The sequence below is a fragment of the Cereibacter ovatus genome (assembly GCF_900207575.1).
Lineage (GTDB): Bacteria > Pseudomonadota > Alphaproteobacteria > Rhodobacterales > Rhodobacteraceae > Cereibacter_A > Cereibacter_A ovatus.
The window spans coordinates 1-57,671 of record NZ_OAOQ01000018.1 but is presented as its reverse complement, the minus strand read 5'-3'; the positions used below and the strand labels follow the sequence as shown (position 1 = coordinate 57,671).

The window sequence follows — 57,671 nt, the reverse complement described above, 5'->3', positions numbered from 1 at the left end:
CGGGGGCCTTTTCGCGCAACCGTATCGGCGGCAGCGGCGTTGTGGCCGAGATCCTTGGATCGGACGTGACCAGCGACGCGGGCGACCTGTGGGTGTCCGCCACATCCGAGACGGCCATCCGCAGCACGGTGGTTGCGGCCTCGGCGGCGGTGGCGGTGGGCCAGCAGGGCGTCGGCGCTTCGCTTGGGGTTGCGGTGTCCGAAAACGAGATCGGCTTTGCCGCGCAGGACATGGCGGATATCGACGCCGACCATGTGGCCGGGCAGGATACGCCGGCCACGGTCGCCACCGGCGACGTGATCGTCATCGCGTCAGGCGCCCGGGCGGGCGAGGCGTACGAATACCTTGGCCCGACGACGATTCAGGCGCGCGATTACGCGAAATACCTGTCTTCGGCGATCGCCAGCAACGGCGTGCTGACCCAAGGCATCGCGCCGAACGACGTGATCTTCGACGCGGCGACCGGCCGGCTTTACAGCCACATCGGCACGACGCCGCTGGCGGCGGGGGCGGCACTCGATTTCACGGATGGCACCAGATGGATCGCGGGCGGTGTGCTCAACCTGCTCGATTATGCCAATGGCGATCTGTTCCGGCGGGTGGATCTGACGCGGGCGGGAACGTCGATCCGCGCGCAGGTGCTGAACTCGGATCTGGCGCTGACGGGCGGGGATGTCACCGTTGCAGCCACCAGCCGCGCAGAGATCGGGGCGATCACGGTCGCAGGGTCGGTGGCGGTTGCGGGTGGACAGGTGGGCGTGGGCATCGCCGGCAGCGGTGTGGGGGTGACCAACCGCATCGCCAGCGACCCGACGGCCCGCGTGTCCGGCGGCAGCGTGACCGCGCACCGGCTGTCGGTGACCGCGCGCGATGACAGCACGGTGACGGCGGTCGCGGCGGCGGCCTCGATCGCGGCCGCTTTCGGGCAGGCCGGCGTGGCGGTGTCGCTGGGCATTTCGGTGGCGCGGAATGCGGTGGACAATCAGGTGACCGCCGAGGTGTCGAACCTGACGCTGGTCAGCCTGACGGCCACGGATACCCCGCTGGTGGTGGATGCCCGCACCGGTGCTGGGCTTTTGTCCGCGCCGCTGTCGGTGGGGGGCAATCTGACCTTCGCGCGGCTGGATTCGGCGGCGGTGACCGACGATCCGGCGCAGGATGCGGCGACCTTGCGGGCGCTGAAGGCCGCGCTGGAACAGGCCGGCGAGATCGTCTCGGCCGACACCGGCAGCGATACGGCGCTTGCAGCCGATCTGCGGGTGACGGTTCTGACCGAGGGTCAGGGCTGGGCCGTGGTCGATGCCGCGGGGCGGCAGTGGACGCTGACGCGGTCGGGTGACACGCTTGTGTCCAGACGCAGCACGATTTCGGCGGTCAGTGCCGCGGCCGCGCTGGCGGTGGCCGGCGGTCAGGTGGCGGTGGGTGTCGCCGGGGCGGGGGCCGCGGCGGTCAATGCGATCACCTCGAACACGGTCGCCTTGCTGTCGAATGCCAGCGTGCGCGCGGCGGCGGCCGGCACCATCATCGTCCGGGCCGAGGATGTCTCGGCCATCGACGCCACGGTGATCGCGGCCGCGATGGCGGCGGCGGTCGGTCAGGTGGGCGTCGGCGCCTCGGTGGGCGCCTCGGTTGCGCGGAACTTCATCGGCTTTGATCTTTACGGTGGCGCGCAGTCCGGTCGCGGCGCGGTCGCGGCGCGGGTTGTCGATCTGGTGCTGCGCGGTGCGGATGGCACGGGTGCCGGCAGTGCGCTGGACATCGACGCGCGGTCCGATCGCAAGATCAATGCGCTGGTCTTTGCGGGGTCTGTCGGGATCGCCGCCGGGCAGGTGGGCGTCGCGGTCGCGGGATCGGGTGTCCACGCCGAAAACCGCATCGCCGGATCGACCGTCGCCGGGATCTTCGGCGCCGGGACAAGCATCCTGTCGAGCGCGATCGACATTGATGCCGCCAACCGTTCGCGCATCGATGCGGTGGCTGCGGCGGTGGCGCTGACGGTTGCGGGCGGGATGGTCGGGGTTTCGCTTTCGGTGGCGGCCACGACGGCGGTGAACGAGATCACCAGCGTGGTGCGCGCCGGCGTCGCCCGGTCTGACGACGATCAGACCCCGGCCCGCGGCACCGTTCAGGCCGAAGGCGCCATCGGCGTTCGCGCGACCGATCTCAGCGCGATCCGCAGCACCGCGGCCGCGGCGGCAGTCGCGCTGTCTGGCGGCATGGTGGGCGTATCCGTCGCCGGCGCCGGGGTGGGCGCGCGCAACGCTATCGGCACGCAGACGGTGGCCGAGATCGTCGGCATGACTGTCAGCGCCGCGGGCGATGTGCAGGTCCATGCCGACAGCCGCGGCACCATCGATGCCACCATCGTCGCGGCGGCGCTTGCGGCGGCGGCGGGCAGCGTCGGGATCGGTGCGGCAATCGGGGTTGCGGTCGCACGGAACGAAATCGGCTATGGCGGCGACGGCAGCGGCCAGACCTACACCACCGCCGCATCCGAGCCGCCGACCATCACCGCGGGCGATGTGGTGCTGATCACCGAAGGCGTGCGAAAGGGTCAGCGGTTCGAATATGTCGGGCCCCAGCCGATCAAGGCGGCCGACCTTGCCCGCTATTCCACCGCCGACACGGCCAAGCGCACCATCCGCAAGAACGATGCGATTTTCGACGCGGCGACGGGCCGGCTTTACACCTATCTTGGCGCGGAGCCGCTGACGGTTGCGCCCAGCACGCTGGATTTCGATGATCCTGCCCTCTGGGCCCGCAATGGCGTCCTGTCGCAGATGGACTATGCCAACGCAAAGCTCTGGCGCGAGGTGGGTCTTGCGCGCGACGGCGCGCAGGTGGTGGCCCGGGTGGTCGATGCAAGCCTTGCCAGCACGGGCGGCGATGTGGCCGTGCGCGCCACCTCGCGGCAAGAGATCCGCGCCCTTGTGCAGGCGATCTCGGCCGGGGTGGCGGTTGGTGCGGGCGGCGTGGGCGTTGGCGCCTCGGGGTCGGGGGCTTCGGCCACCAACCGTCTGGCCACCGATGTGCAGGCGCTTGTGCAATCCAGCACCGTTCTGGCCTCCGATGAGGTGTCGCTGCTGGCCACCGATGACAGCACCATCGACGCGGTGACGGGGGCCTCGGCGCTGTCGGCCAGCTATGGCAGCGTCGGTGTCGCGCTGTCCATCGGGGTGGCGGATGCGACCAACGTGGTCGAGAACCGCGTCCGGGCCGAAGCCGTTTCCAGCGATCTGGTCGCCCATGGCAGCGGTGGCGCCGATGGCAGTGCCATCGCCATCGAGGCCTATACCCATGCAACCCCCACCGCGGTCGGCCTGCCTACCACGCTGACCGCGGCCGAGTTGACCGACCTTTCCGGCACCGCGACCGATGCCGATGGCAAGGCGCTGGCCGCCGATGTGCTGGCCGACGACGCGCTGCGTGCCCGGCTTCATGCCGATCTGCGTGCCGCCGGGGTCGAAATCCTTGGCCCGGCCGGCCAGTTGCGCCTGTCCGAGATCACCGCCGGCCGCCGCTGGGCGGTGGTCGATGGCCTGTCCGGCCGCCAGTGGGTGCTGGATCTGGGCAGTGCCGGCTTCACGGCCGAGCGTGTGACCATCAACGCTGTGTCGCAAGCGGCCAGCGTCTCGCTGGCGGCGGGCGATCTTGTCGGCGTCGCCTTGGCGGGGGCCGGGGCCAATGCCGTCAACGTGGTCAACACCGACACGGTGGCCCGTCTTGCCGGCAATGCGACTGCCGCCGGCACCCGTGCGACCGAAGGCGGCCTGCGGGTCGAGTCCGCGTCCGAAAGCCGGATTCAGGCCAGCGTTATCGCCACCTCGCTTGCGGCGGCGGGCGCGGGCGGCGGGGCGGTGGGTGTGGCCATCGGCGCCGCACTGTCCGAAAACTATATCGGCTTCGATCTGTCGGGCGCGACTTCGGCGGTGACTGCCAGTGACGCCACCCGGCCCGTGGCCGGGCGCACCTGGGCGGTGATCGAGGATGCGACCGTCACCTCGACCGGGGCCGCGTCGCAGGTGCTGGCCACCGCGGGACAGACCATCAATGCCCTTGTCATCTCGGGCGCGGGCAGCGTCGCGGTCGGCGGAGTGGGTCTTGCCGCGGCGGGCGCGGGCGTGGGCGCCCGCAACTGGATCAATGCCGACACGGCGGCGCGGCTGTCGGGCGGTCTGGATGTGGCGGTGGACAGCCTTGTGGTGCAGGCGACCAACGCCGCCCGGATCGAGGCGGTCGCAGGCGCCATCGCCTTTTCGGTCAGCGGCGGTCTGGCGGGGCTGTCGCTGGCCATAGCGGCCTCTGAAGCCGACAACCGCATCCTGTCGACCACCACGGCCGAGATCGTGGCCGGCGGAGCCACCACCGGCACCGTCACCGCCCGGACCGGCGGCGTCACCGTCGATGCGCGCGACGATGCGCATATCGCGGCCCTTGGCGCGGCCATCGCCTTCAGCGCCGCGGGCGGCGTGGTGGGTATCAGCGTTTCGGGGGCCGGTGTCGGCGTGGTCAACACCATCTCGACCCGGACGACGGCCGAAATCGGTGACGTGACCCTTCGCACCGCCAGCGAGGTGGCGGTCTGGGCCAAAGGCAATGCGGCGATCACGTCGGATGTGATCTCGGCCGCGGCCTCGATCGGGGGCGGCGTGGCGGCAGGTGCGGCCTCGGTCGGGGCCTCGGTCGCGGAAAACCGCATCGGCAGCCTGACGCGGCCCGATGGCCGGCGCGCCGGCGCCTTCGCGCTGGTCTCTGAAGGTGCCGACATCGCCACCGCGGCCAATGCGCTGCAACTGGATGGCGGCGTGGTCACGGTCGAGAACGGCACCTTTGCCCGCTCGCCCGATGGCAAGCTTTACCAATACATGGGGGCCACGACGAAAACCGTGGCGCTGGCCACGCTTGACTTTGCGACGGACAGCGACTGGTTCCAGGTCGGCCGTGCCAGCGTGGTGGGGGGCCAGACCGTTGTGACCCTGCCCACCCCATCCGAACTGACGGCGCTGCTGGAAGGGACCATCGTCACCTCGAACGGCAGTTTCTACCGCTATTTCAAACCCACGGCCGCCGAGGCGATCGCCAGCGCCCGTAACGAATGGGCCGTTGTCCTTTCGGACTCTCAGGCGGAGGCGGCCAAGACCGACATCACCCAGCTTGCGACGAACGACATCTACACGGACGGCGAGGCGTATTACGTCTATCTTGGCGGCACGGCTCCCGCGGCGGGCACTGTGCCCAGCCTGTCTTCGGGGCAATGGCTGCGCGCGATGCCGGTTGCCACGCTGTTCACCGATCTGTCCGCGCTGCAAGCCGTCGCCATCGGCGACATGATCCGCACCGACGATGGCGCCTTCCGCTATGTCGCAGAGACGCCGCTTGACCTTGCCGCGCAGTCGTCGGCCGATTATTTCGCCGGTGTTCTTGCCGCACAGAAAAGCCGGATCGAGGGCACGTCGCGCGTCCCGCTCTGGCAAGAGGAACGCGGGCTGATCCTGATCGCCGAAGGCAGCCATATCGATGCGACCGGGGTGTTTGCCGACAGCGTGGTGTCGGTGCAGGGCACGATCCTTGCCGTGCAGGAAGCGGGCGTCACGCGCTATTTCCAGCATGTGTCGTCCCGCACGGTGACGGTGGATCAGGCCTATGTGACGGCGCGGGGCTATGCCAGCTCGGGCGACTGGGCCGAGGTGACCGAACAGGTCGAACTGGCCTCGGCGGTCAAGCAGGCCAGTCAGGCGGGCACGACCGTGGCCGTAGGCGATCTGCTGGCCGTGACCCTGAACGGAACCGAGCGGGTCTTCCGCCTGACCGACGGGAATGCCGTGTCGGCAACCCTCGACTATGCGCAGGGTCTGGTCGAGGGCAAGGACTTCTGGGCGCCGGTCTCGGCCGCGGCGGACAACACCACCTGGCTTGACGGGACCGTGGTCGTCGATGCCGACGGGCGGCTGCGCATCTACCAGCAGCCTGACACCATCACCACCAGCGTCGACGATGCGGGATGGGTGCGGATGGACCAGGCTGCCGAAGGGGCGATCTTCGACGCCGAGGTGAACTATGTTGTGGCGGGCCGGCAGCTTCATGACCTGACCCCCGGGATGCTGGTGGCGGGATCTGACGGCGAGATCTACCAATATGCCAGGACCGCCCCGCCTCTGAGCGATCAGGATCTGTTCGCCATCGATTTCGCCGGCAACCCGCACTGGCTGCCGCTTTCGGGCGGCGGCGCGGGTGGGGCGGATATCGTGGTCAGGGCGGTGATGACCTCGCGGATCACCGCCAATGTCGGCGCCTTCGCGGTGGCGCTTGTGGCGGGTGGCACCGGCTATTCCGCCGCCGGATCAGGAGCAAGCGCGGTCAATGTCATTGCCTATGACACGGTGGCCGATGTTCATGGCGCAACGCTGAGCGCGGCGCTTGGCGCGGTCGTGATCGAGGCCAGCGACACCAGTTCCATCACGGCCGAGGTGAAATCGGCCTCGGTCGCGGGGGCGCTGGCGGGGATCGGCTCGGCCGTGTCCATCGGCGTGTCGCTGGCCGATGCCACCATCGGCGGCAATCTGCGCGCCTCGATGCGCGACAGTTCGGTGACCGAGGCGCGCAGCCTGGACATTCTGGCCACGGACGACCGGGTGATCGATGTGGTCGCAGCGGCGTCGTCGATGTCGATGTCGACCGGGATCGGGGCGGCGCTTTCTGGCGGCGGTGCCAGTGCGACGATCACCGATACCGGCCTGCGCGAGGCGCTGCTGACCGGCGACGGCACGCAGGGGGTGACCCTGACCGGCGCCGCGCGGGTGGTTCTGGCATCCGAAAGCGATCTGCGGGCGAACATCTCGTCCAGCTCGATCGCGGTGGGCCTTGTCGCCATCGCCTCGGCGGGGGCGGTGGCCACGGTGCAGGCCGGGGGCGTGTTCCACGCCCGCGCCGAGGGCGTGGATGTGACGGCGGCTGCGCTGACCGTCAGGGCCGAGCGGCTGATGGCCTCCGAGGCGATCGTGCGCGGGCTGAGTGTCGGCACCACCATGGGGGTGGGTGCCTCGGTTGCCACCGTCTCGATCACGTCGGATGTGCGCGCGCAGGCGGGCGGCAGCGGTGCGACCTTCACGCTGGGCGCGCTGGATGTGTCGGCACGGCTTGGCGCGAAAGGCGGCAAGGATCTGGTGGATGTGCAGGCCTATGCCTCGGGCGGGGGGCTGCTGCTGGGGGTGCAGTCGACCAATGCGCGGGCGACCAACCGCGCGACGGTGATCGCCGGGCTGACCGGCGGGCTGTTCTCGGTCACGGGCGCGCTTTCGGTGGGTGCGGATGCCAGCGGCCGGCAGAAGGCGGTGTCGAAGGGCGTCGCGGGCGGGCTGATCGGGGTGGGGGCCACGGATGCGTCCTTGACCGCAAGTTCGACCGTCGAGGCGGCGGTCAGCGCCGGAACCGAGGTGCGTTACGCCGGGTCGATGACCATCGCGGCGGCGGCCACCGATGAAAACTTGTTCGATATCGAGGCCGGCGCCTTCGGCCTTGCCTCGGGGGCGGCCGCGCAGGGCCGGACCACGTCGAACAGCAGCGTGTTCGCGGGCCTGCGTGACGGCAGCTCGGCGGCGAACCGGGCGCTGGTGACGGTGGGGGGGGTGCTGGCCATTGCCGCCACCTATCGCGCCGCCCCGACCGGGGTGATCGGCACCAGCGCCTTCGGTGCGGTCGCGGGATCGGGTGCGTCGATCACCCATACCGTCACCGGCCGCACGCAGGGCCGCATCGGCAATCATGCCGATGTGACCGCGGGCAGCATCGACGCCATCGCGGCCAATGCGCTGGACGGGCGCAGCTTTGTCGACGCCAAGACCGGCGGTATCGCCTCGGGCGCCAGTTCGCGCACCGACACCCGGATCAGCTTCACCGCCGAAATGATCATCGGCACCCATGCCGTGGTCGAGACCACCGACCGCGCCGGCACCCTGAAGATCAAGACCGAAAACAGCCTGCTGCACGAGGATCGGGTGAAACTGGTCACCGGCGGCGCGATCTCGGGCGCGGGGGCCTATGGCACGCTGCGCGCCGACGATCTGGTGTCGCAGATCATCGTTTCGGAAAATGCCCGTGTGATCGCGGGCGGCGAGCTGGAACTTGAAGCGACCGGAACCGGCACGACCAAGCTGCAATCCTACAGCGAGACCTTTGGCGCGGCGACGGTGGCCATCGGCAGCGCCACGACCATCGTGACCCCGATCCAGCAGATCCTGTTCAAGGCGGGATCGTCCACGGTGTCGGAAGGCAACATGTATGTCTCGGCCGGGTCCAACAAGGATCTGCTGCTGCCGGATCAGAGCTACACTTCGCGCGTTGACAATTTCGCAGGCTCGCTGATCCCGATCGACGACCTGAAGACCGTGGCGCTGTATGAGGCCGACAACATCGTTCACATCCAGACCGGCGCACGGCTGGAAAGTTTCGCCAACATCGACCTGAACGCCGATGGCTGGGGCGATGTCGGGGTGACGGGCGTGGCAAAGGCCACGAACTGGACCTCGGCGGTGGCCAGCGCGCTTGGCGGCGGAAATGTCGGTTCCGGCAACGGCGCGCGGCGGGCGGAATCCTTTGGCGCGGTCATCAACGATGGCAGCATCGTCACCGGCCAGCGGCGCAACCGCATCCTTGTCACCAAGCTGAACGACAAGGGCGAGACAGTGGTGGACACCGTGGCCACGACGGCCACCGGCTATCGCACCACGCTGGACGAGGCCGGCCTGCCCACCATCACCTTCGCCCGCTCGCGCACCGGGCTTGAGGCGCCGCAGTTCGTCGAGATCCAGAAGGCGCGGGCCAATCTGGCGATCTATTCGGATTCGAACAACCAGACGCTGAAGACCTTCTACACCGAACAGATCAAGCGGCTGGAAGAGGAACTTCTGATCCTTGGTCTGGCCGAACGTCGCGGGAACACCGTGGTGCCCACCGCCCCCGAGGTCGAGGTCATCACCATCGCCCCGGTGAACGCGCAGGCGGGCCGGGTGCGGGTGCTGTCTGACTATCTGTATGGTGCCGGCACGTTCGATGTGCCGAAAAGCGCCCGGATCGAGATCCAGCACAATTCCCCCGCGCAACTGGTGATCGAGGGAATGACGATCCCGATGTTCAACGGCGGGATTTACTTCAACGGTGCGGATGTGACCAAGGACGCGGCCGATATCGCCACCGTCCGCAGCCGGATCAACGCCGAGAACCTCTTCAACGTCGATCAGAACAACAGCACCTACAACAGCGACGACAAGCTGGGCCGCCATTCGGGCAGCGCGCCGCAGGCGGGCTTCTCGTTGTCGACGGGATCGCTGGGCAGTGACGACACCCAGCCCGAGATCATCATCAATGTCGCCAATGTGGCGCTTTATGCCAATCCCGCGACGGGGGCGGTGCCGCCGGCGCAGTCGATCACCATCAAGGGCGACATCATCGCACCCACCGCGAAACTGAAGGTCAGGAACCCGTCGAACGGCGGGTCGATCCTGATCACCGGCGAAGTGCAGGTCGCGGCCCTGATCCTTGAGGCGAAGTCCTCGATCACCATTTCCGGGGTGCAGCAGGCGCATACCTCGGGCGATCCGGTGGGCAATTTCGTCCCGCTTTACGGGCAGGGCACATCCGCCGCCATCGTCACCGGACCCGAGTCTTATTCGCCGGCCGTCACCAGCCAGCCCAACATCGTGGCCGAAAGGGTCACCATCGACGCCGAATACATCAACCTGAACGGCCATATTCAGGCGGGCCGGAAGGTCTTTACCCTGACGCTGGACGACGAGGTGGCGCGTGCCATCATCACGGCCCAGCGCGGAGGGGCGAACTATACCACCATCGAGCTGGCCTCGGCCCCCGATTTCACCCTGATCTATGACCGGCAGGCGGCGGCGCTGATCGTCAAGCCGCTGCGTCCGGGTGGCGGCGTGATCGACCTGACCGGCCGCATCGTCAACACCGGCTTTGGCCGCCTGACCGCCAACGGCGGCTATCCCGAGATCACGATCACCAACCCGCTGGAGATGAACCGCTTCGCCACCGCATGGGATCTGGTGGTCGAGGATCTGGATGCCGACCGCCGCGGGGTGGGCCAGATCAAGATCGCTGACAAGCAGCGCAACCTTGCCTCGCTTTACACCGTCAATGCCGACGGCACGGTGAAACTGGAAACGCAGGGCCTGTCGGGCGGGGCGGGCTATGTCCTGACCCAATTCGGCGCGATCAGGGACATTCCCGATTATACCCCCGCCAGCGGCATCCGTTACGGCTGGGCCATCGGCGAGGAAACCCGCACGCGCGAAACCGCGCGCTGGCAGGAATCGAACTGGCTGGGGATCTTCAACCTTGGATCGCGCGGGATTCCGGTTCCGCCAGTGACGCAGACACTGGCCTCGGCGCTGGTGCCGAACTCGAACTATTTCTTCATGTCCAGCGACACGCGGGCCTATACCTACAACCGCGACGAGGTTGTGACCAGCGCGACCGACTGGAAGCAGACCTATTACAACGTCCGTTCCAGCTGGTATGGCAAGAAGACCTACACCTACCAATACAACCGGAACGTGGGCAAGTTCATCACCCACTCGCACACGATCCGCGCCGACTATCCGGTGGACATCGACTTCCTTCACAACACCCAAGGCACGATTTTCATCGATGCCGGGCAGGCCGATCTGGTTATCGACGGACGGTTGACCAACAGCCTTGGGCAGGTCACGCTGACGTCGCAGCGCGATATCTCTGCCAAATCCACCATCGATCCGCAGTCGCCCACCGGCGACGGCCAGCCCAAGGCCAATATCGCCGCGCGCCAGATCCTGCTGACCGCAGGCGGGCGCATCGGCACCGACCGCACCGCGTTGCCGGTGACGATCACCTCTCCCGAGGTTGGCACATCGGCCACCGGCTACCGGATCGACGCCTCGGCCACGACCGGCGTCCACATCCGGCAATACATCGGGGTTCTGCGCGTCGGCACGATCACCGCAACCTCGGGCGATCGGTCTGTGGTGTCGCTGGCGGGCGATGACGGCATCCTGCGCGCGGCGGGCGGCAGCCACCGCATCACCGGCGGCTCGATCAGCCTGACCAGCGCCAAGGGTGGCATCGGCCTTTCGGGGACGGGGGGCGACCTGCTGCTGGATACCGGCGTCACCTCGGACGATGTGCTGACGGTTGCGGCGGCGGCCGATGTCTACCTGCGCGAGATCGACGATGGAAACGCCGCGCGCCCCGACGATCTGCGCGTGAAAGAGATCCGCGCCGCGGGCCAGACCGTTGTCCTGACGGTCGAGAATGGCAGCCTTGTCGACGGCAACGGCAAAGAGGTCGTGGACGAACGGGCGGTGTCCGAACTGATGGGCACGGTCTGGACCGACATGCAGCTGACCTCGGACACTGGCGGCAATGCCAAGGTCGAGGACGCCAAGACCCAGCTTCGCGCCTCAAAGACCCGGCAATATGCGACCTACTGGCAGTGGCGGGCCACGCAGGAAGCCGCCTATGACGCCTATTGGTCCACCCGTGCGGTGCAGGATGCCGCCGGGACGCTGGCCGCCGTTCTGTCCGGCGCGGCCGAAATCAGCCTGACCGCCGCGCGCGAAGCCGAACTGCTGGCCGAATACCGCACCGCGATCCTGCGCAATCTTGAACCGCGCCATGGTCTTGTCAGCGGCACCGCCGCCGCCGGGGCCGAGGTCCGCGTGACATGGGGCGGCACCGTTCGCAGCGTGACGGCGGGCACAGACGGCGGCTGGACTGCCGCCTTCACCCAGACCGAGATGGACGGCGTTCTGGCCGGTGCACTTCCGACGGTCTCGGCGGGGGCTGCCATCGTCAGCACCCAGCGCGGCACCACCGACCCCGAGGTGGATCGCGTGGCGCAGGCGCTTCTGGCGGCCTATCGCAGCCGCGCCACGGCCGAGTTCCTGGCCCTTCACGGCGTTCTTGGCGATGCCACCTATGGCGCGGTTGCGGGCACTGCGGCCGCAGGCGCCGAGGTCACGGTGACATGGGGGACTGCGACACGGGTCGTTCTGGCTGATGTCACCGGGCGCTGGTCGGCGGGCTTTACCCATGCCGAGGTGGGCGCGCTGGCCGAGGCCAGCCAGCCCACTTTGTCCACCGGCGCGATCCTGACCGCCACCCGCGGTGCGCTGAACGTGGACTTCCGGTCCTCGCTCTATCTTGACCGGGTGATGGTGGACGAAGCCGACCTGCGGCTGGCCGACGGCGATATGGTTTCGCTTCTGCGGGTGCAGACCGAAACGGCGCTGACCGCCACCGACGCGCATGCCACGCTGGTGCGCGCCAGCGCGGATCAGCTGGCGGCCGCGATCGCGCAGTCTCAGGTTGCGCTGACCACGCTGGTCAATTCCCGCTCGGAACAGTTCCGCGGCCTGTCAGAGGAATTTGCCGACAGCACCCACGCCACGATTGCCGGCACCGGCACCGCCGGCGCGACCGTGACCGTGGTCTGGAACGATGTCAGCAAGCAGACCACCGTCTATGGCGATGGCACCTGGGCGCTGGCCTTTACGGCGGATGAGATCGGCCTTGCCGCGGCCGAGACCGCAGTCAGCGCCAGCAGCGGAACCGTCAAGGTGACGGCCCGCGCCATCGCCGCGCTGAACGACGCCTATATCGTGCCGCTGACCGAGACCGAGGCGGCGACGGTCGCAGGCTCGATCAAGATCTGGTCGTCGGATGAGCTGGTCTATGGCTTTGGCGCCGGGCTGCTGAAGCCGGTCACCGACACCAATACCGCGATCGAGGATGCCAACATCGTCGCGGGATCGTTCTACTTCACCGTGAAGGGCAACGTCGGGCGGACCGAAGGGCAGGAACTGATCGACCTGACCAAGGATCTGACCGGGCCGCAGCGCCTGCTGATGGCCGCGGCCGAACGCAGCGACGTGAACTTCCTGACCACTGACCGCATCGCGGCGACGGTGGATTTCAAGATCACCGGCAACAGGCTGGTGCGTCGCGCCGAGACCACAGGCGCCGCCTTTGACAGCGTGTTCAAGGCCGGCGATGTGCTTCAGATCGAAGGCAACACCGCAAACGCCACCGAAACGCGGTTCTTCACCATCCACGCGGTCAGCGCCGACGAAATCGTGTTCACCGCGACCGGGCGGACGGTCGCCAGCACCGAGTTCAACGTGGGCGTGATGCTGTCGGCGGTGTCGCTGAACCCGATGGGCAATGACGCCAGCGCCATGGTCACCATCGACCCCGACAACCTGCACCGGATCACCGTGGCGGGCGGGGCGATGTTCACCGGCCTCTCGGTGGGCGACCGGGTGGTGCTGACCAACTTCAGCGGCACCGCCGAGGGCATCACGCTTGCCAGCAAGCGGCCCTCGGTCAACGTCAACACTGCGGCCGATCCCTATACCGTCACCGCTGTCGCGGACGACGGCTCCTGGATCGAGTTTACCGAAAGCCTGAAGGCCGAGACCCAGATCGCGATCAACCTGCGCCAGATTGTCGATCTGAAATGGGTTCAGATCCAGCTTCGCGACGATTTCAACATCACCGTCACCGACCGGGTGAAGGGCAGCGCCGGCGGCGATACCTTCCTTTCGTCGGAAAGCTCGATCAAGCTGGATCTGGTGACGGCGGGGGCTTCGGCGCGGATCAAGGCGGGCGACAGCCTGACCAGCCTGCTGTCTGGCACATCCGAAAACCTGATCGCGCAGAAAAGCGTCGTGTTCGAGGCCGGAACCGGCGGCATCGGCGCCGCGGGGGCGCGGCTGTGGTATGACATTCAGGGTGGCGCGGCCTATTCCATGACCGCGCGGGCGAATGGCGATGTCTGGCTGGGCGAGACCGCCGGGCATGCGATGATCGGCTCGATCTATTCCAAGACCGGGAATGTGGATTTCCGGGCCATCGGGCTGGATGCCGACATCGTCGACGCGACCAAGACCTCGTTCGTGAAGATCGAGGCGGATGACATCCGCCTCTGGGCCACCGGCAGCATCGGCAGTGCCTCCAACCCGTTCGAGATCGAGGCGCGCGGGCTGGGCACGGCGGCGGGCACCGGCTGGGTGACGCTGACGGCGGGCAGCGATCTGGACGACCATATCGTGGTTCACGAACAGAACGGCGATATGGTGCTGCGCAACGTCTATGCCGGCGGCGACGTGACGCTTGAAGCGGCGGTCAGCATCCGCGACGGCGTGGATCTTGTCGACGCGACCGACCCGACCAGCGCCGAGGACACAACCTCGTCGTTGCCGCGGGCCGATATCACCGCCAACTCGATCACGCTGACCGCATGGACGGGCTATATCGGCGAAGCCGGAAACGAGCTTGACATCAACATGTCGCATCGCGCGGCCGGGCTGCTGACCACATGGTCGGCACTGGACACCTATGTGATCGAGACCGCCGGCGACATCCGGCTGAATACGGTCGGCACCACCGATCCGGTGGCGCAGGTGTCCTCGGTCACGCTGACGGGCAGTTATGCGGCCGGCGACCGGATCACGCTTTCGGTGGACGGCAAAAGCGTCACGCTGACCGTGACCGAGGCCGATCTGATCGCCGGCGGCGCGGCTCCGGCCACGCTGAACGGCCTTCTGACCCGGCTTGCGGCGCTGATCGAGGCGTCGGCCACCCTTGCGCCGCGGGTTGTGGCGACCCTTCCTGCCGATGGCGTGCTGTATCTGACCGCCCGCGTCGGCGGGGCGGCGCTGGCGGTTTCGGCCAGCCGCAACGGCGCGTCGGACGGCATCGCGGTCGCGACAGTCACGGCGCCGGCGGCCGGTCGTGTGGCCTATGTCACCGCGGCTGCGGGCTCGATCCTGAACGCCACGGCGCCGGGCACATCGAACGTTACGGGCGGCAAGGCCTATCTGTTCGCCTCGCAGGATATCGGTCAGGTCGATACCCCGATCCAGACCCGGATCGGCGTGCTTCAGGGCGAATCCACGCTGGGCGACACCTATCTGGTGAACCTTGGCGATCTGTCGGTGCAGCAGTTCTACCGCGCCATCGGCAGCGCCGGCATGGCCGCGGGCGGCCAGATCCGCGTCACCGCCAAAAGCCCGGTCACCATCGCATCCGATGTGACGGCGGTGGGCAACATCATCTACACCGCCACCGACAGCGCATGGCAGGACCGCGACGACATCACCATCCTTGGCGGGGTCGAGGTGACCTCGACCGCCGGGCAGGTGTTCCTGTTTGCCGGCGACAACCTGACCGTCGCGGCGGGCGCCACGGTTTCGGGTGCCAAGGGCATCGTGATCCATACCGACATCGGCGGCGCGATCGATCCCGACGGCGGCGACATCACCATCGCCGGCAACCTGATATCGGGGGAGGGCAAGGTCTATCTGGAAACCAGCGACGTGGCCGATACGGTCGTGATCGAATCCTCGGCGGTGCTGAAGTTCGGCCAGACCCCGGTGGCGGGAACGATGAACGACTTCGTTCTGGCGACGAAAGGCGGCAATGACACCGTCACGATCAAGGCCGCCCTTTCGGCCGATCATGTCGTTCTGTCGCTGGGTGCGGGCGATGACCGGCTGACCACGACGGCGGCGCTGAAGGCCATCGGCGTGCTGGCCGCGGGCGGTGGCACCACCCGCATCGGCGGCGATGTCCGCATCGACATGGGCGACGATTCCGACAGCGCCGACACCATCTCGCTGGGCGGGGCGGTGACGGCGGCCCGCGATCTGGCCATCACCAAGCTGCCCACGACCGAACACCGCGTCACCCTTGGCATCGACAAGGACGCCGATCCGCTGGAAACCCCGCTTGGGCAGGCCGGAGAGATCACCCTCACCCCGACGCAGATCGCGGCGGGCGACATCGCGGTGACCTTTGCCGCGCCCATCGCAAACCCGGTGATCGCGCTGACCGGCCATGACGCATCGGTGCCCTATACGCTGCGCGTCACCTCTTTCAGCAGCACCGGATTCACCTTCCGGGTGGACTACTGGCCGGGTCAGAGCGGCACTATTTCCGCGAACCTGACCGTCGACTGGCTGGCCGTGACCGAGGGCACGCATGTCCTTGCCGGCGGCCGCGTGGTCGAGGCGCGTCGCGTGACCGCCAACCACCAGACGCAGGCGGTGGCCTTCTCTGCGGGCTTCACCCAGACGCCGGTCGTTCTGACCTCGGTCATGTCGCGCAAGGGCACCGAGGCGGTGGACAGCGACGGCTTTGACATCGGCACCGACGGCCTGTCGCTGCGGCTGAAGGCGCGCGATGCCGATGCCGATGGCGTGATCGCCGAGACGGTGGGCCTTATCGCGATCTCGGTCGGGATCGATGCGGCGACGGGGTCGGTCCTGCTTGAAACCGGCGTTCACGGCCTTGCCGCCACCAGCCATTCCTATGGCCAGACCTTTGCCGATGCCGTGGTTCTGGCCGAGCGTCAGACGCTGAACGACCCCGACGCCGGGCGCAGCGTGATCGTCACGGAAGGGACGGGCGCGGTCTCGGTCCTGTTCGAAGAGGAAAGTTCCGACGGTGTCCACACCGCCGAGACCATCGGCATCGTCGCCTTGCCGAAGGGGGTGTTCCCCATCGTCGCCCGCAATCCCGATCTGACCGCGCTTGTCGCGGTGGGCGATCGCGTGACGGTCGAGAGCGACGGCAGCATCGCGATCTATGCCTATCAGGGCACCAAGGCTGCGCAGATCGATCTTGCCAGGACGGATTATACCGACACCCGGCTCTGGAAACCCCAGACCGATGCCGCGACCCTGACCGGGGCGCTGTCGCTGACCACGCTTTCGGCGGCAAAGCTGACTGCGGGGCGCGATCTGCTGCTGCGCACCGGCGGCGGCGACGATACCGTGCAGATCGCCGGCGCGATCCAGGTCACGCGTGACATCCTGATCCGGATGGACCGCGGGCTTGACCGTTTTGCCACCACGGCGGCGATCACGACCCAAACCGGGGCGATCTCGGTGCTGATGGGCGACAGCCCGGCATCCGAGCGGGGGCCGTTCGCCAAGAAGGATGCGCCGCTTCAGACCGTGCTGTTCGACAAATCCGCGGCGGTCACGGCCGCGACGGATCTGACGGTGATCTCGACCGGGGCGGGCGATTTCCACCTGCTGGCGACCGGCACGGTGGCGGCGGGGCGCGATGTCCTGATCTTTAGCGCGGACGGGCGCGATCTGATCGATTTTGACCGGACGCTGGTGGCGGGCCGCAACCTGACCGCCTTGACCGGCAGCGAAAGCGACGTGATCGTGATCGGCGCCGGGCTTGAGGCCACCGCCGGCGCGATCCTGATCGATCTGGACACTGGCGCCGAAAGCGACCTGTCGCTGCGCCAGCGGTTCGAGGTGACCGAGGGCGGGATCATGGCCGGCACCAGCCTGTCGATCGCCGCCACGGGCAAATCGCCGGTGGATGTGGTGACCAAGGGCGCCATCCTTGCCGGAAGCTGGGCGCAGATCGGCCTTGGCAGCGGCAACGACACGCTGACCCATGTGGGCAGCCTGCGAACCGGCAGTTATCTTGACGTCTCGATGTCCGCGGGCGCCGATGCGGTGCTGTTCGACGGCACGGTGACTGCCGGGGGGCTGATCCGGGTCGATCTTGGCACGGGTGCGCCATCCACGCTGACCGGGGGCGGCGGTGCGCTGCTTGACCGGCTTCAGGTGACTGGCGACATGGTGGCGGGAACCTCGGTCAGTCTGCTGAAATCCGGGACCAATGGCGCCCGGATCACGCTGGACGGCAAGCTGTCGGCGGGCACTTTCATTCTGGTGCGCACGGGCAGCGGCGACGACATCCTGACCTTCAACGACAAGGTGACGGCCGGCAGCGGGCTGACGGTTGACACCGGCGGCGGCATCGACAGCGTGACTTTCGCGCAGGCGGTTCAGACGCTGGCGGGCGATGTGATGCTGACCTTTGGTGCTGTTCGCGCCGACCGCAGCCGCCTGACGGTGGCGCAGACGCTGACCTCGGCCGGGGGGATTACACTGGTCAACACCGGCACCGGCGGGCTGACCGCGACCTTCGCCCGTGCGGTGCAGGCGGCGGGCACCATCACGCTGGACACCGGCGACGGCTGGGATGTGCTGGACTTTGACGCCGCGGTTACCGCCGGCGGCAATGTCACCGTCACCATGGATGGCGGCGGCGACGTGATCAACCTGTCCACGACCGCGGGCTTCTTCGCGGTGGGGGATATCTCGGTCAACATGGGCGATTTCGACGGCATCGCCGACGAGGCGGTGGTCTCGGGCGCGCTGGTTGCCGCCGGGGCGCTGCGGCTGTCGAACCGCGGCACGGGGGCCTTTGCGCTGAAACTGGCTGGCGCGCGGCTTCAGGCCGGCGCGGGCGGGCTTTTCCTTGAAACCGGCGACGCGGCCGATGCGGTGACGCTGACGGATGCCACGCTGACCAGCGCCGGGGCGATGCGGCTTGATTTCGGCGGCGGCGCCGATGTCGTGGCGATCTCGGGCGGCAGCCTGACCGCGGCCGAGGGGCTTTCGCTGCTGTCTGGCGCGGGTGCCGACCGGGTGACGGTGCAGGGCGCCAGCCTTTCGGGCAAGACGGTCAGCCTTGACATGGGCGAGGGCGACGACCTGTTGATCCTGTCCGATCTGGCGGGTCTGCATGGCGCGGCCACCGTCCTTGGCGGGGCCGGGCTGGACGAGGTCCAGATCATCCGCCTGCCCGCACAACGGGCCGGCGACACGCTGACCATCGACGGCGGCGAGGGCAGCGATACCGTCCGCATCCAGACCCACGGCAGCGTCTCGGGCACCGGGATCAGCTATGACATCGCGGTGCGCGACAGTGGTGCCGCCAAATCGGGGCTGGATCTGCTGGATGTGCGCGGCACGGACGAGGCCGACCTGTTCCTTGTGCGCGACGGCGCCTTGGCGCTGCGTCACGGCACAGTCGCGCAACTTGAGGCCGGGACGCTGCCCGCCGATCAGGAGCGCGTGCTTTATGACGCCAACCAGAACGGCGGCCTGTGGCTGCGCAGCTTTGGCGGGGCGGATGTCGTCGCGCTGGACGATACCGCGACCAGCACGGCGGTCGATACCGGCAGCGGTGCCGACCTTGTGCGCGTGGGCCAGCTTTACGCCACGAAACCTGCGGTCAGCCTTGCCCCGTCGGGGGCGACGCTGTCGGGCACCGTCACGCGGGCGGTCTCGGGCGGGTGGCTGTCCGATGGTGTCTCGCATGCCACGCTGATCCGCACCGGCGACGGGGATGACCGGATCGAGGTGAACGCGAACGCGGCGCCGCTGCGGATCGAGGCCGAGGCGGGTGAGGATGCGATCCTTATCCGCAGCTTCGCGGCCGCGGACGGGTCGGGTGCGGTGATGGCGGGGGCGCTGACCTTTGCCGGGGGCGCGGGCGCCGATGCGGTGACGGTCGAGGGGACCGATGCCGCCGACACGTTCCTTGTCGAATCCGGCCGCATCCGCGGCGCGGGTCGCACCGTCGCCCTGTCCGCCAGCACCGAGATCCTGCGCCTTGCCGCGGGGGCGGGCGATGACACGATCCATGTGCATTCCACCCTTGCGGGCACCTATACCGAGGTTCTGGGCGGCCTTGGTTCTGACGAGATGGTGGTGGGCGGCCCGGTCAGCGGGCTTCGGGCTTCGGGCAGCGGCACGCCGGCGGCGGTTGCCACCGATGCGACCGATGCGCTTGTCTGGCTTGGGGCAAATCCGGGGGCGGCGGCGCTGTCCTCGACCGGGCTTGCCGTGCCGTCGCTGAGTGTTGCGGGTTCGCGCAAGCCGGACGCCATCGCCGGGGCGCTGCGGCTGGACGGGGCGGGGCAGGCAGCCCAGTCCTTCGGCCGCCCCCTTGTCATGGCGGGCGAGGCCGCACCTGCGGGCGTGACGCGCGCCTTGGCCGAGGATGCCGAAGCCATCGACCGGCTGACCGTCCGGGCCGATGCGACGCAGGCCGCAAGCGGGGCGATGGCCACCGCAAGCCTTGGCGGGCGGGTGTTCCAGCAGATCACAGGGCTTGGCCAAAGCGACAATTCGGTGTCGATCGCCACCGCTGCGGGCGTTCTGTCGCAGGCGCGCGGTATCCATGCCACCGCGATGGAAGTGACCGAGATCCTGCTTGGCGCGGGGGCCGACAGCTTTGCCTTTGGCGATCTGGCACGGGTGTCGGACAATTCCACGACAACGGCGCTGGTCATCCTGCACGCGGGGGGCGGCGACGACAGCCTGTCGGCGCGGGCGGTTCACGGCGCGCAGGCGCTGGTGCTTTACGGCGAGGCCGAGCGTGGCCTTGCCGCCTATGGCACTGCTGTGCTGACCGGCAAGGATGTCATCGACCTTGGCGGCCATTCCGTGGGCACGATCCTTGTCGATGGCGGTGGCGATAACGACATCGTCCTTGGCGGTGCGGGCCGGCTTGTCGCCGTGGGCGGTGCGGGCAACGACACGCTGACCGGCGGGACGGGGGCGGCGCTTCTGGTGGGCGACGGGACGCTGATCCTTGACCGCTTGACGGGCCGGGCCCGCATCGGCGCGGCGGGCAGCGTGGGCGCCGACCGGCTGACCGGAAACAACGGAGCCGACCTGATCGCCGGCGACGATCTGGTGACTGACGGTTTCGCGGCGGATGCGGCCAACCCGACCCTGCTGACGATGGCGGGTGCGGGCGGGGCCGATGTGATCGCCGCGACCGGGACCGGATCGATCCTGATCGGCGGCGGGGCTGCCGACACCATCACCGCGCCGGGTGCGCGGCTGATCATCGGGGATATCGGAACGGTCTCACTGGCCGCTGATGGCACGCTTTTGCGGGCGGTGACCGATGGCACGGCCTTTGGTGGTGCCGACCGGATCACGCTGGGCGCGGGCGGTGCGACCGTCATCGCCGGCGCCGGGGCCGATACCGTCACCGCGTCCGGTGGTCGGAATGTGCTGCTGGGCGACGATGGCGATGTGACCTTCGCGCAGGGCAAGGCCGACCGGGTTCAGGCGCTGCATTTCACCAGCGCCGGGGCGGACACCATCACCGGCGGCACGGGCCATGACCTGATCCTTGGCGGTGGCGGTGCCGATGTGCTGGCTGCGGGCGATGGCGTGAACATCGTCGTGGGCGATCTGGCGATCCTGTCGGGGCTGGCCTCGGGCGAATTGACCCCGCGCGAGGGTGGCGCCCTGATCATCCTTGCCACGGCGACCGATGCCGTGATGGGCGGGGCCGACCGGATCACCGGCGGCGCCGGGCGCGATCTGCTGATCGGCGGGCAGGGGGCGGATACGATCCTTGCCGGCGCGGGCGACGATGACATCATCGGCGGCCATTTCATCGATGCAGCCCGGCAGGATGTGGCGGCGCTGGCCTTGTCCGACGGCAACAACGTGATCGACGCCGGCGACGGCCATGATGTGGTGGTGGCCGGTCACGGCCTGATCCGCACCAGCGCCAGCGGGTTTGATCCGCGGCTTCTGACCACGGCGGGCACGGCTGCGGCCGATCCGACCGGGCGACCGGTGCGCCAGATCCTGTCCCATACCGATCCGCAGGCCACAGCGGACCGTTTTGGCAACCATACGGTTGCGGGCGGCGCGGGCGATGACATGCTGTTTGGCGGGCAGGGCCATGATCTGCTGCTGGGCGATGCCTCGCTGGTGATGACGGCCGCGGGGGCGCTGGATGCGCGGGTGGGGGCGAATGCGTCCATCCTGACCGGATCGGCCGCCTATGCCTACCTTGCCGCCACCCGCGCCTCGGCGTGGAAGGCGGTGCGATCGGCCTCGGCCACCGGGGCGCATCTGCTGATGGAGCGCAAGGTCGCGGCGGGAACCGAATGGCTGATGGGTTCGGTCTCGGCGCTGGACGGCGGGCGCAGCGATCTGATCATCGTCCGTCCGGGCGCGGGCAGCCTGCCTGCAACGGCGGGAGACAACTATATCGAGGGCGGCGCCGGCGATGATGTGCTGATTGGCGGCGCGGGGGCCGACGACCTGATCGGCGGCAGTTCGCGGCTGTTTGGCGCCTATATCGCCGCCGGCTCCGGTGCGAAGGCGGCGGCAATCTCGGCCGGGGCGGACACGATCCTGTCGGGCAATGCCGACCTGCGCGCGGCGCCGGTGGCGGGTTCGGCGCTGGTTGCCGGCAATGCGACGGTGTGGAAGATCGTCTCGGGCAGCCAGTTCGCCGAGGCGGGCACGGTTGCGGGCGTCACCCGCGCCGTCATCCGCCGCGCCATCGAACTGGCCGAAAGCGAACCCGATACGGCGGCTGTCAGCCGGCTGTTCAGTGCCTCGAAGGGCGATCATGTCGTGGCGTCGCAGGCGATGGACCGCACCTATGGCGACATGGGCGCGGGGCGTCCGGGCGTGAATGGCGCGGGGCAGACAAGCGTGGTGTCGAAACGCACCGCCGACCTTGCGCTGCTGGTCAATGTGATCGAGAGCAAGGGTCCGCAGATCTCGGCCGCAAGCCTTGATGCGGCGGGGGTTTCGGCCTCGGCACAGCAGGCGGTGGCGGTCTCGTCGGCGTCCAGCGTTCCGCTTTACCTGTATAAGCCCGCCTCGGGCGGGTTCGAGGTCAGCCAGCCCGCCCGCCGGCCCGTCACCGCGGGCGCGGCCGGGGTCATGGACATCAGCGCCAATCCGGGCGGCGGCTATGTCTATGTCGACAATCTGGGCGGCGTCTGGTTCCACGGCACGGTTCCGGTGACCGGTGACGGTGGCACCGGGGGCGGCGGTGGCACTGGTTCGGGGGGCGATCCTGTCGATCCGACGATCCGTGGTATTGGCCGCTCTGGTCAGTTCACCATCTCGGCGGCCGATGTGGGCCTGCCTGTCCGGGTCGAGTTCGGCGCCAGCATCGCCAATGCGGTGATCGCGCTGACCGGCACGCAGACCGGCAGCGAGCCCTATACGCTGCGCATCGTTGACCGCGACGAGACCGGCTTCCGGGTCGTGCTTCAGGAATGGGAGTATCAGGACGGCCGGCGCACCATGCCCGAGACGATCCATTGGCTGGCGGTCGAGGCCGGCGTTCACCAACTGGCCGATGGCCGGGTGCTGGAGGCGGGGACGGTTCTGGCCGATGTGTCCAGCGGATCGGTGGCCTTCGCCGCAAAGTTCGCCTCGGCGCCGGTGGTGCTGACCTCGGTCATGTCGGATTTCAACCCCGAGGCGGTGGACAGCAATCCGGTGTCCGTCACCGCGGCCCGGGCCGAGCTGCGGCTTGAATCCGAAGAGGCGCGCGGCAAGGCGGCCGGCAAGGAACTGGTGGGCTATATCGCGATCTCGACCGGGACGGGCACCCGGCGGGTGACGAATGCGGTGGATTCGACCAAGCGCAGCTTCGCGCTGGGCGTCGGCTTTGCCGATATCGTGGTGCTGGCCGAGGAACAGTCGGCCAAGCAGGCCGACGCCGGGCAGGTCAGGATCGGCACTGTCACCAACACAAGCGTCGAGCTTTTCTTTGCCGAAGAACAGTCGCTTGATACCGAAACCCTGCACGGCCGCGAGGATCTGGGGCTGGTCGCGCTGGTTGCGGGCGATCTGCGCGGGGTCCGCAAGGCCGATGCGGCATGGGTCACCAAGGCCCAGCTTGACGCGCTGGCCGAGGCCCGCCAGTCGCAGACGGCAGTGGTGGGCGCGGCCGGCACGATCAAGGTTGCCGGCGCCTCGGCCGGCAAGCCGATCCGGATCAACTTCGGCAACCGCATCGACAATGCGGTGGTCGTGCTGACCGGCACGCTGGACGCCATGGCCGAGCCCTACACCCTGCGGGTTCTGTCGCGCGATACCGCCGGGTTCACCTTCATCGTCGATGAGTGGGAGTATCAGGACGGCAAGCGCACCGATACCGTCACGGTGCACTGGCTGGCGGTGCAGGCCGGGGTTCACACCCTTGCCGATGGCCGTGTGGTCGAGGCGGGGACGCTGCTGGCCGACGACAGCGCCGGATCGGTCACCTTCTCGGCCGGGTTCGCCGCGGGTCCGGTGGTCGTGACCTCGGTCATGTCGGCCATCGATGCAACGGCGGTCGATGCCAGCCCGATCAGCGTCACCACCACCGGCTTTGAAGCCCGGCTTCAGTCCGAACAGGCGCGTGCGGGCTTTGACCGGGTGCAGGAACTGGTGGGCTATGTCGCCTTCGGTGCCGGCCCCAATGTCAAGACGCTGACCTCGGGCAGCCATTTCGGCATGCCGGTGGCGTTCGACGGGGCGGTGGGGGCGCCGGTGGTTCTGGCCGATACCCAGACCCGCAAGGACGCCGATCCGCAGTCGACGATGATCTGGACGGTCGCCACGCGGTCGGCGACCCTGTTCCTCAGCGAGGAACAGTCGGCCGAGGCCGATCGTCGTCGGTCCGAATTCGACACGATCGGGCTTGCGGTATTCGACAAGGGCCTGCTGACCGGAACCCGCAAGGGGGATGCGGCGCAGGTCACGGCGGCCCAGCTGGCCGCGGCAAAGGCCGCGGGCGAGGCGACGCTTGCGGTGCAGAACGCGGTGATCGGGGCCTCGGGCAAGGCCACTGTCACCGCGGCGCAGGTCGGCAAGGTGATCCGGGTCAACTTCGGGACCAGCATTGAGAATGCGGTGGTCGTGCTGACGGGTGCCACCGCCAGCACCTCTGACCCGTTCACGCTGCGCGTGCTGTCGCGCGACGCCACCGGCTTCACCTTCATGCTGGATGAATGGGAATATCAGGATGGCCGGCGCAGCGCGTCCGTCACGGTGAACTGGGTTGCGGTGGCGGCGGGCGTGCATCGGCTGGCCGACGGCCGCACCATCGAGGCCGGCACGCTTCTGGCCGATGGCACCAGTGGCGGCGTCAGCTTCAGCGCAGGGTTCGCGGCCGGTCCGGCGGTCATCACCTCGGTGATGTCGTCGCTGGATGCGACGGCGGTCGACAGCAGCGCGCTGAACGTCACCGCCACCGGCTTCGAGGCCCGGCTGCAATCCGAAGAGGCCCGCGCCGGCATCCCGCGGTCGCAGGAACTGGTGGGCTATATCGCCTTCGGGCTGGGCGGCGGCGCCGTGCAACGGATCGAGGCCGGCGCCAGCGCGGTGACGATGAAATACGGCCGCACCTACACCAATGCGGTGGTGGTGGCCGACAGCCAGACCATGCGCGACACCGATCCGCAAAGCGTGCTGATCGCCGCACAATCGACGACGGCGGCGCGGTTTGTGATCGCCGAGGAGACCTCGGTCAGTTCCAACACCGGCCGGTCGCAGACCGACACGGTGGGTGTTGCGGTGCTTGAGGCCGGTCTGCTGCGCGGGCAGGCCCTTGGGTCGGCGGCGATGGTCACGGCGGCGCAACTGGCCGAAGCGGCCTCGGCGCCGGTGTACCGCGCCATCGGTCAGTCGGGCAGCGTCACGGTCACCGCCAAACAGGCGGGCAATCCGATCCGGGTCACCTATTCCAGCCCGATCACGAATGCGGTGGTCATGCTGACGGGGTCTTACCAGTCGGGCGATCCCTACACGCTGCGGGTGGTGGCGCGTGACGATACCGGGTTCTCGTTCGTGATCGAGGAATGGGAATACCAGAACAAGATCCGGATGAAGACCGAGACGATCCAGTGGGTCGCCATCGCGGCCGGGGTGCATCAACTGGCCGATGGCCGTCTGGTCGAGGTCGGAACCGTCGAGGCCGACACGTCGGCCAGCGCCGTGACCTTCAAGGCGGGGTTTGCCTCGGCGCCGGTGGTGGTCACCTCGGTGATGTCGAACCGCGATACCAAGACGGTCGACAGCTCGCCCACGGCGATCACGCGCAACGGTTTCTCGGTCGGGCTTCAGGTCGAGAAGGGACAGGCCCAGACCCATGCGAAGGAAACCGTGGGCTATATCGCCGTGGCGCCGGGGGCATCCCTGACCGGGGGGCTTGCGACGACGCTTGGGGTGTCAAGTGTGGCAAAATCCTGGACCGCGCCTGCGGGCTTTGCCTCGCTGGTGGTGGTGGCCGATACCCAGACCCGCAACAGCCCGAACACGGCCTCGGTCAAGCTGAAGTCGCTGACATCGTCGGGGGCAAGCCTGCTGATCGAGAAGGAAGCGTCGAAAAGCGTCGATCTCAGCCATCCGACGGAAACGGTGGGGCTGCTCGCCTTCCTGAAAGGGATGATCTATGGGCTGACACGGTAGGGTTGTGCGGGTCGCGGTCGGGGCCCGCCCATCGGGCGGCCCTTTCTCCGTGCGGCGGGGGCGGGCTGACGAAAGTCGGTCCGCGCCGTCTTTTGGCCGATTGCGATCATCCCTGCTGTTACGACAAGCAGAGGGCCGCACAGGTCGGAGAATGACATGACGGAAACGGCGCCCCCGGACCGGCGCCCCGCGCCCCCCTTCTGGGAGATGACGCAGCCGCAACAGGCCGCGGATCGTCTTGCGGGTTGGGTCGAGGCGCTGTTGGCGGGGATGGCGGCCGATCCGGGCCTTGTTCCGCTGCTGGTGGCCTATGAAACCCCCGGTCTGCCGCGGATCCTGCGCCCCGAAGGCCGGATTGCCGGCGATGCCACCCACCGCGCCGAAGCCGAGGCCCGGCGCCAGAACCGGCTGGCCCTTGCGGGTCATCTGCCCGGCCAGCCCGGGGCCACGGGGGCGGCCTCGTCGCTGGCGCTGCCGGTGGAGGGCTATGACGGCGCGGCGGGCCTGCTGACGATCGAGGTCGAGATCGCTGACAGGGCGGCCTTGCTGCGGCTGTTGTCGCTTCTGGCTCTGGCGACCGGCTGGGCCCATGTCGCGCGTCTGGACGCGCACCGCCACCGCGGCGCGGCCGACGAGGCGTCGGCCGTCTCGGCGCTTGAGGCGATCGTGGCCTTTATCGCGCACCGCCGCTTTTCCGAAGCCGCGCGCGCCCTGATGACCGATCTTGCCGCGCGCTTTGGCTGCGACCGGGTGGCGCTGGGCCTTGCCCGCGGGGCGACGGTGCGGGTGGCCGCAATCTCGAACACGGGGTCGTTCTCCCGGTCGCTTGGCCTTGTTCGGCGGCTTCGCGCCGCGATGGAGGAAGCCTTCGATCAGGAACGCGTCCTGCTTTGGCCCGCGCCGCCGGGGGACGACGCCGACATGATCCTTCAGCGGCAGGCCGAGCTTGCCGGGGGGGCGACGGATCGGGCGGTGGTGTCGGTGCCGCTGTTCGATGGCCGGCGTTACCGCGGTGTGATCCTGTTCGAACGGGCAGAGGCGCGCGGGTTCGACAGCGCCGAACTGGCCCGGATCGAGGCGCTGTGCAGCCTTCTGACCCCGATCCTGATCGAAAAGCGCGACAACGACCGCTGGCTGCCGGTCCGGGTGGCAATGGCGCTGCGTTCGGTGCTGGAAAATCTGCTTGGCCGCAGTCATCTGCTGGCCAAGGCTTCGGTTCTGGCCGGGGTGATGGCGCTTGGCGCGCTGTTCGTGCTGGATGGCACGCGGACGGTGGTGGCCGAGGCGGTGGTGCAGGGCACCGAGACGCGCACGCTGGCCGCGCCCTTTGCAGGCTTCATCGCCGAGGCTACCCGGCGCGAGGGGGACCGCATCGCAAAGGGCGATCTTCTGGTTCGGCTGGATGACCGCGAATTCACGCTGGAACTGACGCGGCTGACCGCGCTGCGGGCGCAGGCGGACCTGGAACTGGACAAGGCGATCTCGGACAAGAACCGGGCCGAGGCGGGGCTGCTGGAGTCTCGCATTCGCCAGATCGACGCGCAGATCGCGCTGACGGGCCAGCAGATCGCCCGCAGCCGGATCGAGGCGCCGTTTGACGGGCTGGTGACGGCGGGTGACCTGAGCCGCGCCATCGGCCGCTCGGTCGAGCAGGGCGAGGCGCTTCTGGTGATTGCGCCACTGGCGGAATACCGCGCCGATCTGTTCGTCCCCGAGGACGAGATCGACCTGATCCTGCCCGGCCAGAACGCGACGCTGAAGGTGACACCGCTTCCTGAACGCTCGTTCGGCTTGACGCTGCGCGCCACCATGCCGATTGCGCGCTATGAAAACGGCCAGACCCGCTATCAGGTCGAGGCGCGCTTTGACGCCCCGCCCGAGGTGCTGGTGCCCGGCATGACCGGCGCCGCGCGGATCGAGATCGACCGCGTCAGCCTTGCGCGGTTGTGGCTTCATCCGATCCGCGACCGGGTCCGGTTGTGGGTCTGGCGCCGGCTGGCGTTGTGACGCGATGGCGACGGCGTTCCTGTCGCAGGATTGGTATCGGGTGGCCGATCTGCGGCTGCGACGGCACGGCGATGTGACGACCGCGCGCCATGTCTATCGCGGCGAGGTCTGGCATGTGTTGCAGAACCCGCAAAGCGGCAAGATGCACCGGCTGACCGATGCGGCGCATGCCTTTTTTGCCCGGCTGGATGGCCGGCGCAGCGTGCAGGATGTCTGGCTGCGCTGCTGTGCGCTGTTTCCCGACCGGCCGCCGTCGCAGACCGAGATCCTGAACCTTCTGGCCCAGCTTCATGCCGGCGACCTGATCCTTGGCGACCGGCTGCCGAACCTGACCGAGATCGACCGCCGCACCCGCGAAGAAGACCGCCGCACGCTGCTGGCCTATGTCAAGAACCCGCTGTCGCTGCGTTTTCCGCTGTTTGATCCGGAACCGTTCCTGCGCTGGTCGGCGCCGGTGGCGCGGCTGGTGTTCTCGCCCTTTGGGGCTGTGGTGTGGCTGGTGCTGATCGGGGCGGCGCTGGCCGGCGCAATCCTGAACCGCGAGGCGCTGGCGCTGCCGGGGATGGACCAGATCGCCACCGCCGGAAACCTTGCCTATCTGGCAGTGGCCTATCTTGTCGTGAAGGCGCTGCACGAGCTGGGCCATGGCTATGCCGTCAAACGCTGGGGCGGCGAGGTGCATGAATTCGGCGTGATGATGCTGGTGTTCTTTCCGGTGCCTTATGTCGATGCCTCGCAGGCGACGTTCTTTCCGGGCAAGGGGCCGCGCATGATCGTCAGCGCCGCCGGAATTCTTGTCGAACTGGCGGTGGCGGCGGCGGCCTTTCTTGTCTGGCTGGCGGCCGATCCCGGCCCGGTGCGCACGCTGGCCTATAACCTGACGCTGATCGGCGGGATTTCGACGCTGTTGTTCAACGGCAATCCGCTGCTGCGTTTCGACGGCTATTTCGTCTTTGCCGATCTGATGGAAAGCCCGAACCTTGGCCAGCGGTCGAACCAGTTCTTCTGGCATCTGGTCCGCCGTGTGCTGCTGCGCGACCGCGACGCGCCCCCGCCGTTGGTGGCCCCGCGCGAAGGCGGGCTGCTGCTGGTCTATGCGGTGGGCTCGTTTCTTTACCGCATGTCGGTGCTGCTTTTCATCTCGATCTATCTGACGCTGGCGATGCCGGTCATCGGCGCGGCCCTTGCACTTTGGAGTCTGTTCACCGTGCTGATCCTGCCTGCCTTCAAGGCGCTGCGCTATCTGGTGGCCGACCCCGCGCTTGATCTTGTGCGCGCCCGGGTGCTGGCGCGGGCCGCGTTGCTTCTGGTGCTGGGCTTTGGCGCGGTGTTCGTGCTGCCGGTGCCGCATGTCACCACCGCCGATGCCGTGCTGGACCCGGCCGAAGGCAGCCTGTTGCGGGTGATGGGCAGCGGCTTTGTCGAACGGGTGCTGGTGGCCGACGGGCAGGCGATAAAGCCGGGCCAGCCGGTGCTTGAGCTTTCCGATCCGTTCCTGTCCCTGGAACGGCGGCTGGCGCTGGCCGAACGCGACGATGCACGGGCGCGGCTGGGGGGCTTGCCGCTGGCGGACCGCAACGGGCGCAAGCTTTGGCAAGAGCAGTTGGGCTTTTCCGAGGCGCGGCTGGCCGATCTGTCCCGGCGCGAGGCGATGCTGGTTCTGCGCGCCGAGGTGGCGGGGCGCGTCCATGTGCCCGAGGCGGCCAGCCTGCCGGGGCGCTTCCTGCAACAGGGCGAGGTGCCGGCGACCGTTCTGGCGCCGGGGCCGTCGCGCTGGCGCGTGGCCATTCCGGCGGCCGACGCCGGCCCGGTCGATGCTGGTTCCCGCCGGATCGAACTGGCGCCGCGTCTGGGTCGGCCGCTTGTCTATCGCGCCCGCATCCTTGCCCGCGCGCCCGAAGTCACCACGGCGCTGCCGTCCTTTGCGCTGACCACAAAGGCGGGCGGCGGCCTTTTGGTCGATCCTGCGGCTGAAAGCCCGATCAGCCTGACGCCGGTGGTGAACTATCTGCTGACGGTCGAGGCCGATCCGGCCGTGACCCTGCCGGGGGGCGCGCGGGCGCGGGTGCGGTTTGTTCACGACCCCTCGCCGATCGGGCCACGGCTTTGGCGGGCGCTGACGCAGACCTTCCTGCGCCAGTTCGGCAGCTAGGCCCGCCCCGATGGTGACCCTGCCCGAGATCGAGACCTATCCCGAACGGAAGCCCGACGGCCTGACCGACCGCGATGCGCTTGTGCTGGCTGTGCTGTCGCGGCTGGACCCGCGCCGCCTTCTGCGCAGGCCATGGGGGGGCGATACCGCCTTTGTCCGTGCCGTCCGCGCCGAGATCGCGGCGATTGCTGATCTGCCCGCCGATCCGGTCCGGCTGCGCGACCGCGCCCTTTGCCTGCGTCGCCGCGCGCGGCGGGGCCGGGTGGCCGATGCCGCCCTTGCCCCGGTGCTGGCCGAGGTCTGCGTGGCGGCGGGGCGCGTGTTGGGCAAGATGCCCTATGATGTGCAGATCGTGGTGATCCGCTGCCTGTTCGATGGCGAGATCGCCGAGATGGGCACCGGCGAGGGCAAAAGCCTGACCGCCGCCGTGGGTGCTGCGACGCTGGCGCTGGCGGGGCGGCGGGTGCATGTGATGACGGTGAACGACTACCTTGCCGCGCGCGACGCCGAAACCTTCGGCCCGCTGTTTGCGGCGCTGGGGCTGGGCGTTGCCTGCATCACCGACGACACCCCGCCCGAGGGGCGCAATACGCTTTACCGCCGTGATGTGGTGTTCTCGGCGGCGAAGAACATCCTGTTCGACTATCTGCGCGACCAGACCGGCCCGCAGGCCGGCACGCTGCGCGGTCTGGGGCGCAAGCTGCTGGCCTTTGGCCGGCCCCGCGCGCAAGGAGGGGCGCCGATCCTGCAAGGGCTGGATGCCGTCATCGTCGACGAGGCGGATTCGGTCCTGATCGATCAGGCGGCCACGCCCTTCATCCTGTCGGCGGGCGAGGCCAGCCTTGGCGGTCTGGACGAGCCGACACTGCGCGAGATGCTGGGGTTGGCCCGCGGGCTGGTCGAGGGCCGCGATTTCCGCAAATCCGAGGCCCGCCACCGCGTCATGCTGACCGATGCGGGCCGGGCAAGACTTGCGGATGGGGCGCAGGGCGCGCGCGGGCTGGTGGCCGTGGCGCCCGTGCGCGAGCATCTGGCCGGGCAGGCGCTGGTCGCGCTGCATATCCTGCGCCGTGGCCGCGATTATCTGGTGACCGATCAGGGCATCGCCATCATCGACGAAAGCACCGGGCGGCTGATGCCCGACCGGCAGTGGTCCGAAGGGCTGCACCAGTTTCTGGAACTGAAAGAGGGACTCGACCCCGGAGAGATCCGCACAACGCTGGGCCGGATCACCTTTCAGCGGTTCTTCCCGCGCTATCGCCACCTGTGCGGCATGACCGGAACCGCCCGTGCCGCCGCCCGCGAGTTGTGGGAAATCTATGGCCTGCGGGTGCGGCGCATCCTGCCGCGCCGTCCCGACATCCGCTGCCTGACCCCGGTGCGCGTGCTGCCCTCGGCCGCCCGGAAATGGTGCGTGGTGGCCGATCTGGCCGCGAGGCTGGCCGCCACCGGGGCGCCGGTGCTGATCGGGACGCGCACGCTGGGCGCCTCGCAGGATTGCGCGCGGGCGCTGGACGATGTCGGGCTGGCCTATCAGGTGCTTTCGGCCGAACACGCCGCCGACGAGGCCGGGATCATCGCCGGCGCCGGCCGTGTCAGCCGGATCACCGTGGCCACCAACATGGCCGGGCGCGGCACCGACATCATGCTGGACGACAAGGCCCGGGCGGCGGGCGGGCTTCAGGTCATCCTGACCGAGTTGCACGGCAACAGCCGCATCGACCGCCAGCTTGCCGGGCGCTGTGGCCGGCAGGGCGATCCGGGGACGGTTCACCGCATCCTGAGCCTTGACGACGATCTGATCCGCGACGAAGGCCCTTGGGCCATGACGCTGGCACGGCTTGCGCTGGTGCTGGGGGGGGCAGGGGGCTGCCATCTGGCGATGCGGGCGCTTCAGGCCCTCCAGTCGCGTCGTGCGGAACGTGCCCGCGCCAATCTTGCCCGCCAAGAGAGGCTTCGGGAACGCCAGCTTGCACTGTCCGGCCGGTTGGAGTGATCCCGGCATACCGCCGCGCCGCATCCTGTGCGCCATGGCGCCGGCCCGTTGGCGTGAGCCCGGCGCAGCGCCACCGCGTATCCCGTGCCGCATGGCGCCGCCGGTTGATTTTCCCGCGGCAGCCCCCGGTTCAGCAGCCGCGCAGGATCGGGCCGATGATCCGGGCAATCCGGTCCGCCACGATGTCGGCGGCGTCCAACCCATCCACCACATGATCCGACTGCCCCTTCACCCGGGCAGCCTGCACCGCAAGGCAGGGCCGGACAAGGCTTTCATACGCCAGAAGAAAATCCGACACCCATGCCGTCATTTCGGCGGTATCGGTCCAGCCGCCCGCGCTAAGCGTGGCGCCCAGCTTGCGCGCAAGGGCGATGTCGCGCTCGACCTCGATCCAGATTGCGCAGCGGATCAGCCGGCCATGCGCGGGGGGCAGCCGGCCCAGCGGGGTTTCGAACAGCACCGGCCCCCGCGCGGCCAGATCGGCCAGCACCCCGTCCAGCGCGGGGTGATACATCTCGTCCAGCGGGGCGCCGCGGTCCAGCCAGTGGCGCACCTCATGCGGGGGGCGGGCGGTCAGCACCTCGAACGAGTCAAAGCCCAGATAGGTAAGGCCAAGCTGTCCGGCCAGCCGGGCGCAGGCATGGCTTTTGCCCGCGCCGGGGATGCCGCTGATCGCGATGACGGGATGGGGAGGTGTCATGCGGCACGCGTTGCGGTCAGCACGAACCAGTCCATGTCGATCCGGCAGGGTGTCAGGCGGATCGTCAGGCCGGGCCTGATCTTGGCCAGCAGGCGACGGTAGATCTCGGGGCTGCGGTAGAAGGGCGCGAAGACAAGGTTGCCGTAATCCAGCGCCGAGCCTGTCGCCATGCCGGAAAACGCCGCCCGCTCGGCCAGGATCAGCCGCCCGCCGGGCGCCAGCGCGGCCAAGGCGTGCCCCAGCAGCGCGGCGGCCTCGGGTTCGGGCCAGTCGTGCAGGACGGATTTGAACAGCACCACATCGGGCGTGATGCCCGCCTGACTGCGCCAGTCGGGCCGGCGCATGTCGCCCGCGGCGAAGCGCACGCCGCCGCCCTGCATCCGGCCAAGCGCGCAGACCGCCGGCAGATCAAACACGACATGCGCCGCGGGTGCGTGCCCTGCGATCACCGCGCGGGCAAAAGCGCCGGAATTGCCGCCCGGTTCCAGGATCCGGGCCCCGGGCGGCAGATCCAGCAACGGCAGCAGAACCGGCGCCTCGGCCCGGGTCAGGGTGGCAAGATAATCGACCCATGGCCGGATCGCGGCCTGTGCCTCGGCCGACGCGCAGGCGGCGCGGGAATAATCGAACAGCGCGAACGTTCCGGCCCGCGCCATGAAGGCATCGGGATCGGCAAACAGCAGATCGCCATGCAGCGCCACGTCGCGCATCGCCCCGCGCAGGAAGGCCAGCCGGGCACGCACCCCCGGCGCGTCCTCGGCCAGTTCGCGGGCCAGAAAGGCGCGGCAGGCGTCCCCTGCGGCCGAAGCGTCGAACAGCTGCGGCAGGAAGCGGCGGCCCTCATCGGTCAGCCACGCCGAGGCCGGGGTGCCCGGCCAGCCTGCAAGAACCAGCCGTTCCAGCACCTGCACCGCCGGGATGTGGCCGGGCAATATTTCGGCCCAGCCCGGCGATGCCTGCGCGCTCACTCGGCTGCGGTTGCCACGGCTTCCGCCGCAGGCACCCTGTTGCCCAGCCGGTTGATGTTTTGCAGCGAATGCAGGTGGATGAAGCACAGCTCCAATTCGTCGGTGGCGAACATCTCGTGCAGCGACGCCTCGGGGATGGCTTTCAGACGGTCGCGGTTGATCGTCATGAAGCCGCTCAGCGTGCCGCTGCGCCCGGCCGGGGTGGAAAAGCGCGCCTGCGCCGGTTCCAGCAGGTCAAGCGATGCCAGCCGCTGGCAGAACAGCCGGGTGCGTTCGAACTGTGCCTGATACTGCGAGACGAAAGTCAGCATGTTCTGAAGAAAGCTGGTGCGGTTGCCGTCCACGTCGAACAGCCGCTCGCCGCGGCCGTCGCGGTTCAGACCGGCAAAGCCCTCGTCGATGCACAGTGTGAAGTTGCCCGCCTCTTGCGAGAAGACGAACGGATAGCGGCGCAGGAACGCGGGGATATAGCCGCCGGTCCAGCCGCCTTCGGCATCGACGCACAGGTTCGCATCCTGTTCGAGTCCCAGAATGATCGCGGGGAAGATCGCATCGCCCTGACCGGCAAAGACGATCGGATGATCCGGCACCGCCGAGGCGAATTCGGCCGCCAGCAGCGGCACCGAATTCAGATCGCGGGCAAAGTCGAACGAGTCGGACATTTTCACCGAGACGTCGCGATGGGCCTCGGACGACAGCGGAACCACGCGTTCATAGATCAACAGTTGCTTGGACATTCTGACCTCCTGTCCTGTTCATGGCGATGGCCGTGGCACCGTCGGTCGAGCGGTGCAGCCACGGGGGCTGCCACACAATCGCCGGATCGGGGCCTTTCGGCTTCGCTCCTGCCTTTTGCTGCCTGCAACATCTAACTCTTTGATGCGGCGCGCAGGGGTCGCAGAAGGATGGGGCGGCAAGGCAAAAGCGCGACCGGACGGAAGGGGAGGCATTCGTGGTCAGGAGGCATCGCCAAAAGGATCAGACCCCCTGACCAAGGATACCTTCGCCCGGCTTATTGCACCGTCAGATCCAGCGTGCAGCGTTGCCCCGCGACCAGCCGTTCGTCGCCGTTGGGCAGCGCCACCCGGATGCCGAAGGTGCGCGAGGCAGGATCAAGCACGGTATCGACCGACAGGATCGGCGCCACGATCTCGGCGCCTTGCGGGATCTCGGGATGGATGCGGACCTTGTCGCCCGGGCGGACCCTGTCGTGAAGATCGGCCGGCAGAAAGGCATCGACATGGATGGGATCGGTCTGGACCAGCACCGCCACATGGCGGTCGGCGGTGACATATTCGCCCGCCGACAGGGTGACGTCGGTGACGACGCCGCCGAAGGGCGCGCGGATGCGGGTGTTTTCCACCGCGATCCGCGCCCGGTCTGCCTCGGCCAGTGCCGAAGCGCGGTCGCTTTCGGCCTGCCGCAGTTGTGAGCGTGCGATCGCCACCTCATAGCGCAGTTCTTCCACCTTCACGAGACTTTGCGCGTTCTGCCGTTCCAGCTTTTCGGCGCGGGCCAGTTGCGCGCTGGCGAAATCAAGCCGCGCTTTCTGCGTGGCGATTGCCGCGTCCGAGGCCGCCCTTGCCTGAAGGATGCGCAGCGCCGCCGTCTCCATCGTCGCATCGGTGCGGGCGATGATGTCGCCCTTGGTCACGCGCTGGCCCTTGTCCACAAGGATTTCCTCGATCACGCCCTGCGTGCGCGAACTGAGTTCGATGACACGCGCGGCTTCCATCACGCATTCGAAGCCGGTGCTGGCCGATGCGCCCGTGGCCAGTGACAGGAACAGGGCAGACAGCAGGGCCGGCCGGAACAGGCCGGGCGGCAGGCGATGGGGGGGGGCGGTCATCGGATCTCCTGTCGGGCGCGCCCGGCGATCGGGGCGCGCAAGGGCCGCAAAAGCGCGCCTTCGTCGCCGAACCGGCGGATATAGGCGGCGGTCAGGCCAAGACACTCGGTCGAGGTGCAAAGGCCGCGGTGTGGGCATCGGTAAAAGTCGTTCAGGTCGAAATCGGTCCAGAACTGCGGGTCGATGACCAGCAGGGGCTGGGTGTTGACCAGCAGGGGGGCATCATCGCCCAGCAGACATTCGGGAATGTTTTTCACTTCGACATGGCGCCCCAGCGTCCGGGCCGCCGCGATGGCCGTCCGCAGTGGCGGCAGCACATCGGCCAGAGGCACGCAAAGCGCCTTGCCGTCGATTTCCGACATTGGAAAATAATTCCAGAACTCGTGCTGCACGATGCAGGCATAGCCGCCGAAGGCCGCGACGATCCCGGGCAGGTCATCGACGCTTTCGGCGGTGATGACCGTGTTGGTGATGACCTGCACGCCCGGATGATGCGCCTCGATCAGATCCAGCCCGGTGCGCATCCGCCGCCACGATCCCGGCACCTTGGTGATGGCATCGTGGCGGGGTCCGGTGGCCGCGGTAACCGAGATGAAAAACTCATCCACCCCCGCTGCCACCAGCCGGTCCAGATAGTCGCGCCGATGCAGCTGCATCCCGTGTGTCTGCACCCGGACATGGGCAAAGCCCGCCCCGCGCGCCCGGGCCACGATCCGGGCAAGATCGTGGCGCAGCGTGATCTCGGCCCCCGTCAGCACCAGCCCGTCCCACGGGCGCTCGGCCGCCTGCCGGTCCAGCACGGCCGAGAATTCGGCGTCCGAGGCACCCTGAAGCCGGCTCATCGCGCCTTCGATCATGCAATGCGTGCAGCGCAGATTGCAGCGGAACTCCATCGCGACCGAGACCCAGCGATCATGGTCGCGCAGGCCAGACCGCTTCTGTCCGCTGCCCGCGGGCGAAGTCGTGCCGATACGGAACCTGTCCAGCGGGCTGTCAGTCATCCTTGCGCACATTGCTGCATTGGCGGCCGACCCTATGCCGCCCAGCCCGAAACAGGAGGCTATCATGGTGTATGGGTGCGCAAGTCCATCGATGCTTCCCCCGCCTTTTCGCCGTCCCGACCATCCTGAGGTTCCGGCCTGCATGGCCGCGTCAGGAATGCGGAATGGTCAGGACGGGGCCCCGGCCCCCGCCTGACACGCAAAAGCGGTCGGGGAATGCGATCACCGCCGCGCCACCCCGCGCAGGCGCCGCGCGCGACCGGGGGGCAGCCTCGCGGCATCCATCCGGGCTGGGCGCCGCCGTCCATACCCGGGGGCAAGGGTCAGGACGGCGGACGCAGATAATCGGGCAGCCGCGGCGCGGCATGGCCCTCGGCCCCCCACCTGTCCGAGACGGTCATCCCCCCCGCTCCGATCAACTCCAGACATTTCGGGATCGCTGCGAAAATCGCCTGCAACGACAGCGTGATCGAGGCCGGCTGCCCCGGCAGGTTCACGATCAGCGACCGGCCCCGGATGCCCGCCGTCTGCCGCGACAGGATCGCGGTCGGCGTCTGTTGCAGACCGGCAAACCGCAACAACTCGCCAAACCCCGGCAGTTCCTTCTCGATCGTCAGGGCCATCGCTTCGGGCGTCAGGTCGCGCGGCGATGGGCCGGTGCCGCCGGTGGTGAACACCAGCGCCGCGCCTTCAAGATCGCACAACTCCACCAGCGTGTCGCGGACCGATTCGATCCCGTCGGGCACGATCCGGCGGATGATCCGGTAAGGCGAGGTTACCACGGTCTCCAACCAGTCCGCGATGGCCGGACCGCTCGTATCCTCGTAATCGCCGCAACTTGCGCGGTCCGATGCGGTGACGATGGCGATCTTCATCCCGTTCTCCCTGCTTCCGGCATGTCCAAACCTGCGATGCCCGCGCAGAATTGGAAAGGGTCCATCCCCGGTTTCCCAGACCTTCCAGATGCGCGTAAGGGCGAAAACTTCGCCCCGGTCCCCCGATACCGTCACAACGATAGGGGGCCGCCGGCATTCCTGCCACGCTCACGCAAACACGCGGCCCCTTTCATTCTGGCGAAAATATCCTGCGGGGGTGCGGGGGTGCAAAACCCCCGCTTCGCCACTGGCCGAAGGCGCCGTCAGGTCTGGCTTCCGCCCACCGTCAATCCGCCGATCAGCAACGTCGGCTGGCCCACGCCCACCGGAACCCACTGGCCCTGCTTGCCGCAATTGCCGATGCCGGGGTCAAGCTTCATGTCGTTGCCGATGGCGCGGATATGCTTCAGGGCTGTGGCGCCGTCGCCGATCAGTGTTGCGCCCTTCACCGGGGCGCCGATCTTGCCGTTCCGGACGCGGTAAGCCTCGGTGCAGGAAAAGACGAACTTGCCGTTGGTGATATCCACCTGCCCGCCGCCAAAGCCCACGGCATAAATCCCGTCGGTCAGGCCGGCCACGATGTCATCGGGTGCGGCATCGCCGCCCAGCATGTAGGTGTTGGTCATCCGCGGCATCGGGATATGGGCATAGCCCTCGCGCCTTCCGTTGCCGGTCGATTGCCCCCCCATCAGGCGGGCGTTCTGGCGGTCCTGCATGTAGCCCACAAGGATGCCATCCTCGATCAGCACCGTCCGCCCCGACGGTGTGCCCTCGTCATCGACCGAGATCGAGCCGCGCCGGTCCGGGATCGTGCCGTCATCCAGCACCGTCACCCCCGGCGCCGCGATCCGCTGCCCCATCAGCCCGGCAAAGGCCGAGGTCTTCTTGCGGTTGAAGTCGGCTTCCAGCCCGTGGCCGATCGCCTCGTGCAGCAGGATGCCGGGCCAGCCCGCGCCCAGCACCACATCCATCATGCCCGCCGGTGCGGGTTCGGCCTCAAGGTTGACCAGTGCCACCCGCACCGCCTCGCGCGCGGCCGCCTGCCACCAGTCCGGCGCCATCAGCCGCGCCAGCCCATGCCGCCCGCCGCCGCCAAAGCTGCCCGATTCACGCCGACCGCCCTGTTCCACGATCACCGAGACATTCATCCGCGCCATCGGCCGCACATCGGCCAGACGCAGGCCCTCGGGGCGCAGGATCTCGACCTCTTGCAAGCCGGCCGAGACTGTGGCCGACACCTGGATCACCCGCGGGTCCAGCGCGCGGGCGAAGGCGTCGATCTCGCGCAGAAGGTCGATCTTCACCGCAAAGGCCGCATCCGCCATCGGATCGGCATCGGAATACAGCCTGCGGTTGGTGCCCTGTGGCGGCTGGGCCATCACGCCCCCACCGTCCCCTACCGCCAGCCGTGCTGTCTCGGCCGCCCGCCGCAGCGCGCGGTCCGAAATTTCGGTCGAATGGCCATAGCCCGCCACCTCGCCCGCCACCGCGCGCAGGCCAAAGCCTTCGCTGGCGTCATAGCTGGCCGACTTTACCCGGCCGTCATCCAGCACCAGCGTTTCCGACCGGGAGCGTTCCAGAAACAGCTCGCCATCCTCGGCGCCGCGCACCGCCTCGCGCAGGATGGAAAGCGCGGTGGCCTCGTCGAGGTGGGTCTCGAACGGGCGGAAGGGTTGGTCGGTCATGAAGGATATCCCCGGATCGGAAAAAGGATGATGCGCGGATGCATCATTTTTTGTGACGGCATGAAACCAATATGGGCGATGCGCGTTCAGGGACAACGGGGAATCTGCCGGGTTTCCGGGTGATCCCTGCGGGGTTTTGGGGCCCAGGGCAGCCAGCGGGATCTGAACATGAGATTTTTCAGCAGCTTGACCGGCCTTTTGCTTTCGGCGGCGGCGCCCGTCACGGCGCAGCAGACGCTTCAGGTCATCGGCCGACCCCAGCCCGGCGCCATGGGGTTCCAGCCTGCGGCCAGCAGCGTGGCCGACCAGATCCACTGGCTGGACGGCTTCATCCTTGTCATCATCACCGCCATCACGCTGTTTGTCACCGCGCTGATCCTTTTCACCGTCTGGCGCTTCCGCGAGGGGCGCAATCGGGTTCCCGCCCGCTTCACCCACAATTCCCCGCTCGAGATCACCTGGACCGTGGGTCCGATCCTGATCCTTGTGGTGATCGGGGCGGTGTCCTTGCCGTCGCTGTTTCATCAGCAACGGGTTCCTGACGCCGATGTGACGGTGAAGGTCACCGGCTATCAGTGGTTCTGGGGCTATGACTATCCCGACGAAGAGGTGGCTTTTGAAAGCTACATGATCGGCTCTCCGGCGACGGGGGGCGACTATCGTCTGACCCCCGAGGTCGAGGCGCAGTTGCGCGCGGCCGGCTATGGCCGGGATGACTTTCTGCTGGCCACCGACACCGCGATGGTGGTGCCGGTGGGCAAGGTGGTGGTCGTGCAGGTGACCGGTGCCGATGTGATCCATTCCTGGGCGGTGCCCGCGTTCGGGGTCAAGCAGGATGCCGTGCCGGGGCGGCTGGCCGAACTGTGGTTCCGGCCCGACCGCGAGGGGATCTTCTTCGGCCAGTGTTCCGAGCTGTGCGGCATGGCCCATGCCTACATGCCGATCACCGTCAAGGTGGTGTCGGAACAGGCTTATGCCGACTGGCTGGATCAGGCGCGGGGCGGAACCTACGAGCTGTCGGCACTGGCGGCGGAAAAGCCCCGGTTGGCCGATTAGGGCGCAGACCGCGCCGTGGTCCGGCCCCGGAAGTGAAGGGTGCGGCGCGCAGCCAGCGCGTCAAGGCGGGTGGCGGACCCTCTGCACACGGGGCGGAAGATCCCGCCGCGCAAGGGCAGGGGGTATGCGCAGGGCGACAGGCTATCCCCGCGGCATGCCGAACGTGGTCGCAGGGCGGCAGGTGTCGCCGCGCAAGGGCAAGGAGGATGACATGACCGACATGCGCGCCAGCGACCTGCCAGCCGAGGCCGGGTTTGGCGATTACGTTGCGCTGCTGAAGCCGCGGGTCATGTCGCTGGTGGTCTTTACCGCGCTGGTGGGGCTGCTGTCGGCGCCGGTGGCGGTGCATCCGATGGTGGCCCTGGCCGGTATCTTGTTCATCGCGCTGGGGGCGGGGGCGTCGGGGGCGCTGAACATGTGGTGGGATGCCGACATCGACGCGCTGATGCGGCGCACCCGTAACCGTCCGGTGCCGGCCGGCCGCGTGGCCCCGCGCGAGGCGCTGGCGATCGGTCTTGCGCTGTCGGGGATCGCGGTGGTGATGCTCGGTCTTGCCGCGAACCTGCTGGCGGCGGGGCTGCTGGCCTTCACGATCTTCTTCTATGCCGTCATCTATTCGATGTGGCTGAAACGCGCGACGCCGCAGAATATCGTGATCGGCGGGGCGGCGGGGGCCTTTCCGCCGATGATCGGCTGGGCGGTGGCGACGGGGGGTGTCTCGGTCGAGTCGCTGTTCATGTTCGCGCTGATCTTCATGTGGACGCCGCCGCATTTCTGGTCGCTCGCGCTGTTCACGAAGTCAGACTATGCCGATGCCGGGGTGCCGATGCTGACGGTCACCCATGGCCGGCGGGTCACGCGGGCGCATGTGCTGGCCTATACGCTGGCTCTGGCGCCGCTGGCGGTGGCGGGGGCCGTCACCGGGATCGGCGGGCCGCTGTATCTGGCGGTGTCGGTGGCGCTGAACCTGTGGTTCGTGGCCGGCGCGGTGCGGATCTGGCGCCGCACCGAAGCACAGGCCGAGGCCGACGGCTATCGCGCCGAAAAGCGTCTGTTCCGGTTTTCGCTTTACTACCTGTTCCTGCATTTCGCCGCGATCCTTGCCGAGGCGGCGCTGAAACCCCACGGAATGGGAGGTTGGTGACATGGCCATCCGCGCCGAGCATGAGCTTCACCGTCGTCGCCTTGGCCGCAATCTGGGCGTGGGGCTGACGCTTCTGGTCTTCATCCTTGTGATGTTCGGCCTGACGGTGGCCAAGGTGTCACAACTGGGCAAGGTGGATGGCTTCGCCCATGCCCCGCCGGGGGCGGTCGGACGATGAGCCTGTCTGCGCAGCGGAAAACCGCGGGCCTTCTGGCGGGTGTGGTGGTGGCGATGGGGGCGGCCTCGTTCGCCGCCGTGCCGTTTTACGACTGGTTCTGTCGGGTCACCGGCTATGGCGGCACGACCGCGGTGGCCCGCGCCGCGCCCGACCGGCCGCTGGACCGCACGATCCGCGTGCGGTTCGATGCCTCGCGCACGGTGGGGATGCCATGGCGCTTCCGCCCGCTTCAGCGCGAGATGACGATCCGGCTGGGCGAGACCGGCCTTGCCTTTTACGAGGCCGTCAATCCGACATCGCAGCCCGTGGCAGGCACCGCCAGCTACAATGTCACGCCCGACGCCTCGGGGCGCCATTTCGTCAAGATCGCCTGTTTCTGCTTTACCCAGCAGGTTCTGGGCGCCGGAGAGCGGGTCGAGATGCCGGTCAGTTTCTTCGTCGATCCGGCCATTCTGGACGATCCCGACGCGCGCCATATCCGCCAGATCACGCTGTCCTACACCTTTCACCGGACCGACCTGCCCGGGACGGCGGCCGCCACGGCCCGCGCGGGGCGGCCGCCGACATGATCTGACGCACAGGGGGAAATCATGGCCCACGGCAAGACCCACGATTACCACATTCTGCCGCCCTCGATCTGGCCGCTGATGGCCGCAGTCGGCGCCTTCGTCATGCTGTTCGGCGCGGTGCTGTGGATGCATGGCTCTGGCCCGTGGCTGGGGCTGATCGGGTTGGGGGTGGTGCTTTACACCATGGCCGGCTGGTGGTCCGATGTGGTGGCCGAAAGCATCAAGGGCGACCACACCCCGGTGGTGCGCCTTGGCCTGCGGCTGGGTTTCATCCTGTTCATCATGTCCGAGGTGATGTTCTTCTCGGCCTGGTTCTGGAGCTTTTTCAAACATGCGCTTTATCCCATGGGGCCCGACAGCCCCGCCATCGACGGGGTCTTTCCGCCCGAAGGGGTGGCAACCTTCGATCCATGGCACCTGCCGCTGATCAACACGCTGATCCTGTTGTGTTCGGGCGCGGCTGCCACATGGGCGCATCATGCGCTGGTGCATGAGAACAACCGCCGCGATCTGCGCCGGGGCTTGATGCTTGCCATCGGGCTGGGCATCGCCTTCACCGCGCTTCAGGCCTATGAATACAGCCACGCGGCCTTCGGCTTCGCTGGCAACATCTATGGCGCCAACTTCTTCATGGCGACGGGCTTTCACGGCTTGCATGTCGTGATCGGCACCGTCTTTCTGCTGGTCTGCCTGATCCGGGCCGAGCGCGGCCATTTCACCCCCGAAAGGCATGTCGGGTTCGAGGCCGCGATCTGGTACTGGCATTTCGTCGATGTGGTCTGGCTGTTCCTGTTTGCCTCGATCTATGTCTGGGGTCATTGACGCGGCGCCTGTCATGGTCGCTGGACGCAGGGCGCCTTCCTCTTCCATGCTGGGATGACACCGCAGACGACAGGGGGCCCCATGATCCGCCGGATGATCCTTCCGCTGCTGTTCGGCCTTGTCGGAACGGCGATCCTGATCGGGCTGGGCCTGTGGCAACTGGATCGGCTGGACTGGAAGAACGCCATCCTGTCCGAGATCGAGTCGCGGATCGCGTTGCCCCCCGTCGCGCTGCCCGACAGCCCTGATCCCGTGCGGGACCGCTACCTGTCGGTCCGCGTTGCCGGCCGCTTTACCGGCGCACATCTTGACGTGCTGGCCAGCCGCAAGGATCGCGGGCCGGGCTTTCGCATCGTCTCGGGGTTCGAAACCGACGAGGGGCGCCTGATCCTGATCGACCGGGGCTTTCTGCCGCAATCCGACCGCCGCCTGCCGCGGCAGGTGGTGGGGGCAGCGATCACCGGCACGCTGCACTGGCCCGACGAGGTGGACGCCTTCACCCCCGCGCCCGATCCCGCGCAAGGGATCTGGTTCGCGCGCGATCTGCCCGCCATGGCCGCGGCGCTGGGAACCGAGCCGGTTCTGGTCGTGGCCGCCACCCCCACCGGCGACGGGATCGACCCGTGGCCGGTCGGCACCGCGGGCATCCCCAATGATCATGCCGGCTATGCCGCGACATGGTTTTCGCTTGCCGTCCTATGGCTGGGGATGACAGTTCTTCTGCTCTGGCGTATCAGGCGCAAAGCGCAATGAAGGCAGGACATATGAACTATATCTCGACTCGCGGTGCGGCCCCTGTTCTCGGCTTTCAAGAGGCGATGCTTACGGGCCTTGCCCGCGACGGCGGCCTTTATGTTCCCGAAACGGTGCCGGTGATCCCCGAGTCCGAGATCGCCGCCCTTGCCGGCCTGCCCTATGAGGACGTGGCCTTTCGTGTCATGCGCCCCTTCATCGGGGATGCCTTTGCCGATGACGAGTTGCGCCGCCTGATCGGCGCCGCCTATGCGGGCTTTGGCCATGCCGCCCGCGCGCCCCTTGTGCAGCTTGGCCCGAACCATTTCCTGCTGGAACTGTTCCACGGCCCGACGCTGGCCTTCAAGGATTTCGCCATGCAGCTGATCGGTCAGCTGTTTCAGGCGGCACTGGCCCGGACCGGTCAGCGGATCACCATTGTCGGCGCCACCAGCGGCGACACCGGATCGGCCGCGATCGAGGCGTTCCGGGGCCTGTCGAATGTCGATGTGGTCATCCTGTTCCCGCATGGCCGGGTGTCGGATGTGCAGCGCCGGCAGATGACCACCCCCGCGGAAGCCAACGTCCATGCGCTGGCGCTGGATGGCGATTTCGACGACTGTCAGGCCCGGCTGAAGGACATGTTCAACGACTTTGCCTTCCGCGATGCGGTGGGGCTGGCGGGTGTGAACTCGATCAACTGGGCGCGGGTGCTGGCGCAGGTGGTTTACTATTTCACCGCCGCCACCAGCCTTGGCGCCCCGCACCGCGAAGTCAGTTTCACCGTGCCCACCGGCAATTTCGGTGACATCTTCGCCGGCTATATCGCGAAGCGCATGGGCCTGCCGATCAAGCGCCTTGTGGTGGCGACGAACCAGAACGACATCCTGCACCGGGCGCTGTCCTCGGGGGATTACCTGACCGAAGGCGTCGTGCCATCGATCAGCCCGTCGATGGATATTCAGGTCTCGTCGAACTTCGAACGCGCGCTGTTTGATGCCTATGGCCGCGACGGCGCGGCGGTGGCGGCGCTGATGGCCGATCTGCGGCAGGGCGGCTTTCGCATCAGCCCGAACGCGCTGGGGGCGTTGCGCGACACATTCACCTCGGGCCGCTGTTCCGAGGACGAAACGCTGGCCACCATCCGCGCGGTTCACGCCACTACCGGCGAGGTGCTTTGCCCCCATTCCGCGGTCGGCGTGAAGGTCGCGCAGGAACACATCGGACCAGAGCCGATGGTGACCCTTGCCACCGCCCATCCCGCGAAATTCCCCGATGCGGTGGAAACGGCCATCGGCACGCGCCCCGCGCTGCCCGCCCGCATGGCCGACCTGTTCGACCGCCCCGAGCGCGTGACCCGCGTGCCCAACGACCTTGCCGCCCTTCAATCCCTTATCCGCGAAAGGACCGCGCGTTGACCGTTCTTCTCGACACGCTTCCCAACGGCTTTCGCGTCGTCACCGAACACATGCCGGGGCTGCATTCGGCCTCGATCGGGATCTGGATCACCGCCGGCGGCCGGCATGAACGGCCCGAACAGAACGGCATCGCGCATTTCCTTGAACATATGGCGTTCAAGGGCACCAAGCGGCGCAGCGCCCTGCGAATCGCTGAAGAAATCGAGGATGTGGGCGGCTATATCAACGCCTATACCTCGCGCGAGATGACGGCCTATTACGCCCGGGTGCTGGAAGCCGACACCGCGCTGGCGCTGGATGTGATTGCCGACATCGTGCTGAACCCGGTGTTCGACCCCAAGGAAATCGAGATCGAGCGCCATGTGATCCTTCAGGAAATCGGGCAGGCGCTGGACACGCCCGACGACATCATCTTCGACTGGCTGCAAGAGGTGTCCTACCCCGGCCAGTCCTTCGGCCGCACCATCCTTGGCCCGGAAGAACGGGTTTCCAGCTTCACCCGCGCCGATCTGACCGGCTTTGTGGCCGAGCATTACGGCCCGGACCACATGATCCTTGCCGCCTCGGGGGGCGTCGATCACCAGAAGATCCTTGCGCAGGCGCAGGCCCTGTTCGGCCATCTGAAGCCGGTGGGCCGGCGCCCGATCCAGCCCGCGGCCTTCACCGGCGGCGAGCGGCGCGAGTTGAAGACGCTGGAGCAGGTCCACTTCGCCATGGCCTTCGAGGCGCCCAGCTATCGCGCCCCCGATGTCTATACCGCGCAGGTCTATGCCATGGCGCTGGGGGGGGGCATGTCGTCGCGCCTGTTCCAGAAGGTGCGCGAAGAACGCGGCCTGTGCTATTCGATTTTCGCCCAGTCCGGCGCCTATGAGGATACCGGCCAGATCACCATCTATGCCGGCACCTCGGCCGATGAGGTGTCCGACCTTGCCTCGCTGACCATCGACGAGTTGAAACGCGCGGCCGACGACATGTCCGAAGCCGAGGTCGCCCGCGCGCGGGCGCAGTTGAAGGCGGGGCTGCTGATGGGGCTGGAAAGCCCTTCCAGCCGGGCCGAGCGGCTGGCGCGGCTGCTGGCGATCTGGGGGCGGGTGCCCGGTCTGGACGAGGCGGTGGAAAAGATCGACAGCGTGACCGTGGCGGGGGTGCGCGACTATGCCGGGCGGATGGCGCAGGCGCGTTCGGCGCTGGCGCTTTATGGCCCGGCCGAGGATGCCCCGGCGCTTGACACGATTCGCGGGCGGCTGGCGGCCTGATGCTTGGACTGCGCCGGAAGGTCCGGATCGAGACCGAACGGATGACCCTGCGTCTTCCGGCGCATTCCGACTGGCGCGACTGGGCGGCGCTGCGCGCCGAAAGCGCCACGTTCCTGACCCCATGGGAGCCGGTCTGGTCCTCGGATCACCTGTCGCGCAAGGCGTTCACCAACCGCGTCTACTGGGCCGCGCGGGCGCAGGCGCAGGGCACCGCGCTGCCGCTGCTGCTGATCCGGCGCGAGGATGCGGCCCTTCTGGGCGCGATCACGCTGGACAACATCCGGCGCGGGCCGGCGCAGGCGGGCACGCTGGGCTACTGGGTGGGCCGGCCGCATGCCCGGCAGGGCTTCATGCGCGAGGCGCTGATGGCGGTCGTTCACCACGCCTTCACCGTGCTGGACCTGAGCCGGATCGAGGCCGCCTGCCTGCCCGAAAACGTCGCCTCGCGCGGGGTGCTGGAAAAAAGCGGTTTCAAATATGAAGGCGTGGCGCAAAGCTATCTTCAGATCGCCGGGCGCTGGCGCAATCATGTGCTGTATTCCAACCTGCGCAGCGACCGGCGCGGCCGCACCGACGTCGGCTGACCGACGCCGTCCGCGGCATCGGTTGCGCGATCCCGCCCGCCGCGGTGGACGGCGGCGCCTGCGCGGCGTAATCACTCGGCAGAGGTGCCCTGCCCATGCTGAACCCCGCCGATCCCGCCTTTGTCGCCCGTCTGGCCGTCCGTCTGCCCGCAGGCGCCGTGATCCCGCCCGAGCCGCGCCACCTGCAAGAGCCGCGCGGCCGCCACCACGGGCAGGCCGGCGCGGTGGCGCTTCCTGACAGCACCGATCAGCTGGCCGGGATCGTCCGCGCCTGTGCCGAGGCGCGGGTGGGGATCGTGCCTCTTGGCGGCGGCACCGGCCTTGTCGGCGGGCAGGTCATGGGCGCGGGGCCGCTGCCGCTTGTGGTGTCGCTGGAACGGATGAACCGGCTGCGCGGGATCTTTCCGGAAGAAAACGTGATCGTCGTCGAAGCCGGGATGATCCTTGCCGATGTGCAAACCGCGGCCGAGGCGGCGGGGCGGATGTTTCCGCTGTGGCTGGCGTCGGAAGGGTCGTGCCGGATCGGCGGCAATCTGGCGACCAACGCCGGCGGCACGGCGGTCCTGCGTCATGGCAATGCGCGCGACCTGTGTCTGGGGTTGGAAGCGGTGCTGCCGGATGGCTCGGTGCTGCATGGGCTGAAGCGGCTGCGCAAGGACAATACCGGCTATGACCTGCGCAACCTGCTGATCGGGGCAGAGGGCACGCTCGGCATCATCACCGCCGCCAGCCTGAAGCTGGTGCGCCCGCCCGCGGCCGAGGGCACGGCGCTGATCGTCGTGCCAAGCCCCACGGCGGCGCTGGATCTGCTGGGTCTTGCGCAGGCCCGCTTTGGCCCGCTGGTGACGGGGTTCGAACTGATGCACCGCATGGGGCTGGAGTTTCTGGCCGAGACGCTGCCCGACCTGCGCCAGCCCTTTGCGGTGGCGCCGGAATGGCTGGTGCTGGTGGATCTGGGGCTGACGCAGGGGATGGACCCCGCCGACGAACTTGGTGCGCTGTTTGCCGAGGCGCAGGCGGCAGGGCTGGCCAGTGATGGTCTGGTGGCGCAATCGGGGGCGCAGCGTGCGGCCTTCTGGGCGTTGCGCGAAACCATCCCCGAGGCGAACCGGCGTGTCGGTTCGATCGCAAGCCATGACATCGCACTGCCGCTGGGCAAGATTGCGGGGTTCATCGCCACGGCGGGCGCGGCGCTGGCCCGGCTGGCCGAGGTGCGGATCAACTGTTTCGGCCATCTGGGCGACGGCAACCTGCATTACAACGTGTTCCCGGCCCGCGGGCGCAACCGTGCCGAGTATGACGACCTGCGCGCCCCGATCACCCGACTGGTGCATGATCTGGTGGCGGCGGCCGGCGGCTCGATCAGCGCCGAACATGGGGTGGGGCGGCTGAAGGTGGCCGATCTGGAACGCTATGGCGATCCGGCAAAGCTGGCGGCGATGCGGGCGATCAAGCAGGCGCTGGATCCGCTGGGGATCATGAACCCGGGTGCGGTGCTGCGGCCGTAAGGCGGCCCGGCTCTGGCCATGCGGACCCATCGGCGGGCTGCCTGCCGCCGATGGATATCGGTTCGGCCGGCCTTTCATCGCCCGCATGGCCAAAAGAAAAGCCCCGCCGGGTAAGCCGGCGGGGCGTAGCTGGGGTTGAGGTTGAGGTCACTCTTGCAAGCAGCAACCGGCTCACCCGGTAGGATTGGTTCTATCCCGATTCCGCTAAGAAAGGATTAAAGCCCTTCGAAGGCGCACAGCGCGTGGACTTCCATCCCCAGCCCCTCGAGCCGCTTGCGGCCGCCCAGATCGGGCAGATCCACCACGAAGGCGCAGCCCACGACCTCGGCGCCAAGCTGCTCGATCAGCTTGATCCCGGCCTCGGCGGTGCCGCCGGTGGCCAGAAGGTCATCGACCAGCAGCACTTTTTCACCCGGTTGCAGCGCGTCGTCATGCACCTCGACCACCGCTTCGCCATATTCCAGCTTGTAGCTTTGCGAGATCGTGGCGCCGGGCAGCTTGCCCTTCTTGCGGATCGGCACGAAGCCGGTCGACAGTTGATGCGCCACCGCGCCGCCCAGAATGAAGCCGCGCGCCTCAAGCCCGGCCACCTTGTCAAAGCGCATCCCGGCATAGGGCGCCAGCAACTGGTCGATCGCGATGCGGAAGCCGCGCGGATCGGCAAACAGCGTGGTCACGTCGCGAAACAGGATGCCCTCGTGGGGGAAGTCCACGATGGTGCGGATATAATCCCTGACCGACTTGTTCGTCATCGTCTCAGCCTTTCAGCACGCGGCCGGCGACCGCGTCGAGTTTCGCCAGAAGTTCCGGGTCGCGCTTTGCCGGCGCGGTCATGATCGCATGGTCCAGCGCGCGGTCGCAGCCATGCGGGCAGGGCGCACGCTCGGCGCCCAGACGCTGCGGCAGTCCCGCCACCAGATTGCGCGCATGTTGCGCATTGCCGGTCAGCGTGGCGATGATGGCCGAGATGTCGACCTCGTCGTGGTGGGGGTGCCAGCAGTCGTAATCCGTGACCATCGCGACCGAGGCATAGCAAAGCTCGGCCTCGCGGGCGAGCTTGGCCTCGGGCATGTTGGTCATGCCGATGACATGGCAGCCCCAGCTTTTGTAAAGCAGCGACTCGGCCAGCGTGGAAAACTGCGGGCCTTCCATGCAAAGGTAGGTGCCGCTGTCATGCACGGTGACGCCGGTGGCGCGGGCGGCATCGGCGCAGGCCGCCGACAGACGCGGGCAGGTCGGCTTGCCAAGCGCCACATGCGCCACGCACCCCGTTCCGAAAAAGGACTTTTCGCGCGCGAAGCTGCGGTCGATGAACTGATCGACGATCACGAAATCGCCCGGCGCCATTTCCTCGCGCAGCGATCCGCAGGCCGAGACGGAAACGACATCCGTCACCCCCAGCCGCTTCAGCGCATCGATGTTGGCGCGGTAGGGCACCGAGGTCGGGCTGTGGACATGGCCGCGCCCGTGCCGCGGCAGGAAGGCCATCGCCACCCCGTCAAGTTTGCCCACAAGGATCTCGTCCGAGGGCGTGCCCCAGGGGGTTTCGACCTTCGTCCAGACGGCGTCCTGAAGCCCGTCGATCTCATAGACCCCCGACCCGCCGATCACCCCGATCATGGTCTGCATTGCTGTCCCCGGTTTCGTTTGACCGCGGGGACACTAGGCGCCCCGCCCCCCTTAGGAAAGCGCGAACCATGGCTGAAAGGGTGCGATAAATCGCCATTCCCGTTCGCGAAGCGCGAATGACCGCCCAGGGCGGCGCCGGAAGGCCGGCCCGGGCCTTTCCGGTTTGATCCCGTTGGGCCAGCGTGTTACGGGCCGCTCCGGTGCAGGCAGGGAGAAAGCGGCGTGTATCGCCTTGAGCAGGAAACCGATGCGGATTGGTGGGAAGTCGAGGCGCTTTACGACCTCTGCTTTGCACCTGGCCGTTCGGCCTTGTCGTCCTACCGGCTGCGCGACGGCGTGCCGAAGGTGGCCGACCTGTGCGCGATCCTGCGCGATGAGGACGGAACCCTTGCGGCCGCGATCCGCTATTGGCCGATTGAGGTCGCGGGGCGGCCCGTGCTGCTTCTGGGCCCCGTCGCCGTCCACCCCACCCGGCAGGGCGAGGGGCTGGGGGCGCTGCTGATCACCGAAACCCTTGCCGAGGCGCGAAAGATCGGCTGGGAACGGGTGATGCTGGTGGGCGATGCTCCCTATTACCGCCGCTTCGGCTTTCGCCGGCTGGAAGGGGTGGTGATGCCGCCGCCCACCAACCCCGAGCGGGTTCTGGGCATCGCACTGGTGACCGGCGCATGGGATGGCGTGACGGGCCCGGTGACAAAGGCCCGCTGCGGCGCGTGAAACCTGCGCGCGGCCATTGCCGGGGCCTTGGGCAAGACCTACCTCAGGGCGATGACAGGAAATACCCATCTTCCCTCGACCATCCGCAACCCGGATGCCGAAATCGCCGCTCTGGCGCTGCGGTTTGACCGCGCGAACGGGCCGGTGATCGCGTTGATGAACCGGCTTGGCGGCTCGGTCGAAGATCGGCTGGCGCTGCTTCCGAAACCCGTGCTGCGCCAGATCGAGACGGTGACGCGCGCGGCGCTGGAACGCAGCCACCGGATGGCCGGGGCGGGGCGGCATGCGCCCGATCTGGGCCGGCGCGCGACGCCTGCGCTGGTGGCGCTGACTGGCGCGGCCGGCGGGGCAGGGGGGCTTGCCACATCGATTGCCGAACTGCCGGTGACGATCACCGTCATCATGCATGCGATCCGCCGCGCCGCCGAGGCCGAGGGCTTTGATCCTGACGATCCTGCGATCCGGGTCGAATGTCTGCGCATCTTCGGCGCGGGAAGCCCGCTGAAACGCGACGATGGCGTGAACACCAGCTTCATCGGTGCCCGTATCGCGCTAAGCGGCGCTGCGGTCAGCCGGGTTCTGGGCTCGGTCGCGCCGCGGCTGGCGGCGGCGCTGGGGCAGAAGCTGATGGCGCAGGCGGTGCCGGTGCTGGGGGCGGTGGCGGGGGCCACGCTGAATGCGGCTTACCTGACCTATTACCGCGAGATCGCCGAGATCCGTTTTGCGTTGTTGCGGCTGGCCCAGACCCATGGCGCCGAACGGGTTCTGGCCGGGTTTCAGGCCGCCGTCACGCCCATTCCGCTTGATCGCCGGGTCTGAGGGGGGGGCTTTGGTGCCCGCCTGTCCTGTCCTGTCCTGTCCGCGCGGCGATTGGCGGCATGCGCGCGCAGGATCTGCCGTCACAGATCGGCCTGTGCGTCACGCGATTGCTGTGTGATCGCGGTGCCCGCGGCTGAAAGATCGCGGCCGGCACCTTCGACGGTCTGGCAGGCGGCAAGCCCCGCGATGGCAATGAGGGGCAGGAGAAGAAAGGCTTTGCGCATCGGGAACTCCGTTGGTTGCTGCGGCACGAACGCGCAGCCGTCCGGTTCCGTTCCGGTGTTTGCGTGGGATTAACCATTCGCCGGCAGGCTGTGGGGCATGGAACCCTGTGTGCTTGCCTTTTTTGTCCTGCTGCTGACCGTCTCGGGCGGTGCGAGTCTGCTGGACCGGCGGTCGTCCGGGACAGGACGCTCCACGCAACCCGGCACAACGCAAGGCGGGCTGGGTATTTGCCCGGTCAGCGTCCGGTCTGACACAAGACCGCAAACCGCCTTCCTTGGCGGTTTGCGGCGGGGGGTGGCCCGCGCGGCCCTGACGGCCGCGCCTGGCCTCAGGCGGCGTCCGGTCCCTTGATGACCAGCACCCAGAAGGCGTAGATGCCGAGCAGAAGGAAGATCACGGCCCAGATCGGGCTGTTCAGGGCGAAGAATTCGACCCCTGACCAGACGATGGGGAAGATGCCTGTCACCCAGCGGCGCCAGGCGGGACGGAAGAACGGGTGGTTCGGATCGATGAGTTGCATGGCCTCAGCCTAGCGTGCTGCCGCCTGCGGGTGTAGGGCGAAGTTGCCGCAGGGTGCGCCGGGCCTGCGCCTCTTACGCCGCACTTGCCGCAAGTGCTTTTGCAGCATAGGCTTTCCTGAATGAGAGGAGAGCGGACATGACCCGTATCGACACTTCCTTCGATGGCCAGACCGTCATCACGACCTTCGAGATGACGCCCGGAACCTGTGCGGACCTGCTGGACGAACTGCGCGTCGCGCTGGACGAGTTCATCCGCCACCAGCCCGGCTTCATCTCGGCCAGCCTGCATGTGAACGACGCCCAGACCCGGATTGCCAACTATTCGCAGTGGCGGCGGCGCGAGGATTTTCAGGCGATGTTGCGCACCGCCGAGATGCGCGCCCGCACCCGCCGCTTTGCCGAGCTGTGCCGCGGGTTCGAGCCGGTGATGTATGAGGTCGCCGCCGTCTATTGATCCGCGCGGGTCCGAACCCGGGCCGAGTCGGATGTAACTGGCACGGGCTGCGCAGCGCCATCGGGCCTGCCGCGGTCGTGGCGCCTTCTCGGCCGCGTCGGGCGGAGCCGATCGGACCCGCCGCGGTTCTGATCGGAAGGAGTTCTGATCGGCAGGGGTTCTGATCGGAAGGACTGGGAGGCGCACATGGAAGAGGTGATGCAGGCCATCGGGGTTGTCGGGCTTTTGCTGCTGGCGCTGGTGGGCCTTGCGGCCGGCTGGATCGCCAGTCTGGTTGAAGGCGGACGGCACCGCAGGCGATATATGCTGATCGGGCTGGTGGGGGCACTGGCTGCCCCGGTGCTGCTGGCTGTTCTGGGGGTGACGCTACTGGCGGCCTGGGGGCTGGCGGCGATGGTCGCCGCGGCCTTGGTGGGGGCGGTGATCGTCCTGGTGATCGCGCGGCTGATCTTCGACTAGGGTCGCAGCCGTCAGAACTCCAGCCACATGCCAAGTTTCAGGGCGGGTTCGCCGTCGCCCTGAATCGGGGTGACGATGCCCAGCTCGACCTTTGCCGGTTGCCACAGATCATAGACCAGAGAACTGGCCAGCCGGGCCTCGATCCCGCTTTGCTTGCGCGCCTCGACCTGCAACTGGTTGATGATCATCAGCTTGTCGCGGGGGCGCAGGCCCAGGGTGATCTCGGCCTTGCCGCTGGTTTCGGGCAGCATGTAGGCGTAGATGGCGGTGGTCCGGGCATCGACCTTCTGGCTGATTTCGATGTTCCGTGCGGTGACAAGGGCGCGTCCCTCGATCGTCACCCAGCCCGGCCCGAACCGGGTCGCGATTCCGCGGCCCCAGGATGCCCCGCCCTGTGCCATCGGCATCACCTCGCCATCGACCAGACTTGCGCCCAGACCCAGCGAGGCGGCAAAGCGATGTTCGCCCCGCACCCAGGCCCGCTGACCCCAAAGCACGAATTTGCCATCGCCCTGACCCGAGCGGCCGGCATCGATCCCCAGCGTGATGCGCTGGGTCAGGCCATATTCCGCCCAAAGCCCGGTCCAGCTTTCCCCCGCGCTGTCGTGCTGTTCCGAGAGGGTCAGAAAGACCTGCCCCTTTTCGCGCGCCCATGGGCCTGCAAGCGCCGGCGCGGCAACGGCCAGTGCGGCCGCCAACGCGACAAGCCAAGGCAGGCGCCGGGAAAGGCTGCGCATGATCGACACCTCCGATCTTTGCGCAGCCTGTGCCCGCCATGGTTAACGACGGGTTAAGCCTACACCGGAACCGGGCCGGAAGGGGCCGATGTCACGAATGTCCGCGCCGTCGCTTGTTGCCGCCGCGCTGGCCCGCGCGGCCGGCGGTGCTTCGCCCCGCGCCCTTCACCGCCGCCTCGGCTGCATCCTCGACCGCCGCCTGCCGCGCCAACGGATCGTCGGCCACGGCCAGTTCCACGGCCTCCAGCCGTTTGACCTCATCGCGCAGTCGGGCGGCTTCCTCGAATTCCAGATTCTCGGCGGCCTTGCGCATCGCCAGCCGCAGCGCATCGAGATGGGCGGCAAGGTTCGCGCCCACCATGGGCTTTTCGACCTTGGCCGTCACGCGGGACATGTCGGTATCGCCCTGCCAGAGACCGGCCAGAACGTCCTCGACGTTCTTTTTCACCGTCTGCGGCGTGATTCCATGCGCGAGGTTATAGGCGATCTGTTTTTCGCGCCGCCGTTCGGTTTCGCGCAAGGCGCGTTCCATGCTGCCGGTGATGCGGTCGGCATACATGATGACGCGGCCTTCCGCGTTGCGCGCCGCCCGGCCGATGGTCTGGATCAACGAGGTTTCCGACCGCAGGAAGCCTTCTTTGTCGGCATCCAGAATCGCCACCAGCCCGCATTCGGGAATATCCAGCCCTTCGCGCAGCAGGTTGATCCCCACCAGCACGTCAAAGGCGCCCAGCCGCAGATCGCGCAGGATCTCGATCCGCTCGATCGTGTCGATGTCGGAATGCATGTAGCGGATGCGGATGCCCTGCTCGTGAAAATATTCCGTCAGATCCTCGGCCATGCGCTTGGTCAGCACGGTGACCAGAATACGCAGGCCCGCGGCCGCGACGCGGCGGATTTCGTCCAGCAGGTCGTCGACCTGCATCTCGACCGGGCGGATCTCGACCTTGGGATCGAGAAGGCCGGTCGGCCGGATCACCTGCTCGGCAAAGACGCCGCCGGCCTGTTCCATCTCCCACGCGGCGGGGGTGGCCGAGACGAAGATCGACTGCGGCCGCATCGCATCCCATTCCTCGAACTTCAGGGGGCGGTTGTCCATGCAGGAGGGCAGGCGGAACCCGTGTTCGGCCAGCGTGAACTTGCGTCGATAGTCGCCGCGATACATGCCGCCGATCTGCGGCACGCTGACATGGCTTTCATCGGCGAAGACGATGGCGTTGTCGGGGATGAACTCGAACAAGGTGGGCGGCGGCTCGCCCGGGGCGCGACCTGTCAGATAGCGCGAATAGTTCTCGATGCCGTTGCAGACGCCGGTTGCCTCGAGCATCTCGATGTCGAAATTGGTTCGCTGTTCAAGACGTTGCGCTTCCAGCAGCTTGCCTTCGTTCACCAGTTGGTCCAGCCGCTGGCGCAGCTCTCGCTTGATGCCCAGAACCGCCTGCTGCATCGTCGGGCGCGGCGTGACATAGTGCGAATTGGCGTAGATCCGGATCTGCTTGAAGCTGTCGGTTTTCGCGCCGGTCAGCGGATCGAATTCGGTGATGCTTTCCAGCTCTTCGCCAAAGAAGGAAAACCGCCAAGCCCGGTCTTCGAGGTGCGCAGGCCAGACTTCCAGCGAATCGCCCCGGACGCGGAAACTGCCGCGCTGGAAGGCCTGATCGTTGCGGCGGTATTGCTGCGCCACCAGTTCCGACAGCACCTGCCGCTGGTCGTAGCTTTGTCCCACCACCAGATCCTGCGTCATCGCCGAATAGGTCTCGACCGAGCCGATGCCGTAGATGCAGGAAACCGAGGCCACGATGATCACATCGTCGCGTTCCAGCAGCGCCCGGGTGGCCGAGTGGCGCATCCGGTCGATCTGTTCGTTGATCTGGGATTCCTTCTCGATATAGGTGTCCGAGCGCGGAACATAGGCTTCGGGCTGGTAATAGTCGTAGTAGGATACAAAGTATTCCACGGCGTTCTCGGGGAAGAAGCCTTTGAATTCGCCGTAAAGCTGCGCGGCCAGCGTCTTGTTCGGCGCAAGGATGATCGCCGGGCGCTGGGTCTGTTCGATGATCTTGGCCATGGTGAAGGTCTTGCCGGTGCCGGTGGCGCCCAGCAGCACCTGGTTCTGCTCGCCCGCGATGATGCCGGCCGACAGTTCCGCGATGGCGGTGGGCTGGTCGCCCGCGGGCTGGAATGGTGTGCTCAGCACGAAGCGTCGCCCGCCTTCCAGCTTGGGTCGGGTCAGCACCTCGGGTCGGTGCATCGGCAGGTTGGTGTTGTTGTGTGGCATCGGCTGATTCCCCCGGACCGCCTAAAGTTGATCCGTTTTTGTTCCCGAACAAGGGCGAAGGCAGGCGATCTTTACCTGCCCTTAACCCTTCATCGCTAGAACGAAGGGGCAAGCAGCAGAACGCTGTCGGTCGGTTGCACCCACACACCCCACCCACCCTCCCGTGATCGATCGACAGCCGCTTGCCTTGCGGGCTGTGCGGTCTTGATCTGCGCGGGAAAAGGCGCCAGAACGGGGCATCTTTCAAGGAGCCTTCGATGCGCGCCCGTATCTACCAGCCCGCCCGCAATGCCATGCAGTCCGGAACCGCGAAGGCGAAGGAATGGGTTCTGGTGTTCGAAAGCCACAAGGCTCGCGACATCGACCCGCTGATGGGTTGGACCTCGTCCGCCGATACGCAAAATCAGGTGCAACTGCATTTCGCCACCCGCGAGGCCGCACTGGACTATGCCAAGGCGCACCGGATCGAGGTCGAGGTGGTCGAGTCCAAGCCGCGAAAGCTGAACATCCGCCCGCGCGGCTATGGCGAGAATTTCGCCACCGACCGCCGCGGCGCCTGGACCCACTGAGGTGGCTGTTTCGGGCTGGAAATAAACCGGGCTCGGAAACGGGTCAAGGAACTGGCGAAGACGACCGCGAATCACGATATGGGGCGCCAACGGGGCGCCCTTTCCATATGTTGATATTGCGGGTGTGTGCCTGTCTCGGCTGGTGTCTGATGCATGTGTCGAGACTTTGACGCTGTCCTTCAGCCCATCTGGATGACGAAGAACGAGACAGCGGATCGGGTGCGCGGCAGAATTGAGCGGGTGCTGGACTGGGCCGCGGCAGCAGGTCATCGGGAAGGGCGAAAATCCGGCGCGCTGGCGAGGCAATCTCCAGCCACTGCTCTCTGCTCCCGGCAAGGTGCAGAAGGTAGAAGGTCAGCCCGCGGTAGCCTTGGATGAGGTTGCGAAGTGGTTCTCAACGTTGAGAGGCCGAGAGGGTATGGTTGCGCGAGCGCCAGGCTCCAGACCCATTGATTTTGGGCTCTTGGCGTGATACAGGCTCCGTGAGGAGACCAGATCGATGAGCAATCTTTACTGGTCTGGACTTGCCCGGGAAATGTGGAGAGCACCATCTGAGGAACCAGGAGGTGTTCTATGGGGAACGGGAACAGACCGACGCCGGAGTTTCGGCGTGAAGCGGTGCGGCTTGCGCTGAGCAGCGGCCTGACGCGTCGGGAGA

Annotated in this window: 33 protein-coding genes (1 of these 33 running past the window's edge); 20 read left to right on the top strand and 13 right to left on the bottom strand. The window is 67.8% G+C overall.

The window, feature by feature from the left end:
* The 4 genes from CRO07_RS15095 to CRO07_RS15080 all read left to right on the top strand — a co-directional run.
* Positions 1 to 26,105 carry the 3' portion of an LEPR-XLL domain-containing protein gene (locus CRO07_RS15095; RefSeq protein ID WP_176504588.1) on the top strand. It extends 11,230 nt beyond the left edge of the window, so 26,105 of the gene's 37,335 nt are visible here — the last part of the coding sequence; its start codon lies beyond the left edge, outside the window; the stop codon is at positions 26,103 to 26,105.
* 156 nt (positions 26,106 to 26,261) lie between these two features.
* Entirely contained in the window at positions 26,262 to 28,112 is a 1,851-nt protein-coding gene (locus CRO07_RS15090; protein ID WP_097031503.1) for an HlyD family efflux transporter periplasmic adaptor subunit, read from the top strand.
* Between the two features lie 4 nt (positions 28,113 to 28,116).
* Complete coding sequence (locus tag CRO07_RS15085; protein ID WP_097031502.1) at positions 28,117 to 30,264, top strand: PqqD family peptide modification chaperone; 2,148 nt, start codon at positions 28,117 to 28,119, stop codon at positions 30,262 to 30,264.
* 10 nt (positions 30,265 to 30,274) lie between these two features.
* Positions 30,275 to 32,260 carry a preprotein translocase subunit SecA gene (locus tag CRO07_RS15080; RefSeq protein ID WP_097031501.1) on the top strand — a complete coding sequence of 662 codons (1,986 nt, stop codon included), beginning with the start codon at positions 30,275 to 30,277 and terminating at the stop codon, positions 32,258 to 32,260.
* A gap of 130 nt (positions 32,261 to 32,390) precedes the next feature.
* Here CRO07_RS15080 and CRO07_RS15075 read toward each other — a convergent pair whose 3' ends face one another.
* The 7 genes from CRO07_RS15075 to tldD all read right to left on the bottom strand — a co-directional run bounded on the left by CRO07_RS15075 (position 32,391) and on the right by tldD (position 39,338).
* Entirely contained in the window at positions 32,391 to 32,960 is a 570-nt protein-coding gene (locus CRO07_RS15075; protein ID WP_097031500.1) for a nucleoside/nucleotide kinase family protein, read from the bottom strand.
* Complete coding sequence (locus CRO07_RS15070) at positions 32,957 to 33,928, bottom strand: methyltransferase (protein WP_097031499.1); 972 nt, start codon at positions 33,926 to 33,928, stop codon at positions 32,957 to 32,959. Before CRO07_RS15070 ends, CRO07_RS15075 begins: the two co-directional genes overlap by 4 nt.
* The gene (locus tag CRO07_RS15065; RefSeq protein WP_097031498.1) at positions 33,925 to 34,665 is read right to left on the bottom strand and encodes a SapC family protein; all 741 of its coding nucleotides are present in this window, start codon (positions 34,663 to 34,665) and stop codon (positions 33,925 to 33,927) included. The genes CRO07_RS15070 and CRO07_RS15065 overlap by 4 nt, the downstream gene beginning before the upstream one ends.
* Before the next feature lie 275 nt (positions 34,666 to 34,940).
* Entirely contained in the window at positions 34,941 to 35,777 is an 837-nt protein-coding gene (locus tag CRO07_RS15060) for an efflux RND transporter periplasmic adaptor subunit (protein WP_176504587.1), read from the bottom strand.
* Positions 35,774 to 36,778: a radical SAM protein gene (locus CRO07_RS15055; protein WP_097031496.1), complete on the bottom strand. Its 1,005-nt coding sequence runs from the start codon at positions 36,776 to 36,778 to the stop codon at positions 35,774 to 35,776. The genes CRO07_RS15060 and CRO07_RS15055 overlap by 4 nt, the downstream gene beginning before the upstream one ends.
* Before the next feature lie 323 nt (positions 36,779 to 37,101).
* Complete coding sequence (mog, locus tag CRO07_RS15050; protein WP_097031495.1) at positions 37,102 to 37,653, bottom strand: molybdopterin adenylyltransferase; 552 nt, start codon at positions 37,651 to 37,653, stop codon at positions 37,102 to 37,104.
* A gap of 263 nt (positions 37,654 to 37,916) precedes the next feature.
* Entirely contained in the window at positions 37,917 to 39,338 is a 1,422-nt protein-coding gene (gene tldD, locus CRO07_RS15045; RefSeq protein WP_097031507.1) for a metalloprotease TldD, read from the bottom strand.
* Positions 39,339 to 39,506: 168 nt separating this feature from the next.
* Between tldD and coxB the strand changes: the two genes are divergently transcribed.
* From coxB to CRO07_RS14995, 10 genes are all read left to right on the top strand, one after another.
* Positions 39,507 to 40,394 (top strand): cytochrome c oxidase subunit II, encoded by an 888-nt coding sequence (gene coxB, locus CRO07_RS15040; protein WP_097031494.1) that lies wholly within the window; start codon positions 39,507 to 39,509, stop codon positions 40,392 to 40,394.
* Between the two features lie 211 nt (positions 40,395 to 40,605).
* Complete coding sequence (gene cyoE, locus CRO07_RS15035; RefSeq protein ID WP_097031506.1) at positions 40,606 to 41,538, top strand: heme o synthase; 933 nt, start codon at positions 40,606 to 40,608, stop codon at positions 41,536 to 41,538.
* 1 nt (position 41,539) lies between these two features.
* Entirely contained in the window at positions 41,540 to 41,716 is a 177-nt protein-coding gene (locus CRO07_RS15030) for a hypothetical protein (RefSeq protein ID WP_097031493.1), read from the top strand.
* Entirely contained in the window at positions 41,713 to 42,285 is a 573-nt protein-coding gene (locus CRO07_RS15025; RefSeq protein WP_097031492.1) for a cytochrome c oxidase assembly protein, read from the top strand. The genes CRO07_RS15030 and CRO07_RS15025 overlap by 4 nt, the downstream gene beginning before the upstream one ends.
* Before the next feature lie 21 nt (positions 42,286 to 42,306).
* The gene (locus CRO07_RS15020) at positions 42,307 to 43,107 is read left to right on the top strand and encodes a cytochrome c oxidase subunit 3 (RefSeq protein ID WP_097031491.1); all 801 of its coding nucleotides are present in this window, start codon (positions 42,307 to 42,309) and stop codon (positions 43,105 to 43,107) included.
* Positions 43,108 to 43,188: 81 nt separating this feature from the next.
* On the top strand, positions 43,189 to 43,860 hold the full coding sequence (locus tag CRO07_RS15015; protein ID WP_097031490.1) for an SURF1 family protein: 672 nt from the start codon (positions 43,189 to 43,191) through the stop codon (positions 43,858 to 43,860).
* A gap of 11 nt (positions 43,861 to 43,871) precedes the next feature.
* The gene (gene thrC / locus CRO07_RS15010) at positions 43,872 to 45,257 is read left to right on the top strand and encodes a threonine synthase (RefSeq protein WP_097031489.1); all 1,386 of its coding nucleotides are present in this window, start codon (positions 43,872 to 43,874) and stop codon (positions 45,255 to 45,257) included.
* Positions 45,254 to 46,513 carry a M16 family metallopeptidase gene (locus CRO07_RS15005; protein WP_097031488.1) on the top strand — a complete coding sequence of 420 codons (1,260 nt, stop codon included), beginning with the start codon at positions 45,254 to 45,256 and terminating at the stop codon, positions 46,511 to 46,513. Before thrC ends, CRO07_RS15005 begins: the two co-directional genes overlap by 4 nt.
* Entirely contained in the window at positions 46,513 to 47,097 is a 585-nt protein-coding gene (locus CRO07_RS15000) for a GNAT family N-acetyltransferase (protein ID WP_097031487.1), read from the top strand. Before CRO07_RS15005 ends, CRO07_RS15000 begins: the two co-directional genes overlap by 1 nt.
* A 95-nt stretch (positions 47,098 to 47,192) precedes the next feature.
* Complete coding sequence (locus CRO07_RS14995) at positions 47,193 to 48,605, top strand: FAD-binding oxidoreductase (RefSeq protein ID WP_097031486.1); 1,413 nt, start codon at positions 47,193 to 47,195, stop codon at positions 48,603 to 48,605.
* Positions 48,606 to 48,820: 215 nt separating this feature from the next.
* Here CRO07_RS14995 and CRO07_RS14990 read toward each other — a convergent pair whose 3' ends face one another.
* Positions 48,821 to 49,357, bottom strand: a complete 537-nt coding sequence (locus tag CRO07_RS14990) for an adenine phosphoribosyltransferase (protein ID WP_097031485.1) — start codon at positions 49,355 to 49,357, stop codon at positions 48,821 to 48,823.
* Positions 49,358 to 49,361: 4 nt separating this feature from the next.
* Positions 49,362 to 50,234 carry an S-methyl-5'-thioadenosine phosphorylase gene (locus CRO07_RS14985; protein WP_097031484.1) on the bottom strand — a complete coding sequence of 291 codons (873 nt, stop codon included), beginning with the start codon at positions 50,232 to 50,234 and terminating at the stop codon, positions 49,362 to 49,364.
* Positions 50,235 to 50,456: 222 nt separating this feature from the next.
* Here CRO07_RS14985 and CRO07_RS14980 point away from each other — a divergent pair, with 222 nt between their 5' ends.
* Together CRO07_RS14980 and CRO07_RS14975 are read left to right on the top strand one after the other, a co-directional pair.
* Positions 50,457 to 50,951 carry a GNAT family N-acetyltransferase gene (locus tag CRO07_RS14980; RefSeq protein WP_097031483.1) on the top strand — a complete coding sequence of 165 codons (495 nt, stop codon included), beginning with the start codon at positions 50,457 to 50,459 and terminating at the stop codon, positions 50,949 to 50,951.
* Positions 50,952 to 51,002: 51 nt separating this feature from the next.
* A complete protein-coding gene (locus CRO07_RS14975; RefSeq protein ID WP_097031482.1) occupies positions 51,003 to 51,770 on the top strand; it encodes an EcsC family protein in 768 nt (255 codons plus the stop codon).
* An 80-nt stretch (positions 51,771 to 51,850) separates the two neighbouring features.
* On the opposite strand, the gene CRO07_RS14970 is transcribed toward CRO07_RS14975, so the two are convergent.
* Positions 51,851 to 51,994, bottom strand: a complete 144-nt coding sequence (locus CRO07_RS14970; RefSeq protein WP_097031481.1) for an entericidin A/B family lipoprotein — start codon at positions 51,992 to 51,994, stop codon at positions 51,851 to 51,853.
* Positions 51,995 to 52,323: 329 nt separating this feature from the next.
* The gene (locus CRO07_RS14965) at positions 52,324 to 52,515 is read right to left on the bottom strand and encodes a hypothetical protein (RefSeq protein ID WP_097031480.1); all 192 of its coding nucleotides are present in this window, start codon (positions 52,513 to 52,515) and stop codon (positions 52,324 to 52,326) included.
* Positions 52,516 to 52,652: 137 nt separating this feature from the next.
* Between CRO07_RS14965 and CRO07_RS14960 the strand changes: the two genes are divergently transcribed.
* Positions 52,653 to 52,970, top strand: a complete 318-nt coding sequence (locus CRO07_RS14960) for an antibiotic biosynthesis monooxygenase family protein (RefSeq protein WP_097031479.1) — start codon at positions 52,653 to 52,655, stop codon at positions 52,968 to 52,970.
* A gap of 186 nt (positions 52,971 to 53,156) precedes the next feature.
* Positions 53,157 to 53,429, top strand: coding sequence for a GlsB/YeaQ/YmgE family stress response membrane protein (locus tag CRO07_RS14955; protein ID WP_097031478.1), 273 nt, complete (start codon positions 53,157 to 53,159; stop codon positions 53,427 to 53,429).
* An 11-nt stretch (positions 53,430 to 53,440) separates the two neighbouring features.
* On the opposite strand, the gene CRO07_RS14950 is transcribed toward CRO07_RS14955, so the two are convergent.
* Both CRO07_RS14950 and uvrB read right to left on the bottom strand, forming a co-directional pair.
* A complete protein-coding gene (locus CRO07_RS14950) occupies positions 53,441 to 54,166 on the bottom strand; it encodes a hypothetical protein (RefSeq protein WP_097031505.1) in 726 nt (241 codons plus the stop codon).
* 91 nt (positions 54,167 to 54,257) lie between these two features.
* The gene (uvrB, locus tag CRO07_RS14945; protein WP_097031477.1) at positions 54,258 to 56,444 is read right to left on the bottom strand and encodes an excinuclease ABC subunit UvrB; all 2,187 of its coding nucleotides are present in this window, start codon (positions 56,442 to 56,444) and stop codon (positions 54,258 to 54,260) included.
* 257 nt (positions 56,445 to 56,701) lie between these two features.
* Between uvrB and CRO07_RS14940 the strand changes: the two genes are divergently transcribed.
* The gene (locus CRO07_RS14940; protein WP_097031476.1) at positions 56,702 to 57,013 is read left to right on the top strand and encodes an ETC complex I subunit; all 312 of its coding nucleotides are present in this window, start codon (positions 56,702 to 56,704) and stop codon (positions 57,011 to 57,013) included.
* A 153-nt stretch (positions 57,014 to 57,166) separates the two neighbouring features.
* Entirely contained in the window at positions 57,167 to 57,391 is a 225-nt protein-coding gene (locus CRO07_RS19525; protein ID WP_407919638.1) for a phage integrase central domain-containing protein, read from the top strand.
* Positions 57,392 to 57,671: the final 280 nt, after the last annotated feature.

Coding starts and splice junctions, on each gene's coding strand:
- CRO07_RS15090 (WP_097031503.1), top strand. CDS start 26,262: ATGACGGAAACGGCGCCCCCGGACCGGCGCCCCGCGCCCCCCTTCTGG.
- CRO07_RS15085 (WP_097031502.1), top strand. CDS start 28,117: ATGGCGACGGCGTTCCTGTCGCAGGATTGGTATCGGGTGGCCGATCTG.
- CRO07_RS15080 (WP_097031501.1), top strand. CDS start 30,275: ATGGTGACCCTGCCCGAGATCGAGACCTATCCCGAACGGAAGCCCGAC.
- CRO07_RS15075 (WP_097031500.1), bottom strand. CDS start 32,960: ATGACACCTCCCCATCCCGTCATCGCGATCAGCGGCATCCCCGGCGCG.
- CRO07_RS15065 (WP_097031498.1), bottom strand. CDS start 34,665: ATGTCCAAGCAACTGTTGATCTATGAACGCGTGGTTCCGCTGTCGTCC.
- CRO07_RS15060 (WP_176504587.1), bottom strand. CDS start 35,777: ATGACCGCCCCCCCCCATCGCCTGCCGCCCGGCCTGTTCCGGCCGGCC.
- CRO07_RS15055 (WP_097031496.1), bottom strand. CDS start 36,778: ATGACTGACAGCCCGCTGGACAGGTTCCGTATCGGCACGACTTCGCCC.
- mog (WP_097031495.1), bottom strand. CDS start 37,653: ATGAAGATCGCCATCGTCACCGCATCGGACCGCGCAAGTTGCGGCGAT.
- tldD (WP_097031507.1), bottom strand. CDS start 39,338: ATGACCGACCAACCCTTCCGCCCGTTCGAGACCCACCTCGACGAGGCC.
- coxB (WP_097031494.1), top strand. CDS start 39,507: ATGAGATTTTTCAGCAGCTTGACCGGCCTTTTGCTTTCGGCGGCGGCG.
- cyoE (WP_097031506.1), top strand. CDS start 40,606: ATGACCGACATGCGCGCCAGCGACCTGCCAGCCGAGGCCGGGTTTGGC.
- CRO07_RS15030 (WP_097031493.1), top strand. CDS start 41,540: ATGGCCATCCGCGCCGAGCATGAGCTTCACCGTCGTCGCCTTGGCCGC.
- CRO07_RS15025 (WP_097031492.1), top strand. CDS start 41,713: ATGAGCCTGTCTGCGCAGCGGAAAACCGCGGGCCTTCTGGCGGGTGTG.
- CRO07_RS15020 (WP_097031491.1), top strand. CDS start 42,307: ATGGCCCACGGCAAGACCCACGATTACCACATTCTGCCGCCCTCGATC.
- CRO07_RS15015 (WP_097031490.1), top strand. CDS start 43,189: ATGATCCGCCGGATGATCCTTCCGCTGCTGTTCGGCCTTGTCGGAACG.
- thrC (WP_097031489.1), top strand. CDS start 43,872: ATGAACTATATCTCGACTCGCGGTGCGGCCCCTGTTCTCGGCTTTCAA.
- CRO07_RS15000 (WP_097031487.1), top strand. CDS start 46,513: ATGCTTGGACTGCGCCGGAAGGTCCGGATCGAGACCGAACGGATGACC.
- CRO07_RS14995 (WP_097031486.1), top strand. CDS start 47,193: ATGCTGAACCCCGCCGATCCCGCCTTTGTCGCCCGTCTGGCCGTCCGT.
- CRO07_RS14990 (WP_097031485.1), bottom strand. CDS start 49,357: ATGACGAACAAGTCGGTCAGGGATTATATCCGCACCATCGTGGACTTC.
- CRO07_RS14985 (WP_097031484.1), bottom strand. CDS start 50,234: ATGCAGACCATGATCGGGGTGATCGGCGGGTCGGGGGTCTATGAGATC.
- CRO07_RS14975 (WP_097031482.1), top strand. CDS start 51,003: ATGACAGGAAATACCCATCTTCCCTCGACCATCCGCAACCCGGATGCC.
- CRO07_RS14970 (WP_097031481.1), bottom strand. CDS start 51,994: ATGCGCAAAGCCTTTCTTCTCCTGCCCCTCATTGCCATCGCGGGGCTT.
- CRO07_RS14965 (WP_097031480.1), bottom strand. CDS start 52,515: ATGCAACTCATCGATCCGAACCACCCGTTCTTCCGTCCCGCCTGGCGC.
- CRO07_RS14960 (WP_097031479.1), top strand. CDS start 52,653: ATGACCCGTATCGACACTTCCTTCGATGGCCAGACCGTCATCACGACC.
- CRO07_RS14955 (WP_097031478.1), top strand. CDS start 53,157: ATGGAAGAGGTGATGCAGGCCATCGGGGTTGTCGGGCTTTTGCTGCTG.
- CRO07_RS14950 (WP_097031505.1), bottom strand. CDS start 54,166: ATGCGCAGCCTTTCCCGGCGCCTGCCTTGGCTTGTCGCGTTGGCGGCC.
- uvrB (WP_097031477.1), bottom strand. CDS start 56,444: ATGCCACACAACAACACCAACCTGCCGATGCACCGACCCGAGGTGCTG.
- CRO07_RS14940 (WP_097031476.1), top strand. CDS start 56,702: ATGCGCGCCCGTATCTACCAGCCCGCCCGCAATGCCATGCAGTCCGGA.
- CRO07_RS19525 (WP_407919638.1), top strand. CDS start 57,167: ATGTGTCGAGACTTTGACGCTGTCCTTCAGCCCATCTGGATGACGAAG.